This is a genomic window from Maritalea sp. (genome assembly GCF_051251695.1).
In the GTDB taxonomy this organism is placed as follows: domain Bacteria; phylum Pseudomonadota; class Alphaproteobacteria; order Rhizobiales; family Devosiaceae; genus Maritalea.
Map to the genome: position 1 here is coordinate 1 of NZ_JBPOEU010000022.1, position 57,671 is coordinate 57,671.

47 protein-coding genes and 1 tRNA gene (1 of these 48 running past the window's edge) are annotated in these 57,671 nt (G+C 50.6%); 28 read left to right on the top strand and 20 right to left on the bottom strand.

From position 1 onward, the window contains the following. The first annotated feature begins 307 nt into the window (after positions 1-307). Positions 308-691 (top strand): hypothetical protein, encoded by a 384-nt coding sequence (locus ACSHWX_RS13390; protein ID WP_435668730.1) that lies wholly within the window; start codon positions 308-310, stop codon positions 689-691. Positions 692-785: 94 nt separating this feature from the next. Here ACSHWX_RS13390 and smc read toward each other — a convergent pair whose 3' ends face one another. The 8 genes from smc to ACSHWX_RS13430 form a co-directional block, all read right to left on the bottom strand. Beyond that, positions 786-4,244, bottom strand: coding sequence for a chromosome segregation protein SMC (gene smc, locus ACSHWX_RS13395; protein ID WP_435668731.1), 3,459 nt, complete (start codon positions 4,242-4,244; stop codon positions 786-788). A 30-nt stretch (positions 4,245-4,274) separates the two neighbouring features. Then, complete coding sequence (locus ACSHWX_RS13400) at positions 4,275-4,967, bottom strand: thioredoxin domain-containing protein (protein ID WP_435668732.1); 693 nt, start codon at positions 4,965-4,967, stop codon at positions 4,275-4,277. 625 nt (positions 4,968-5,592) lie between these two features. After that, positions 5,593-6,147 carry a 16S rRNA (guanine(966)-N(2))-methyltransferase RsmD gene (rsmD, locus tag ACSHWX_RS13405; protein ID WP_435668733.1) on the bottom strand — a complete coding sequence of 185 codons (555 nt, stop codon included), beginning with the start codon at positions 6,145-6,147 and terminating at the stop codon, positions 5,593-5,595. A gap of 74 nt (positions 6,148-6,221) precedes the next feature. Next, positions 6,222-7,868, bottom strand: coding sequence for a pseudouridine synthase (locus ACSHWX_RS13410; protein ID WP_435668734.1), 1,647 nt, complete (start codon positions 7,866-7,868; stop codon positions 6,222-6,224). A 48-nt stretch (positions 7,869-7,916) separates the two neighbouring features. Next, positions 7,917-8,558 (bottom strand): hypothetical protein, encoded by a 642-nt coding sequence (locus ACSHWX_RS13415; RefSeq protein WP_435668735.1) that lies wholly within the window; start codon positions 8,556-8,558, stop codon positions 7,917-7,919. An 88-nt stretch (positions 8,559-8,646) separates the two neighbouring features. Beyond that, positions 8,647-9,120, bottom strand: coding sequence for a signal peptidase II (gene lspA / locus ACSHWX_RS13420; protein WP_435668736.1), 474 nt, complete (start codon positions 9,118-9,120; stop codon positions 8,647-8,649). Between the two features lie 5 nt (positions 9,121-9,125). Beyond that, entirely contained in the window at positions 9,126-12,080 is a 2,955-nt protein-coding gene (ileS, locus tag ACSHWX_RS13425; RefSeq protein WP_435668737.1) for an isoleucine--tRNA ligase, read from the bottom strand. Between the two features lie 326 nt (positions 12,081-12,406). Then, on the bottom strand, positions 12,407-13,393 hold the full coding sequence (locus ACSHWX_RS13430; protein ID WP_435668738.1) for a bifunctional riboflavin kinase/FAD synthetase: 987 nt from the start codon (positions 13,391-13,393) through the stop codon (positions 12,407-12,409). Between the two features lie 213 nt (positions 13,394-13,606). Between ACSHWX_RS13430 and ACSHWX_RS13435 the strand changes: the two genes are divergently transcribed. Both ACSHWX_RS13435 and ACSHWX_RS13440 read left to right on the top strand, forming a co-directional pair. Next, complete coding sequence (locus ACSHWX_RS13435; RefSeq protein ID WP_435668739.1) at positions 13,607-13,999, top strand: response regulator; 393 nt, start codon at positions 13,607-13,609, stop codon at positions 13,997-13,999. Then, the gene (locus ACSHWX_RS13440; RefSeq protein ID WP_435668740.1) at positions 14,000-14,638 is read left to right on the top strand and encodes a protein phosphatase CheZ; all 639 of its coding nucleotides are present in this window, start codon (positions 14,000-14,002) and stop codon (positions 14,636-14,638) included. A gap of 13 nt (positions 14,639-14,651) precedes the next feature. On the opposite strand, the gene ACSHWX_RS13445 is transcribed toward ACSHWX_RS13440, so the two are convergent. After that, positions 14,652-15,509 carry a TIGR01459 family HAD-type hydrolase gene (locus ACSHWX_RS13445; protein WP_435668741.1) on the bottom strand — a complete coding sequence of 286 codons (858 nt, stop codon included), beginning with the start codon at positions 15,507-15,509 and terminating at the stop codon, positions 14,652-14,654. Positions 15,510-15,531: 22 nt separating this feature from the next. After that, positions 15,532-16,773, bottom strand: a complete 1,242-nt coding sequence (locus ACSHWX_RS13450; RefSeq protein WP_435668742.1) for an EAL domain-containing protein — start codon at positions 16,771-16,773, stop codon at positions 15,532-15,534. A gap of 215 nt (positions 16,774-16,988) precedes the next feature. Here ACSHWX_RS13450 and ACSHWX_RS13455 point away from each other — a divergent pair, with 215 nt between their 5' ends. Both ACSHWX_RS13455 and ACSHWX_RS13460 read left to right on the top strand, forming a co-directional pair. Continuing rightward, positions 16,989-18,449, top strand: coding sequence for a sigma-54-dependent transcriptional regulator (locus ACSHWX_RS13455; RefSeq protein WP_435668743.1), 1,461 nt, complete (start codon positions 16,989-16,991; stop codon positions 18,447-18,449). A gap of 6 nt (positions 18,450-18,455) precedes the next feature. Beyond that, positions 18,456-18,914, top strand: coding sequence for a GNAT family N-acetyltransferase (locus tag ACSHWX_RS13460; protein ID WP_435668744.1), 459 nt, complete (start codon positions 18,456-18,458; stop codon positions 18,912-18,914). Here ACSHWX_RS13460 and ACSHWX_RS13465 read toward each other — a convergent pair. Both ACSHWX_RS13465 and ACSHWX_RS13470 read right to left on the bottom strand, forming a co-directional pair. After that, a complete protein-coding gene (locus ACSHWX_RS13465) occupies positions 18,904-20,751 on the bottom strand; it encodes an ArnT family glycosyltransferase (protein ID WP_435668745.1) in 1,848 nt (615 codons plus the stop codon). The two genes, ACSHWX_RS13460 and ACSHWX_RS13465, sit on opposite strands and share 11 nt — an antisense overlap. Further along, a complete protein-coding gene (locus ACSHWX_RS13470) occupies positions 20,751-21,890 on the bottom strand; it encodes a glycosyltransferase (RefSeq protein WP_435668746.1) in 1,140 nt (379 codons plus the stop codon). The genes ACSHWX_RS13465 and ACSHWX_RS13470 overlap by 1 nt, the downstream gene beginning before the upstream one ends. 324 nt (positions 21,891-22,214) lie before the next feature. Between ACSHWX_RS13470 and ACSHWX_RS13475 the strand changes: the two genes are divergently transcribed. The 6 genes from ACSHWX_RS13475 to ACSHWX_RS13500 all read left to right on the top strand — a co-directional run bounded on the left by ACSHWX_RS13475 (position 22,215) and on the right by ACSHWX_RS13500 (position 30,279). After that, entirely contained in the window at positions 22,215-22,505 is a 291-nt protein-coding gene (locus ACSHWX_RS13475) for a co-chaperone GroES (RefSeq protein ID WP_435668747.1), read from the top strand. A gap of 66 nt (positions 22,506-22,571) precedes the next feature. Beyond that, on the top strand, positions 22,572-24,221 hold the full coding sequence (groL, locus tag ACSHWX_RS13480) for a chaperonin GroEL (protein ID WP_435668748.1): 1,650 nt from the start codon (positions 22,572-22,574) through the stop codon (positions 24,219-24,221). Positions 24,222-26,160: 1,939 nt separating this feature from the next. Further along, a complete protein-coding gene (locus ACSHWX_RS13485; protein WP_435668776.1) occupies positions 26,161-27,279 on the top strand; it encodes an AAA family ATPase in 1,119 nt (372 codons plus the stop codon). After that, a complete protein-coding gene (locus tag ACSHWX_RS13490; protein ID WP_435668749.1) occupies positions 27,263-27,973 on the top strand; it encodes an RloB family protein in 711 nt (236 codons plus the stop codon). The genes ACSHWX_RS13485 and ACSHWX_RS13490 overlap by 17 nt, the downstream gene beginning before the upstream one ends. 371 nt (positions 27,974-28,344) lie before the next feature. Further along, complete coding sequence (locus ACSHWX_RS13495; protein ID WP_435668750.1) at positions 28,345-28,473, top strand: hypothetical protein; 129 nt, start codon at positions 28,345-28,347, stop codon at positions 28,471-28,473. A gap of 510 nt (positions 28,474-28,983) precedes the next feature. Then, a complete protein-coding gene (locus ACSHWX_RS13500) occupies positions 28,984-30,279 on the top strand; it encodes a cation:proton antiporter (protein ID WP_435668751.1) in 1,296 nt (431 codons plus the stop codon). An 11-nt stretch (positions 30,280-30,290) separates the two neighbouring features. Here ACSHWX_RS13500 and ACSHWX_RS13505 read toward each other — a convergent pair whose 3' ends face one another. Continuing rightward, complete coding sequence (locus tag ACSHWX_RS13505) at positions 30,291-31,064, bottom strand: TSUP family transporter (RefSeq protein ID WP_435668752.1); 774 nt, start codon at positions 31,062-31,064, stop codon at positions 30,291-30,293. 212 nt (positions 31,065-31,276) lie between these two features. Between ACSHWX_RS13505 and ACSHWX_RS13510 the strand changes: the two genes are divergently transcribed. Next, positions 31,277-31,660, top strand: coding sequence for a DoxX family protein (locus ACSHWX_RS13510; RefSeq protein ID WP_435668753.1), 384 nt, complete (start codon positions 31,277-31,279; stop codon positions 31,658-31,660). A 48-nt stretch (positions 31,661-31,708) separates the two neighbouring features. Here the strand turns inward: ACSHWX_RS13510 and hisG are convergent, their stop codons facing one another. The 4 genes from hisG to ACSHWX_RS13530 form a co-directional block, all read right to left on the bottom strand. Further along, positions 31,709-32,440, bottom strand: a complete 732-nt coding sequence (gene hisG, locus ACSHWX_RS13515; protein ID WP_435668754.1) for an ATP phosphoribosyltransferase — start codon at positions 32,438-32,440, stop codon at positions 31,709-31,711. Beyond that, a complete protein-coding gene (locus ACSHWX_RS13520) occupies positions 32,437-33,537 on the bottom strand; it encodes an ATP phosphoribosyltransferase regulatory subunit (RefSeq protein WP_435668755.1) in 1,101 nt (366 codons plus the stop codon). Before ACSHWX_RS13520 ends, hisG begins: the two co-directional genes overlap by 4 nt. Positions 33,538-33,541: 4 nt before the next feature. Continuing rightward, a complete protein-coding gene (gene hisS / locus ACSHWX_RS13525; protein WP_435668756.1) occupies positions 33,542-35,026 on the bottom strand; it encodes a histidine--tRNA ligase in 1,485 nt (494 codons plus the stop codon). 128 nt (positions 35,027-35,154) lie between these two features. Beyond that, complete coding sequence (locus ACSHWX_RS13530; protein ID WP_435668757.1) at positions 35,155-35,772, bottom strand: DNA-3-methyladenine glycosylase I; 618 nt, start codon at positions 35,770-35,772, stop codon at positions 35,155-35,157. A 118-nt stretch (positions 35,773-35,890) separates the two neighbouring features. On the opposite strand from ACSHWX_RS13530, the gene ACSHWX_RS13535 reads away from it, so the two are divergent. From ACSHWX_RS13535 to ACSHWX_RS13545, 3 genes are all read left to right on the top strand, one after another. Next, complete coding sequence (locus tag ACSHWX_RS13535; RefSeq protein WP_435668758.1) at positions 35,891-36,337, top strand: response regulator; 447 nt, start codon at positions 35,891-35,893, stop codon at positions 36,335-36,337. 140 nt (positions 36,338-36,477) lie between these two features. Next, on the top strand, positions 36,478-37,122 hold the full coding sequence (locus tag ACSHWX_RS13540; RefSeq protein WP_435668759.1) for a L,D-transpeptidase: 645 nt from the start codon (positions 36,478-36,480) through the stop codon (positions 37,120-37,122). A gap of 55 nt (positions 37,123-37,177) precedes the next feature. Beyond that, complete coding sequence (locus ACSHWX_RS13545; RefSeq protein ID WP_435668760.1) at positions 37,178-38,791, top strand: hypothetical protein; 1,614 nt, start codon at positions 37,178-37,180, stop codon at positions 38,789-38,791. A gap of 19 nt (positions 38,792-38,810) precedes the next feature. Here ACSHWX_RS13545 and ACSHWX_RS13550 read toward each other — a convergent pair. After that, a tRNA-His gene (locus ACSHWX_RS13550) sits at positions 38,811-38,887 on the bottom strand. A 230-nt stretch (positions 38,888-39,117) separates the two neighbouring features. On the opposite strand from ACSHWX_RS13550, the gene ACSHWX_RS13555 reads away from it, so the two are divergent. From ACSHWX_RS13555 to ACSHWX_RS13600, 10 genes are all read left to right on the top strand, one after another. Next, on the top strand, positions 39,118-41,997 hold the full coding sequence (locus ACSHWX_RS13555; protein ID WP_435668777.1) for a sensor histidine kinase: 2,880 nt from the start codon (positions 39,118-39,120) through the stop codon (positions 41,995-41,997). A 208-nt stretch (positions 41,998-42,205) separates the two neighbouring features. Further along, positions 42,206-43,237 (top strand): extracellular solute-binding protein, encoded by a 1,032-nt coding sequence (locus ACSHWX_RS13560; RefSeq protein WP_435668761.1) that lies wholly within the window; start codon positions 42,206-42,208, stop codon positions 43,235-43,237. 73 nt (positions 43,238-43,310) lie between these two features. Continuing rightward, positions 43,311-44,972, top strand: coding sequence for an ABC transporter permease (locus tag ACSHWX_RS13565; RefSeq protein ID WP_435668762.1), 1,662 nt, complete (start codon positions 43,311-43,313; stop codon positions 44,970-44,972). Positions 44,973-45,241: 269 nt separating this feature from the next. Next, positions 45,242-46,732 (top strand): ABC transporter substrate-binding protein, encoded by a 1,491-nt coding sequence (locus ACSHWX_RS13570; protein WP_435668763.1) that lies wholly within the window; start codon positions 45,242-45,244, stop codon positions 46,730-46,732. A gap of 38 nt (positions 46,733-46,770) precedes the next feature. Beyond that, positions 46,771-47,733 (top strand): ABC transporter permease, encoded by a 963-nt coding sequence (locus tag ACSHWX_RS13575; protein ID WP_435668778.1) that lies wholly within the window; start codon positions 46,771-46,773, stop codon positions 47,731-47,733. 70 nt (positions 47,734-47,803) lie between these two features. Then, positions 47,804-48,586 carry an ABC transporter permease gene (locus ACSHWX_RS13580; protein ID WP_435668764.1) on the top strand — a complete coding sequence of 261 codons (783 nt, stop codon included), beginning with the start codon at positions 47,804-47,806 and terminating at the stop codon, positions 48,584-48,586. Then, positions 48,573-50,108: a dipeptide ABC transporter ATP-binding protein gene (locus ACSHWX_RS13585; RefSeq protein ID WP_435668765.1), complete on the top strand. Its 1,536-nt coding sequence runs from the start codon at positions 48,573-48,575 to the stop codon at positions 50,106-50,108. Before ACSHWX_RS13580 ends, ACSHWX_RS13585 begins: the two co-directional genes overlap by 14 nt. Positions 50,109-50,180: 72 nt before the next feature. Continuing rightward, positions 50,181-50,741, top strand: coding sequence for a hemerythrin domain-containing protein (locus ACSHWX_RS13590; protein ID WP_435668766.1), 561 nt, complete (start codon positions 50,181-50,183; stop codon positions 50,739-50,741). A gap of 464 nt (positions 50,742-51,205) precedes the next feature. Then, a complete protein-coding gene (locus ACSHWX_RS13595) occupies positions 51,206-51,847 on the top strand; it encodes a glutathione S-transferase family protein (protein ID WP_435668767.1) in 642 nt (213 codons plus the stop codon). A 143-nt stretch (positions 51,848-51,990) separates the two neighbouring features. Next, positions 51,991-53,019, top strand: coding sequence for an SH3 domain-containing protein (locus ACSHWX_RS13600; protein WP_435668768.1), 1,029 nt, complete (start codon positions 51,991-51,993; stop codon positions 53,017-53,019). Between the two features lie 60 nt (positions 53,020-53,079). On the opposite strand, the gene ACSHWX_RS13605 is transcribed toward ACSHWX_RS13600, so the two are convergent. Further along, complete coding sequence (locus ACSHWX_RS13605; protein WP_435668769.1) at positions 53,080-53,778, bottom strand: MOSC domain-containing protein; 699 nt, start codon at positions 53,776-53,778, stop codon at positions 53,080-53,082. A 17-nt stretch (positions 53,779-53,795) separates the two neighbouring features. Next, the gene (locus tag ACSHWX_RS13610) at positions 53,796-54,347 is read right to left on the bottom strand and encodes a MarR family winged helix-turn-helix transcriptional regulator (protein WP_435668770.1); all 552 of its coding nucleotides are present in this window, start codon (positions 54,345-54,347) and stop codon (positions 53,796-53,798) included. An 84-nt stretch (positions 54,348-54,431) separates the two neighbouring features. On the opposite strand from ACSHWX_RS13610, the gene ACSHWX_RS13615 reads away from it, so the two are divergent. The 3 genes from ACSHWX_RS13615 to ACSHWX_RS13625 all read left to right on the top strand — a co-directional run. After that, a complete protein-coding gene (locus ACSHWX_RS13615; protein ID WP_435668771.1) occupies positions 54,432-55,181 on the top strand; it encodes a hypothetical protein in 750 nt (249 codons plus the stop codon). A 139-nt stretch (positions 55,182-55,320) separates the two neighbouring features. Further along, complete coding sequence (locus ACSHWX_RS13620; protein ID WP_435668772.1) at positions 55,321-56,415, top strand: ATP-dependent DNA helicase; 1,095 nt, start codon at positions 55,321-55,323, stop codon at positions 56,413-56,415. 144 nt (positions 56,416-56,559) lie between these two features. Then, positions 56,560-57,671 carry the 5' portion of an MFS transporter gene (locus ACSHWX_RS13625; protein ID WP_435668773.1) on the top strand. 178 nt of this gene lie beyond the right edge of the window, so the window shows 1,112 of its 1,290 coding nt (coding positions 1-1,112); its start codon is at positions 56,560-56,562; the stop codon falls past the right edge of the window.

The window sequence follows — 57,671 nt, forward strand, 5'->3', positions numbered from 1 at the left end:
CCCTACGGGCCTTCCCCGGCACCCCCGCGGTTTTCATCGCCGCCGTCGGCCCTACGGGCCTTCCCCGGCACCCCCGCGGTTTTCATCGCCGCCGTCGGCCCTACGGGCCTTCCCCGGCACCCCCGCCAATTGGTGCATCACACTTATTCGGGACAAGAAGCGGCCACACTCTCCCCTCATCCTGAGCTTGTCGAAGGATGGAACAACACGCACCACATCCATGGTTCGACAGGCTCACCATGAGGGCGTTGCTGTGACCCAGCTTTTATCCAGTTGACTTGGAATGCGTTTGTTTTAAGTTACGCTAATGTTTAGAGTATGTTTCGTTTCAATGATGCTGGTGATCCCAGCAAGCGCACAGGTCTCCATCGATCAATATATGGAATTGGCATGCTCAAATGCTCCCAAAGTTTGCGAAAGCGGCAAAAAGATAGCGCGTCGAGCCGCCAGCTGCATCAAACTCCCCGAGCCTGTGCCCAGTGAATATCAGTTCCTTGCAAGGATTTTACTTGAGAACGGCGAAGTTAAATTCATAAGCGTCGCTCCTGGCGCAGCCACTTTCACTGCATGGCAAAAAGAAGCTGTTGCAGCGATAGCCGATGGTGTCACCAAATGTGAACCATACATTGATGTACCGGTGAGGGCCGTTATTGAGTTCACACCTGCACTTGTACAGTCTGACTGGCGTTAACATAACAACATTCTGCGCGGAATGGAATGCTAGTGCGTTAGTTATCACGCAATTTGAGGCGCTTCCCGTTAGGGTACATAAATCGCCAACGTCCTCAAACCGCCTCCAAGAACGTCTCAGCAGTCGTCAAGTCAACCGAAACCAAATTCGAAATGCCGCGTTGGGCCATGGTGACGCCAAATAGGCGGTCCATGCGGGCCATGGTGATTGGGTTGTGGGTGATGACGACAAAACGGGTCTCGGTTTTGGCGCGCATTGAGTCTAAGAGATTGCAGAAACGCTCGACATTCGCGTCATCCAGCGGTGCATCAACTTCGTCGAGCACACAAATCGGGGCCGGGTTGGTGAGGAATACAGCGAAGATCAGCGACATAGCGGTCAGCGCCTGCTCGCCACCCGAGAGAAGCGTCATGGTCGTTGGCTTTTTGCCTGGTGGCTTGGCAATGATCTCAAGACCAGCTTCCAGCGGATCATCACTTTCAATGAAGGTCAGCTCCGCAGTACCACCGCCAAATAGCTGGGTGAACAGTTCCTTGAAGTGCGCATTGACCTTCTCAAACGCTTCGGTCAGCCGCGCTCGACCTTCGCGGTTGAGGCTGGAAATGCCGGTGCGCAATTTTGCGATGGCCGCGATCAAATCTTCGCGGTCGGTCACCATGGTTTCGAGTTTTTCTTGAACTTCTGTGGCTTCTTGTTCAGCGCGTAGGTTAACACCGCCAAGGCGTTCGCGTTCACGCTTCAATCGATCTAGCTTGGCCTCAATCGCATTTTCGTTGGGCAATTGTTGTTCAGGTTTTAGCCCTGCGATTTCGGCGGTTCGGTTGGCGCTGACATTGAGTGTTTCAATAACATTTTGTTCGACTTGCAAACGCTGTTGACCCAGCGATTTCAGGCGTTCTTCAATGCGGGCGATTTCTTCGCGCACTTTTGAAAGGGCAGCAATGGCATCCCGCGCCTCGCGGTCTTGGTCTCGGTGCGCGGTTTCCGCTTTCGCAACTTGATCAGCTGCGCGTTGGCGTGCCAGTTCAGCGTCTTCAATTTTGTCTTCCAGCGCACGGCGCTGGTCCGCGAACTGGTCCGGTGCGCTTTGCAGTTCTGCAAGCTGTGTTTCAATTTCCTGTTGTCTTGAAGACAGCGACGCAAGGTGCTCTTGCGCATCGCTGAGGCGCTTGTGCCAAGACCCGCGCTCGTTGGTTATCCGGCCTAAACGCTGTTCACGCATACGGGCTGCGTTCTCAAACCCAGCTAAGCGCAACCGCGCCTGATCCGCCTGCTCGCGTAGCCTTGTTAGATTTGAATTTTGTGCCTCCATCGCCCGCGCCAAATCTTGGTCATCTTCAATAATGGCCAACGATGCCTCAGCGTCTTGAACGACCAACACAACTTCGTCGCGACTTGATTTGAGCCGAATTGTTGCTTCCTCCAACGCACTGCGGCGAGAAGTGAGATCAACCAAGCCTTTTTGCGCTGCTTCTACAGCTGCCTGAGCGGCGTTGATCGATCGTTGGGCCTCTTTATAGGTATCTCGGTATTGGCGCTCTTGTTCGCGGCAAACGGCTAAGCGTTCTGATTTTTGCTGCACACCGGTGCGTACTGCATCCAACTTCACCCCATGGGTTTGCCGCTCTGCGTCAATATCGGCCAACCTATTGCGTTGCGCCAATCGTTGCGCCGCAGCCGTTGGGGCATCGCCGCGTGCAACAAAACCATCCCAACGCCACAGATCGCCTTCAGGGGTCACCAGCGTTTGTCCCGGTTTCAACGCCAACATCAAACGTTCGCCATCGGCCTTCTCGATGACACCAATTTGGTTCAACCGTCGGGTGAGCAATGCTGGGCCCGTCACAAATTCACTGAGCGCTTCCACGCCGTCGGGCATTGGCGCGTCTGCACTGTGATCTGCGGGAGCCGACCAAAAGAGTGGCGCGGCTTCGTCGGATGATGCATCCAAATCATCGCCAATTGCGGCGCCTAGGGCCGTTTCATACCCCGCCTTCACTTCAAGCGCGTCGACGATGGCAGGCCATAATGATTGGTCGTGCAGGTCAAGCATTTTGCTGATTGCTTGTGCTTCAGCATCCAATTTGGTGATTTCGGCTTCAATGGCCGTCAGTGCGGGCCGCGCCTCGGTCAGTTCAATATCTGCTTGCCGGGTTGCAGCTTCGGCTTTGTCTGCTTCAACTTCTGCGCGTTCAGCTTGGTTGCGTGCATTGGTCAGTGCTTCTTGCCGAGCCTGTAGGGTTTTGTCCTCAGACAATGCCGTGATGATGCGCTCAGCTTCGTCAGCAACATCGACGAGTTGTCGGTTCAGTTTTTCTAACCGCGCTTTAGCGTCATCCAACGAACGCTGGGTGGAAGACTTATGCGCTCGAATTTCGCTTAACTTGTCTGCTTTTTCGCGTAACCCCAGTTCGGCTTCTGTTACAGCATGTTTCGTTGCCTGCGCGTCAGATTGCGCTTTAATATTGTCATCAGATGCACTCGCCACGTCGCGGTTGAGTTGAGCTTCTTCTTCGTCAAGATTGGTGGCCAGTTCTTGGCTTTCACCGATCAAATCAGTGTCACGTTGCGCATCGACCTTAACCTGAACCAGACGACCCTCTAGTTCACCTTTGCGCTGATTGGCGCGTTTGGCGTCTTCTTCAAGTTGAGTGAGGGCAATTTTGAACCGTTGCAATGCCGCGGCGGCCTCGGCCTCCACTTGGCGCAGCGGCTGCAATTGTGCGTCAGAAGTCTCAAGCTTCTTTTTCGCCGCGAGGTCGAGGTGTGTCGCGTCGGCCAACAAATTGACGAGCCGCGCATGGTTCGCTTCGGTCTCTTTTTCTTTGACCTTCACGGCAACCCAACGCAGATGCAAAAGCGTGGCTTCTGCCTTGCGAATTTCTCCTGACAACCCACGATAGCGTGTGGCTTGTCGCGCTTGGCGTTTAAGATTTTCCAACTGGGATTCAACGGCGGCGATGATGTCATCGACACGTTCAAGGTTGCTTTCAGCAGCCCTTAACCTCAACTCTGCCTCATGGCGGCGTGAATGAAGACCAGATATGCCAGCAGCTTCCTCTAAGATCGCACGGCGTTGTTTTGGTTTTGCGGAAATCAGCTCGCCAATTTGACCTTGGCGTACCATAGCTGGCGACCGGGCCCCGGTTGAGGCATCCGCGAACAGCAATTGCACATCGCGCGCTCGAACTTCTTTGCCGTTAACGCGGTAAACTGAGCCATGTTCGCGCTCAATGCGACGGGTGACTTCCAACTCGTCCGCATTGTTTAAAACCGCCGGGGCGGTGCGGTCTTTGTTATCAAGGAAAAGGGTAACTTCGGCAGTGTTACGTGCAGGTCGATTTGCGGAGCCTGCGAAGATCACATCGTCCATGCCCGAGGCGCGCATGTTCTTAAATGAGTTTTCACCCATTACCCAACGCATCGCTTCGACAAGGTTGGATTTGCCGCAACCATTTGGTCCCACCACACCGGTTAGGCCGGGTTCTAGGTGAAGGTCTGTTGCATCGGGGAAGGACTTAAAGCCTGTGAGCCGAAGGCGCGAAAATTTCATCGCGCCCCCCGTTTCATCAGGTGCGCTAACTTATAATAGTGGGTCGATCTCTTTTGCGAAATCTTCAACCGATATTACTCCAGCCAGCTTTTTGCCGTTCACATAAAATGTCGGCGTTGCTTCCAAGCCAAATTCTTCTAAAGCTTGATTACGTGTCTTCTCTAGTCCCTTGAAAAGCTCTTGGTTTGTCAAGCAGGCTTCGAATGATTCCTGTGTAAATCCGTTATTTATTGCCACTTGAGCCATCGCAGCCTTGGAATTCTCACTTGTGGCCCAAGATCGCATGGTTTCAAAATACGCGCCCGTTAGCTTGTAATAGTCAGCAGCAGGGTCGTCGCATGCCGCTGTCATGAACACAACGGCGTCCAAAATGGAGCGCGAAAACGGACGCATTGAGAAGCGCACTTTGCCCGTATCGATGAAGGTTTTCTTGAAGTCAGGAAAGACCTGTGTGTGAAAAGTAGCACAGTGTGGGCAAGTCGGTGATGCATATTCAATCACAGTGACTTTGGCGTTCTCGTCGCCCAACCACTTATCTTCAAAACCCAATGGTTTCATCAAATCGCCTGTACGGGTGATTTCTTCTCCACCGGAAGCGGTGTTGTCAGCATTGACTTGGGTTTGGGCGTTGGCTTCTGAACTCGCAGGGTTATCGCAACCCGCAAGCATAAGGGCACCAAAGCTTGCGCCTGTAACCAGGGCTGTTCTACGGTTGAATTTCACGTCACCAAACTCCATCTTTTTCTTTGTTTTGAGATGTTACATATGTGAAACGTGGCCGCAAGAGGGCAAAATGGAACCTCCACCTCACATTGAAGTGATTGAGGGGCATTTTCGCGCCGGCGTTAGTCGCTGCGCGCAGCAATTTTTGGCGCTCACGCCGCTCAGCATTTTTTGGCGCTCACGCCGCGCAGGCTGGCCCGGCACCCAACATCTTTCGCGCCGCCGTTGGTCGCTACGCTCCCGACCCCGGCACCCCCGCCATTTGGTGCGCAACACAAACGCCCACTCCAGGCCTCATCCTGAGCCTGTCGAAGGATAGCGCGATCACCCGCCCCCGTGGTTCGACAAGCTCACCATGAGGGCTAAGTTATGCAACCTTGCCTTCTTTCTTGCCGCCGTTGGTCGCTATGCTCCCGACCCCGGCACCCCCGCCATTTGGTGCCCAACACAAACGCCACTCCAAGCCTCATCCTGAGCCTGTCGAAGGATGGCGCGATCACCCGCCCCCGTGGTTCGACAAGCTCACCATGAGGGCTAAGTTATACTTCGCGCAGGGCAGAAAATTGCAAAGCCCGGCTTTAGGCCATCATGGAAACTGCGGTACGCCCCGTGTGCGAAAAATCCTCTATCCTCTTCGGCAAATCAGAATTTTGGTGTCGCCATAATTGCGTTGATCAAGTTCGGTTAGACCCTCGGGAATTGTAACTTCCGCTGACTTCGCCTCTTCCCAAACAATGATGGCATCATCAGCAATCCAACCGCCAGCAAGCGCGGCAGCGAGTGCTTTTTCGCCTAAGCCTTGACTGTATGGAGGGTCAAGAAAGACCAGATTACAGGGGGGGATACGCTGAACTTGCCCCAGATCCGTCGCATCGCGGCGTAGCATACGTGCTTGGCCAGCAACGCCGAAATCTTGGATGTTTTCACGCATCAGCGCCCGCGCTTCAACGCCTGTATCCACAAACGTTGCGTGTTCCGCCCCGCGTGAAAGGGCTTCTAAACCCAATGCGCCGGTGCCTGCGAAAAGATCGAGCACCCGCACTTCGTGAAATGTCGGGCCAAAATGGTTCGCTAGAATGTTGAACAAGTTCTCGCGCACCCGGTCAGACGTCGGGCGAATTTCGTCCGTTTCAGGACTATGCAATGATTTGCCGCGAAATTTTCCTGCAACGATGCGCATTCATTCTACCTTTGTGACGAGCCTAGCGGCTCGGCTTATGCCAATTACGCGACTTCTATAATTCTAAAACGCGGCTACTTACGCGTTTTAGGAGGCGCGCCGCGACGGTTCGGGTTCGAATTTGCATTGGCGTTGCCCGGGCGGCGACCCGCAGGTTTGCCACCAGTAGGCTTACCGCCGGTCGGTCGCCCACCCGTTGGCCGAGCGCCTGTAGGTCTGCCACCAGTTGGCTTGCTTCCACCTGGCTTGCCGCCAGTTGGTTTGCCACCAGCGCGGGATTTGCCGTAACCACGACCATCGTCCCGCGTTGCGGATACAAAGGTTTTGTTCTTACCGCTACGTCCGCGACTGTCTGGACGATCCGACGTGGTCCCACTGCGCACGGTAGGTGCCCCTACACGAGCAGATCCATCTTCACGATTTACAAATGCGCCACGGCGATCACTTGCCGTCCGGTCATCCCGGCGTGGGCCTCGGCTCTTGGCAGATTGTGGCCGTCCGCCACGTTCTTCGAACGATTTGTTTTTGCTTGGCGGACGAGCACTGCGATCAGCATTTCCACCACGTGCATCTGGCCGACTGCGGCCTTCAGGCTCGACCCGAGGCTTGCGGCTACCACGGTCATCGTCTTTTCCGCGCGAAAACTTACTGTCACGAGAACCGCCTCTATCGTCTCTATTGACGAATGGTCTGTCTTCACGACGTCCACCACGGCGATCATCGTCACCTTCTTTACGTGGAACTGGCGTATCAATTATTTTGGTCCGACCATCGTCAAAAAACACCTTTGATTTTGGAGTTTCTTCTTCAGGCCACTTGTTTTCATATTTCTTGCGCACTGGCCGTACCGGACGATCAACGCGACCATGCGGTTTGCCGCGTACTGGCTTTTCGCCTTTTTTGGGCGGTCTTTTGTTTTCAACTGGCACAGAAGGCTCGTCAAAATCTACGCCAGCATCCTTGATCAGTTTAGCGCTGAGCTGATCTTTGATCACACGCGCTTTAATTGATTGGATTTCGCCTTCCTTCATCTCATTGAGCTGGAAGGGACCATATGACATGCGGATAAGACGGTTCACGTCCAACCCAAGCGCCGCAAGTACATTTTTGACTTCGCGGTTTTTGCCCTCTTTAAGCGAAACAATAATCCAAGCGTTTGCGCCTTGTTGGCGTTCCAGCTTTGCTTCGATCGGGCCATAGTGAACCTTATCAACGGTGATGCCGTCTTTAAGCTCATCCAACTTCTCTTGGGAAATGCGACCATGGGCGCGAACGCGGTATCTGCGGGTCCAGCCTGTGGATGGCAGTTCAAGAACGCGTTTAAGTCCGCCCTCGTTGGTGAGCAACAACAAGCCTTCTGTATTGATGTCCAACCGTCCGATGGTCAAAACGCGCGGCATGTCTGCTTTGTCGAACTCTTCGAACACGGTTGGTCGGCCGTCAGGATCGCTTTCGCTAACGACGAGGCCAACAGGCTTATAATAAGCCCACATACGTGTCGGCTCTTTTTTGGCCAACGGATTGCCATCAATCGAGATCCGATCTTTTTCGGTCACATTGTAGGCAGGTGTTTTGACGATTTTGCCGTTGACCGAAATGCGCCCTTCTTCGACCCATGTTTCAGCCATGCGGCGTGAACAATAGCCAGAACGGGCAATTACTTTGGCGATACGCTCGCCGTCACGCGATTTTTCAGGCGCGTTTTTTTTGTCAGTCGCCATCATTTGGCTCCGAAATGAGAAAGTCTGTTGGCGCGGTGTAGCGGTTTGTTAGTTGCCTTGCAATGCCGCACGTATCTCTGCGGGGCATAAAGCGCTGTCTAGCGGCACCAAATCGCCGTTTTCAGCCAAACAAATCAGATCGTCGCCATTCACTTTGGTGAAATAACGTTCTGGTGGCAAATAGAGCGGACGGTTTTTGCCGCTTGTGCGCGCTTTGGCATAGGCTTCACGCTGCTCGCGGAACCGACGCGAAATTTCTGACATTTCCTCAGGAGTAAATGCACGACCTTCTTTGCTCGCCGAATTCAGGTCAACCACACGAGCACCACGCAATAGGCGAATTTCGTTTGCGGTTAGCTTTTCCGTATCCAGCAGAACTTTGTCGCTATCCTCAGGCAATTGAGCCGAAGCGGTTCTTTTGGTTGGGATTGGCAAGAACTTTGCGTCTTTAGGCAAAACCAAAGGGGCGCGTTCCGACGTCACGTCATCTTTTTTAACTTTGGGGACAAGGCCAAGACCCTGGGCGGTGCTGGTCAGCACTTCGCGCTCGAAAGTCTCACCATCTTTAAAAGCATTAGTGCCTTCAACCGTGGTACATGCTGCTAGAGCTAAAAGTGAGACGCAAAGGCCCACAGTTCGCAAAGGGCGCGCTGCCGATTTCATCGACCAATTGATTTTCGAAAAACTCATGCGTTGCGTCCTTAACTCTAACTCACCCCGAACAATACCATCTGTCCGCACTTACCCCAAAGCCGCTAACGGTAGAATGGGGCAATTTTTAGGTTTCACTGCCTTTTGATGTGAACATATCCCACACTAACGCCGCAAGGCCAAGTGCAATTGCTACATCAGCAAGGTTAAAAATATACCAGTTATAGCCAAACGCGTGAAACGAAAAGAAATCCGCAACCGCGCCATAGATAAACCGATCAATGATATTGCCAACTGCGCCGCCAAGGGTAACAGCCAGTCCCCAGCGCACCAAATTGGAAGGCGATGTCGCCCACCAATAGGTAAGCCCGGCGCAAGCCAACAGCATTATACCGATCAGTCCCCAAGCTGGAATGGCGGCAAAAAGGCCATAGGAAATGCCGGGGTTCCACACCAAAACATAATCAAAGAACGGCGTTACGGTGATAAACTCACCGCCTTGCCATCCCAAAATTTTGATCATGTAAAACTTGTGGAGCTGGTCGATCAGCGCGGCCAAAACGAAGGCAAAAATCGATTTGTGTGCGAAATTTGCCTTCATTTCAATTATGCTCCAGCCAATTCACGCAATGCTTGTGCATCACGCAAGGTTACGTCCGGATAGTCTTTGTCTGTTCCGACTTCTGGCAAAACCTTCCAAGAGCGTTCGCACTTGTTGCCTTGCGCCTTTTTCGGCACAACAGAAACACCGGGCACATCGTCGAGGCGGAATGCGTCGGCTGGGCCTTCGTTCTGCAAAACGTTTACTTGGCTGGTAATGGCGATTTCAGCGGCATCTTGGCCATGCAATGCCACATAAAGATCTGCGTCAGCAATATAGATATCTGGTGCAGATTCCAAAGATGAACCAATGCGTTTTTCGCGGCGTTCGATTTCCAATGCACCGGTGACAACACGGCGTACTTTTCTGATCTTTTGCCATTTGGTTTCAAGATCATCATTCAACCAGCTTGCAGGAATTTCTGGGAATTGGCGCTTATGAACGGACGAGCCATCCTCTGGATTGCGCTCCAGCCATACCTCTTCCATCGTGAAGGCCATGATGGGCGCAAGCCACGCGGTCAAACAATCATAAAGCGTGTCGAGCAGCGTCAGCGAAGATTTGCGCACCACACTGGATTTCGGATCGCAGTAAAGCGCGTCTTTGCGAATGTCGAAATAGAACGCAGACAGGTCCGCCGTCATGAAGTTAAACAGCGTCGAGAACACCCGCTTAAAGTCATAATTCGAATAGGCGTCCCGCACTTCTTTGTCCAGCTGCGCAATCCGGTGCAACATATATTGCTCGAGTTCGGGCATGTCCGCAGCGTCAACTTTTTCAGCTTCATCAAAATGCGCAAGACTGCCCAGCAAAAAGCGCAATGTGTTGCGCATTTTGCGATAAGCATCGACCGTAGTTTTAAACGCTTCATCACTCACTCTTACATCTTGAGTATAGTCGATTGATGCAACCCATAGGCGAACAAGATCCGCGCCGAATTTCTTGATCAGGTCTTGGGGTGCTGTGATATTGCCTAATGACTTGGATTCTTTACGGCCATCTTTGTCCATTGTAAAACCGTTGGTGATCACGGTTTTAAACGGCGCAACACCACGCGTGCCGCAGGCTTCAAGCAAAGATGATTGGAACCAGCCCCGGTGCTGGTCTGAACCTTCTAAATAAACATCGGCTGGCCAGGCATGGTCTGCACGCTTTTCCAAAACAAAAGCGTGGGTTGAGCCGCTGTCAAACCAAACATCCAAAATGTCGGTGACCTTTTGCCATTTGGCGGGGTCATGATCATCGCCAAGGAAACGCTCGGCAGCGAATTCTTCAAACCAGGCATCCGCGCCTTCATTTTCGAAAGCGTCGGCAATGCGTTGGTTGACCGCCTCATCCTTGAGCACTTCGCCATCTTCATTGACAAAGACGCAAATTGGCACGCCCCAAGTGCGTTGGCGCGACAATACCCAATCAGGTCGTCCTTCAACCATTTTGCGCAAACGGTTTTGGCCCAATTCAGGCACAAAGCGTGTTTTATCGACCGCGTTCAATGCGCGGGAGCGCAATGTATCGCCCTCATCGCCAATGTCACGGTCCATATAAACGAACCATTGTGGGGTGTTGCGGAAGATAATCGGCTTTTTAGAGCGCCACGAATGCGGGTAAGAGTGTTTTACGCGGCCACGGGCAATCATATTGCTACGGGCTGCCAACTCAGTGATCACCTTTTGGTTGGCGTCGCCTTTTTTACCTTTATCGTCGATGATCCGCGCGCCTTCAAAGCCCGGCGCATCTTTGGTATAATAGCCGCCATCATCAACACAGAATGGGATACTTGGATCAATGCCCCGAGCTTCTAAAGCGATGGCGTTGTTCATCCAGATTTCAAAGTCATCTCGACCATGGCCGGGCGCCGTGTGAACAAATCCAGTTCCCGCCTCGTCGGTGACATGTTCGCCGTCCAGCAATGGCGTTGTGTGGTTGTATGCATCAACATGACCAGCAAGCGGATGCTCACATTCAACCGATGCTAAAACATCTGCAGGCACATCTGCGATCCGGTTGAAGGCATCAACCCGGCCTTTTGCAAACACGTCCGCGGCCAAGGCATCAGCTAGTACGAGTTTTTCACCGACATTGACCCAATTGTCTTCCGGCGCCTCAGTCACTTCATAAAGGCCGTAAGAAATGGCACTCGAATATGAAATTGCGCGGTTACATGGGATCGTCCACGGTGTGGTGGTCCAGATGGCAATTGCCGCATCAAGAAGTTGTTCGATCAACCCTTCTTGCGCCGATGTACCGCCAGCAGCCGAGACAGGGAACTTCACCCAAATCGCATCGCTTTCGTAATCGTGATATTCGATTTCAGCCTCCGCCAATGCGGTGCGTTCAACAACGGACCACATCACGGGCTTTGAGCCGCGATAAAGCTGGCCAGACATCGAAAATTTCATCAGTTCGCGCGCGATTTGTGCTTCGGCGTCATAGCTCATGGTGATGTATGGATCGTCCCAATCACCATTTACACCAAGGCGTTTGAACTCTTCGCGTTGCACGTCAACCCAACTATCGGCAAACTCGCGACATTCCTTGCGAAACTCGTTGACCGGCACTTCGTCTTTGTTTTTACCTTTGGCACGATATTTTTCCTCGATCTTCCATTCGATGGGCAGACCGTGGCAATCCCAACCCGGTGTGTACGCGGCGTTGAAGCCCTGCATTTGCATCGAACGAACGATAATATCTTTGAGGATTTTATTCAGCGCATGGCCGATGTGGATATTGCCGTTCGCATATGGAGGACCATCGTGCAGCGTGAACTTCTCTTTGTCTTTGGAAGTTTCGCGCAGCTCGCGGTATAGGTCCATATCTTGCCAACGCTTTAGCCAACCCGGCTCGCGCTTGGGTAATCCAGCGCGCATCGGAAAGTCGGTTTTTGGCAGATTGAGGGTCGACGAATAGTCTTTTTTTTCGGCAGGCTGGCCTGCGTCAGCATTATCTTGATGATCGGTCATTTTGTGATCAGATCCATATTTGGGAATTCGAATTGTTCGCCAGTTTGAAAGGGAAACATCTTGGTGAATTGTTTCCAGCGCATATATTGGCGAAAGTTGAAGTCATCCGACACTTCGTGCTGCGCATATTTGCGCCAGCTTACGAAGGCCGGCTGGTAATTCGCGGTATGGGATAAAACGCCCCACTAGCTATAGAGCGCAGCTTGGTGCGCGCATCATTATAGCCAAAGCTAATTTTGAACGTGGGGTTCATTTGCTTGAAAACTCTATTTCGGTCACTTCGAATAATGCAAAATTCGGGTTAAAGTCAACAATTCCTTGGTTAACTAGGCACGCGGAGCGGAGAAAAAGCCCAGTGCGTCGTCCAACAAAGAGATAGCCTGCTCGTTCGCCAGATTGGCTTTAGCTTCGATACTATCTTGGTCCATCGCTGCGATCAGTTCGTCAATACCATCAAAATTTTTCTCGCCGCGTAGATATTTGGTCATCGCCACTTCTAACTTGTCGCCATAAATTTCGCCGCTAAAGCCAAATATGTGGGTTTCAAAAAGCGCTTTGCCATTGTCAAACATTGGGCGGCGGCCATAGGCGGCAACACCGTCGTACCGTTTGCCATTATGCAGCACCCGAACCGCATAAACCCCTAGTTTCAAACCTTCAAACGGCGACAGGCTAATGTTGGCCGTTGGGTAGCCCAATTCCCGGCCCCGTTTATCGCCGTGACTGACCTCACCGGTGATGAAGAAATGATAGCCCAGCAAACTGTTGGCCAAAGGCACATCGCCGTCGCGCAACGCATCCCGCACGCGAGAGGAAGACACAGGTATTTGATGATCATCTAGCATTTGGCAGATTTTGACTTCAAACCCATGGTCCTGACCAGATTTGGCCAAAAAATCAGGCGTGCCAGCGCGTTTTCTCCCAAAATGGAAATCTGCGCCAACTGCAACAGCACTTACGCCGATAGAATCAACCAAGAAGTCCGCCACGAACTCTTCTGCTGTTTTGCCGGCCAAGTCTTTAGTGAATGGCAGCACAACAATTCCATCAAACCCAAGCGCTTCAACAAGCCGCGCTTTTTGATCGCGCTCGGTTAGCCGAAACATAAAAGGTTTTTCAGCAAACACATCGCGAGGATGGGGCTCAAACGTCAGCACAAGCGCAGGTTTTCCTAGCGCTTTAGCTTTGTTCCTTGCCGCTTCAAACACCGATTGATGCCCAAGGTGGCAGCCATCAAAATTGCCGATCGCGATGGTCGCGCCGCGCAAATGTGCAGGGAACTGAGAAAGGTCCTCAATAATTGAAAACGCCATAGTTGCGCTGATCCTTTTTGCCTTCACAGGCAGACATTTCAAATGTTGCGCTGCAACCTGCCCTTTTGTGTGAATTTTTGCAAGCGCGAGATTGGCCGAAACCGCGCTGAACTCATCTATGTAGTTTCACGCAAGGGTTGGTTTACATCCGTTTCAGGGCAACCTTGTATGCTTTGCGTAGTTCGTGTTGGAAAAAGGTATTGAGGACCAACCATGGAGTTAAATAAAAACATGCGTATTCTGATCGTTGATGACTATGCGACGATGCTTAGAATTTTGCGCAATTTGCTAAAACAACTTGGCTTTGAAGATGTGCATGAGGCTTCCGACGGCCAAGCGGCATTAAAACAGTTTGAAAATAACACATATGATTTGGTTATTTCAGATTGGAACATGGAGCCGATGACGGGATTTGATTTGTTGCGCGCCGTGCGCTCAAATCCAGAAACCGCCGAAACAAAATTCATCATGATCACCGCCGAAAGCGCCACAGAAAATGTGATTGCGGCCAAACGCGCAGGGGTCAATAACTACATTATCAAGCCATTTACATCAGAGATTTTGATGGGCAAAATCGAGGCTGTCTTCCAGCAAAGGGTGGCTTAAATGAACCATGCACCCGTAAAAGCTGATCCCATTCCAGATCACAACGCATCCTTGGACACGGTAGAAGAAAACCCAATTCCGCTGCGCGAAGTTATCGCCATGGCGGAAAAGGTAACCTCAGCGCTTAAACCGCTTGTGCGTAGCCTTGATAAATCGATGTATCGCGAACTCAAAGATATGCTTGATTCAATTGAGGAATTACGCGGCGATCTGTCTAAAGTCGGTGCCGACGATATCTTCTCCCGACGCATTCCTGAAATGGGTCGCGAATTATCTGCCATTGTTTCGGCCACCGAAGTGGCGACGAATACAATTATGAACATTGCAGAAAAAGTCGTTGAGGCAGACAAGTCGGACCCGGCGGCCTATGCCAAATCGGTTGAACAGCACATGATGGCCATTTTTGAGGCCTGCACGTTTCAGGATTTAACAGGTCAGCGCGTGACGAGGGTCATTCAAACCGTTGAAGTCATTGAACAGCGGATCGAATTATTGTGCCATATGATCGAGAGCAACCAAATCACCACCGTCGCATCAACGGTCAGCGACAGCGAAAAACGCAATCAATCTCGTTTGGTCCGAGGCCCGGCAAATGAGGGCGAAGGCATCAACCAAGATACAGTTGACGCGATGTTCTAACGCTTAAAAATCCTCACCATTCCAAAAATGGGCTATATCCCATGCTATTGGCACCTGTTGGCGCCAATAGTTTTTCGATTTCAGCTTCGTCGGGCGCATTCAACTCACCCAACTCATGGGCGTGAATTGAGCCGGAAATGAATAAAAATCCCGCGCCAATTTTTGCTGCGCCAGTAGCATCCGTGCGCGCACTGTCCCCAATTGCTATAACTTTTTGATCTTTTAAATCAATGCCACGGGTTTGAAGTGCCAATTGAGCGGCTTTTTCATAGATCGGGGGGAATGGTTTTCCTGCCATAATAACGTCGCCACCCACCTCTTCGTAAAGGTCTGCCAATGCGCCGCCGCAATAAATGAGCTGGTCGCCAATTTCCACGAATTTGTCTGGGTTGGCGCAGATGAAGGGCAGCGAACGGGTTTTCCAGTCCTGTATTTCGGATGTGTAGTCTTCAGGCGTGCGGCCATATTCCAAGTCCGAGCAAACAATGGCATCGGCCTGATCCAATGGCCCAAATTTAACGTCTATGCCGTCAAACAAACCATCGTCACTTTGTGGGCCCAATCGATAAATGGTCTTGCCTTGGTACGTTGCGATTAGATCGCGGGTCACTTCCCCAGAACTCACCAGCGCATCAAACGCATCTTGTGGCACACCCATGGCCAGCAGTTCGGTTACAATTTCATTTGAGGGCCGTGGCGCATTGGTCACCAAGATCACAGCAGCCCCAGAGCGGCGAAAATTTTGCAATGCCTTAACTGCGGATTGATGCACGCGCTCCCCATTATGGAGCACGCCCCAAACATCGCAAAAAGCGACATTAAACATATCGCTAAGGGCGCTCAAACCGCACCGTTCGATAGACGTTGTCATGTATTTCGTGCCTTTATTGGAATTATCGAGCAGCGCGACGGCCGGAACTCTTTTCGCCCGTTAGATCGGGCCGAACCGGAGAAGCGGCTGCAATATGGCGGCCTTGCGCTAGCGGAATTTTATCATCCAACAATTCAAGAACTTGATCCTCACTGGTGACGTTGCTCATGATCAGCCCGATGCCGAACCGTTCGACATAGTCAGCCAAGTCAGCCCGATGGAAATCGGTATAATTCAGCGGGTCTTCAATAAACCTAGCCGCATCGGCTTTTACGTACCGAACCCCACGCTCTGACAATTGTTGAAAACTCAGACGTAGAGACCGCACATTTTCAAGACAAATCCCTGCCCCGTTTTTCACCAACTCCGCAAGCGATTGCCGCTCGGCACTGTTTAAAGACTCATAAAGTGATTCAGGCATTTGCAGAACCAAACTTACCGCCACAGCGCGGTTAGTGGTCAAAGTTGCGCTGATGCTATCACAAGCTTGTTGATCGCTTAAAAGTGCTTTTGACGATGGCACAAACAGGGTTGTGGGTTCACCCGTCATATTTGATCGGTGGATGATATTTGTTGCCTGGCGCAGCAAGAATTGCTCAAGCTCCGAAATGGTGCCGGTTTGATCTTCATAATGCAGAAAATCCTCGGCGTGGTGCAAAACACCATCGTCCGTATAAAGCTTAGGCATAAGCTCGTAACCCAAGGTGCGGCGTTGCGGCAGCGTCACGATGGGTTGCAAATATTGTTCAATTTGATTGTTTGCCAAGGCGTATTTCACGGTATCAATCGAAATTGCCGGCTGGTCGCCATGAACAACCTCAAACCCGCCGCTTCCAGTTTCGGAAGAATTTTGCGTTTTTGCTGGCGCTGCATTTACCGACTGAGCCGGTTTGGATTGCAGTTCTTCCATTTCAGCAACAGCTTCGGCCAATTGGCGAACAACGGTTCCTAAAACAGAAACATCTGCTTCCAAATCATCCGCACGGTCCTTCATGTTCAGGCTAGAAAGAAACGAAACCTGATCACTCACCAGCTCAGTTGTCTTAGCAATCGTTGAAAGCTGTCGGGCAATTTCTTCTGTTTGCTGCGCCAGATAAGTCTCTGTGCGTCGGCGAAAAAGAGCTTCAACAAGGACAAAACTGGCCAGAAACGCGACAATCGTGACCAAAAAGGCCTCAATAAGCGTGAAGCCCAAAGCAAAGTAGGCCGTAACGCCAATGCTTAGGCATGCAACTGCCACAAAAAACAAAACGATCGCACGCAAGACTGTTCATTCCCTTATCAACGAGAATCCGTTGGTTACACTCATAGCATCTCCAACCAAAGGTTCAAAGAGCCCCAATACGGCGATGTGAATAACCCTAAAACCAATATATTTTCGATTATGGGTCAGTTGCACACACTTTGTTTACTCTATTTGGCAATTATTGGCACAAGCAAGAATGCTAAACGAAGACCCAGAATGGGAGAAATGCCATAATGCCTGTTGCAAATGGCTTGTCGTGTCCTACTCAAGTGCTTGTTGTTGATCGTGACAATGTTGTTGCCAACAGCTGCAGCGCACACCTTTCAAAACAATGGGGAGACGATGCGACGTGCGCGCACGTGCTAGACGGTTGCTCAGCCCTGAGTGCATTGAAAGCCGCCGAATTCGATATCGTCATTTGTGATTTCTCTTCCATCTCCGATTTAGATCCCAATACAGAAGCCGCTCTTTTGCGCCTGACCAGTCACGCGCCAAGTTCGCTTGTGCTTGCTTTGTCTGACGGTGGATCTGTCTCAATGGCCGTTGCCGCTATGCGATCTGGTGCGCACGACTATTTTGCAAAACCTGTTTCTGCCAACATGTTGTTTGAACGTTTGGAAGAGCTGTCCGTGCGGCACGGCAAACGTCGTCAATTCGCTCAACCTAAATCGACCAGCGAAGATTTGGATTTTGAAGGCTTTGTAGGCGCTTCGGCCCAGATGCAGGTGATTTACGAACAAATTGGGCGCATTGCGCCATCTGCTGCACCCGTTTTCATCACCGGTGAAAGTGGCACTGGAAAAGAAATCTGTGCAGAAGCACTACATGCCCGCTCTCCCCGATCAGAGGGTCGCTTTGTGGCCATCAATTGCGGTGCAATTCCGCGCGACCTGATGGAAACTGAACTATTTGGTGTCGTAAGAGGCGCGTTTACCGGCGCAATGGAAGACCGTGAAGGCGCAGCCGAGCTTGCAAGCAACGGCACGTTGTTCTTGGACGAAATTGGCGAACTAGACCTCAGCTTACAAGCCAAATTGCTGCGGTTTTTACAAACGGGTTCTATTAACCGGGTTGGCGAAGCAATGCCCCGCGATTTGGACGTGCGCATTATTTGCGCCACCAACCGCAATCCCATGCAATTAATCGCAGACAAACAATTCCGCGAGGATTTGTTTTATCGCTTGCACGTATTGCCCATCCACTTGCCACCGCTGCGGCAACGCCCTGCAGACATTATGCCAATTGCTGAGAATTTCTTGCGCCTATATGCCAAGGAAGAAGGCAAAAACTTTGTTGGATTTGATCGCGATACCGCTGATCAGTTCATGTCTCGCGAATGGCCGGGCAATGTACGGCAAATTCAAAATCTCATTCGCCGCATTGTCGTTATGCATGAAGGCGAGTTGGTGACTTCTCGTATGGCACGCCTTGCCGATGTTGAAGCAAATTCAGGCCCAACTTCTATGCCAGCGCCTGTGCCCAACACCCATATTCCCAACCGTCATGCCCAGAACGCGGTTGCCCAAATGCAGCCTCTTTGGCGGCAGGAACAAAAAATCATTGAGGATGCCCTTACAGCATTTAGCGGCAATATTTCGCAGGCCGCCGCCGCGTTGGAAATTAGCCCCTCAACGATTTACAGGAAAAAGCAGTCTTGGGAAAAGCTAGAAGCCCAAGAACGAAACGCTGCCTAATTTTGCATGTCCAGCAAACTTGAACTTTCCTTCACGTCCGCAACTTCGGATGATTTGGAGCGCCTGATCGCGCTTCGGCTAGAAGCGATGCGGCCCAGCCTAGAGCATTTGGGCCGATTTAACCCGGAACGCGCACGTCAGCGTTTCGTGAATGAATTTCAGCCTGAATGCACAGTGCTGGTCTTCACCAACAACGATTTGGTCGGCTGTTACGCGCTCATTCCGAAAGACAGTGCGCTCTATCTCGGCCACTTTTATGTACAGCCCCAATATCAAGGGCAAGGCATTGGACGCGTTATGATGGAACGGATTATAACTCTTGCTGAAACAGACAAAAAAGACATGTCACTAATCGTTCTAAATGAGAGCCCTGCGCACAGATTTTACGAGAGCTATGGCTTTATCGTCACCAGCTCAGACGAAGTGGAAACACATATGATGCGAAAACATGTGGCTAATCGCTGAATTCCACAGACAAATTTTCAAATCGAATTTGAACACCGCTTTTGCTTTCAAGCCGTATTTGGGATTTTCGCAGCCCCACCGCCCAATTGCGTTCCGGCACAAACTCAAACTCTTGCTTCCAGCCCGACAACGAAATGGTACCCACCAAAGTGTCATCCAGCCATAAATCAACTGTTTCTTGGGTTGAGGCCGGATCGCGTTCTATGGTGCCACTCAGCTTAGACATTTGAGTACGCGGCAAAGCGGTCAGTTCGACTGTAGGGCTGCCTATGGAAAGAATCTCACGGTTGGTAAGCAAGTTCTTTGCTTTGAATATGCGCACCGGCGGCATGGCGGCAAAACCGTTGCGCATGATCTGAACATCGCCAACCCGTTCGATTTTTTCAAACACATTGGAAAGTGTGCCGATTATCGTTTCGTCTGAGTGCCAAACAGCCGCGATATAAGCATCCGATCCGGCATGGTCGAGCAGATCAATATTAAAGGCGATATTGCGCGGGTCGTCAGCTAGACACGCGATTGGTTTGCGCCCACGAACGACGTTGTCGATCTGGCCACATTCGATCCAGAAAAAGCCTGCAACAAACGTATTTTGCGCGTCATAGACGCCTTCCGTTTCAAAATACTGATCAAGTTCTTGCCATTGCAATGCGCCGCTGGTGGGGTCTTCTCCAGGTGGGAAATAGTCCCTCGCCCAGCCAGTCACCGTGTGGGTTATCAACACACTCATGACCAACGTGCTCAATAATGCACCGATCACGAGCCACGCGATAACAACAATCCGAACCTTGTCAAAAGCAATCGCCGCAGCAGCGCCCAAAATGGGGAACAACATCATGTAACCCGGTGCTTGCCAATGGAAATGAAATTGCGCATTTGACCATGCGGCAACGGCAGTGAAAAACAGAATTGGCCCGTGGGCAAGCATGAGAAAGAAAAAGCTCATGCCATTTGGGGTGCCTGCGGGATAGATACCCGTTGGACCCTTGAAAAGGGTACGCAATCCAACCCAAAGGGCCGGCAATGCAATCCATGGCGTTATATAGATCAGCTGGCCGCCGATCATGCGCAAAAGCCAATCAAGGTGAAACGCTTCGCCAAATGCACGGCTGCCCTGAAACACAAAAGACGCCATGTCGTTTTGCATGTTCCAAATGAGCACAGGCAAAGAAATGATCGCCGCGATTAACACCGCCAAATAGGGTCCGGGGTGCAGCAACCATTTTCGCGCATCTTTGTTGAACAGAATAAACAACCCTGCCCCATAGATCAAAAATACCGCGTGATATTTTGTCATAAAGGTCAGGCCGACCCAAATGCCAACAAGTATCCAGCTTCGCAACGGCGTTCGTTTCTGCGGGCCGAAAAAGATGTCCATCAACAGCCAAACGACGACAAGCCAAGTTAGTGTCAGCGGCGCTTCCGGCTGCATCCATGATCCAATGGAGAGCGTGAATAATATCGGGATGTTGGCAATGATGGCGGTGAACAGACCGGCGCGTTCAGAATGTAGTCTCGCGCCGATGCGATAAAACATCCAAGTGGCGGCGGAAAATGTCAAAATGAAAGGCAGGCGTAGGATCACCGGCGCTTCGCTGCCGGTTAGGGTTTTGGTCAGCCAGATGATCCAAATAAAAATCGGAGGCTGATCGAAATATCCAAGGTGTAGTTGGCGGGCTGAACTGAGATAATAAGCTTCGCCAATAACCAGATCAATCGACCACGCACCCCACACCCGATAAAGGGTGGTGAGTATGATGAGCCAAATAACAGCAGTGCGAATTTGTCCGCTAGAGGCGCTGAGACGGTGCCGCAATTGCGTCTCAAACTCACTCATTATTTAACACGCCAAGTGAAGATGCGGGTCATTGCATAGTTGAACACCATTGAAATGATGATGCCTGCAATAGCCGCTAAATAAAACAGCGAGTTCTGCTCATAGATGAATGTCGAAATAGAAACATTTGCGATCGCAGGAAAGGCACAAACAGCAATAAAACTGAGCATACCTTGCCAATATTTAAAGCCACGCAGTCGCTGGTTGGCGTAGGTCAGAATATTGTTGAGATGGAAATTCGATATCATCGCCACAAGTGTTGCTAACAATTGAGCATTGGTGAAGTTGAACGCCATTCGCTCAGCCGCAAACGTTAGCGTCGCCAAATGCACAACCACGCCAACTGCGCCGACCGCAGCAAAAAGTATGAAACTAACAGGCAACAATCCACCCATTATTTTTGAAAGTGCTAATCCCAAAAACTGTGCGGCGACCAACGGACTCATTTTGCTCTCACCATCATGACGTGCTCGAAACTTGAAACCCACCTCACCAATATCCAACGGTTTACCCATGTTGCGGGCTGTAGCGATAATATCGAGTAGGATTTTAAACCCCTCACTCGAAAGCTTTGGCACCACTTGTTCAAACCGCTCACGCTTAAGCATAAAAAAGCCGGTCATCGGGTCTGAAATTTTTGCGCCCGTGATCAGGTTCGCGATCCAATTCGCAACGTTCGATCCCATCTCGCGGAATTTGCTCAGTCCCTCTTCGGCGGTTTGTCCGCCATAAAAGCGAGAGGCGAGCACAAGGTCTTTGCCTGCGCTGACCATTTCAAACATTTTTGGCAAAACAGTTTCATCATGCTGGAGATCGCCATCCATAACTGCAACGATTGGAGCCGTGCTTGAAGCCATGCCTTCAATGCAAGCTGACGACAATCCACGTCGGCCGATACGCTTAATGCAATGAACATTGGGTTTTGATTGTCCGAGCTCCTTGACGACGTCAGCCGTTCCGTCAGGGCTGTTATCATCGACGAAAGTAATCTCCCAATCGATGTCGACCAAAACGGCATCTAGCTTTTCGACCAACACGACAACATTGCCTGCTTCATTGTAAGTGGGCACCACCAGAGAAAGCTGTGGTGGCTTGTTTGCGCTCATTTGGCCAGCATCGGCTTTTGCTTTGATATCCATTGCATTCTCTTACTCGCGCTATCGCGCTTTTTGTCTCTGACAATTGTTGGCGAAAGGCTTACGCAACTGTACGCAAAAAGGCAAATATTCAAATGAGTTGGCATTCATTTGAGCCCTTTATCCCCTGACAGTAAACAAGCACATTCGAATATCATCCTACAAATTGGCCAATTTTGATGCAGAGCCAAAACAAAAATAAGGCACTTATCCTTGACTCTGCATAGTGGGCTTACTATCTGTGTGGCGTTGGTTGTTAGCACTCACCTACCAAGAGTGCTAATGGCCTTTGTTTTTTGAAACTAAATGTAAATTGAGGGAACTAGCATGAGCTTCCGTCCACTTCACGACCGTGTAGTCGTTCGTCGTGTCGATTCTGAAGAAAAAACTTCAGGCGGCATCATTATTCCAGATACAGCAAAAGAAAAGCCTTCTGAAGGCGTTATCGTTTCTGTTGGCCCAGGCGCCCGCGACGAAGATGGCAAATACATCACACCAGATGTTAAAGCCGACGACCGCGTGCTTTTCGGCAAATGGTCTGGCACTGAAGTCAAGATCGACGGCGAAGACCTGTTGATCATGAAAGAAAGCGACATCATGGGCATCATCGAAGGCTAAGTCTAGCTTTGCTAAATCTAGCATTCGTTTTACCCCATTTTTGATAAGTTCTAAGGAGCAAACATTATGTCTGCTAAAGAAGTAAAATTCGGCACCGATGCCCGCGACAAGATGCTAAACGGCGTCAACATCCTTGCAAATGCTGTTAAAGTTACATTGGGCCCAAAAGGTCGTAATGTTGTTATCGACAAATCATTCGGCGCACCACGCATCACCAAAGATGGTGTTTCTGTTGCTAAAGAAATCGATTTGGAAGACAAGTTTGAAAATATGGGCGCGCAAATGGTGCGTTCTGTGGCTTCAAAAACCAACGACGTTGCTGGTGACGGCACAACAACTGCTACAGTTTTGGCGCAGTCTATCGTTGTTGAAGGCGTAAAATTGGTTGCCGCTGGCATGAATCCTATGGATTTGAAGCGCGGTATCGATTTGGCTGTAACTGAAGTTATTGCCAACCTTGCTAACGCCAAGAAAAACATCTCCACAAGCGAAGAAGTTGCCCAAGTGGGTACGATCTCTGCAAATGGTGAAGCGTTCATCGGCGAAGAAATTGCACGCGCAATGGAAAAAGTCGGCAATGAAGGCGTTATCACAGTTGAAGAAGCTAAAACGTCAGAAACAACTGTTGATGTTGTTGAAGGCATGCAGTTCGACCGTGGTTACCTTTCACCATATTTCGCAACCAACACTGAGAAGATGACTGCAGAACTTGAAGATCCATACATCTTGTTGTTCGAGAAAAAACTCTCAAACCTACAAGCCATGTTGCCGATCCTTGAAGCTGTTGTTCAGTCTTCACGTCCATTGTTGATCATTGCAGAAGATGTTGAAGGCGAAGCGCTTGCAACATTGGTTGTGAACCGTTTGCGTGGCGGCCTTAAAGTTGCTGCGGTTAAAGCGCCTGGCTTTGGTGATCGTCGTAAAGCAATGCTTGAAGACATCGCGATTTTGACTGGTGGTCAAGTGATCTCAGAAGATCTTGGCATCAAACTTGAAACTGTAACTTTGGATATGCTCGGCACTGCAAAGAAAGTCGACATCACTAAAGAAACAACAACAATCATTGATGGTGCTGGTTCTAAAGACGACATAGAAGGTCGTGTTGGTCAGATCAAAGCGCAAATCGAAGACACTTCTTCTGATTATGATCGTGAAAAACTTCAAGAGCGTTTGGCTAAACTTGCTGGCGGCGTTGCTGTTATCAAAGTTGGCGGCGCAACCGAAGTTGAAGTTAAAGAACGCAAAGACCGTGTTGACGATGCATTGAACGCAACACGCGCTGCGGTTGAAGAAGGCATTGTTGCTGGCGGTGGCGTTGCTCTACTTCGTGCTTCATCTGCTTTGACTGTTAAAGGCGTAAATGCTGATCAGGACGCGGGCATCAAAATTGTTCAGCGTGCTCTTCAAGCTCCAATTCGCCAAATCGCAACAAACTCAGGCGACGAAGCTTCAGTTGTTGTTGGTAAAGTTCTGGAAAATTCTTCCGAAACTTACGGCTACAACGCGCAAACATCTGAGTATGGCGACATGATTTCAATGGGCATCATCGATCCTGTTAAAGTTGTGCGTACAGCTCTTCAAGATGCAGCGTCTGTATCTTCACTGTTGATCACGACAGAAGCTATGGTTGCAGAACTTCCTGCTCCTGCTGCTCCTGCTGGTGGCGGCGCACCTGATATGGGTGGCATGGGCGGTATGGGTGGTATGGGCTTCTAAGCTCACCCCTCAAACGTTTATAGAATTAAGGGCGGTCTTCGGATCGCCCTTTTTTTTTGTTTGAAGGTACGAATTGACCGAGGGTTGTTGTTGCATCCCGAGCATCTTTCGCGCCGCCGTTGGTCGCTCCGCTCGGCATTTTTTGGCGCTCACGCCGCGCACGCTGGCCCGGCACCTAGCTTTTTTTCGCGCCGCCGTCGCGCTACGCGCTTCCCCGGCACCCAGCTTTTTTTCATGCCGCCGTTGGTCGCTACGCGCTTCCCCGGCACCCCCGCCAATTGGTGCCCAACACAAGTTCTGAACAAGCGAGAAGAAAGACGGACGAAACAACTCATTGTTGAGGACCCCGGCCAACTTTTTGGCCGCTCCCGCGCAGGTGCAACAAATCTCATAGGGCGGTTTTAGCGCGTCATGCTATTTGCGGTGCGCCCCGTGAGCGAGAACAAACTGCGCCAAGCGTTCAAGCGGCGCGAGCCTTGAGGCAAAATAAAACACCTCTCCAAGCCGTCATTCCCGCGAAGGCGGGAATCCAGACAGGAACATCGACAAGCACAAGCACTGCAGCTCTTGGACATTCACACCTGGATCCCCGCCTTCGCGGGGATGACGTCAGAACGCACCATTCGCCACGTTCCCTCCGCGCTGTCCCGCACTTGATGCGGGACCTCGTCTCCCTCCCCCTCGTGGGGAGGGATTTAGGGTGGGGGCAAAGCGCAAAAACAATTCCCCGGCCCTCATCCTGTTCCCAAGCCCTCATCCTGTTCCCAAGCCCTCATCCTGTTCCCAAGTCCTCATCCTGTTCCCAAGTCCTCATCCTGAGCCTGTCGAAGGATGAAACCGCTGCGCACCACATTCATGGTTCGACAAGCACAAGCACTGCAGCTCTTGGACATTCACACCTGGATCCCCGCCTTCGCGGGGATGACGTCAGAATGCACCATTCGCCACATGCCCTCCCCAAGCCGTCCCGCACTTGATGCGGGGCCTAGTTTCCCTCCCCCTCGTGGGGAGGGATTGAGGGTGGGGGTAAAGCGCAAAAACAATTCCCCCGCCCTCATCCTGTTACCAAGCCCTCATCCTGAGCCTGTCGAAGGATGAAACACAGCGCACCACATTCATGGTTCGACAAGCTCACCATGAGGGTTGTGGTTTCGGTAAACACCCCACAAGCCTACACCCTTAGTCACCCTCGCGCTCGACACGAGGGTCCATAGTGAGACGTCAAAGAGAGAAAGCCAAATCGTCTTGGCAGGTTCATGAACCGATCGAATTACATCATTTCGGCTGACATCAGCCGCTACAGGTGGAGTTTCGACACCCCGGGGTCAGCTTGTGGCTGACCTTGAAAGCGACCTTAATCTGATTTGCTAATTATGTGTAGGGGGAGATCAAACGCGCAGGCATGCGCCGCAAGATATACGTAATTTTACCACATTAAGTACGCTCAAAAGACGAAAAGCTAAAATTATGCCCGGGTCGTCATCCACGCGCAGGCGGAAATCCAAGCACATTTGATAATGTAGGATTGCAGTTGTCCTCATTCACGTCAGTATGGGTAATACTATTGGAAGCAAAATGCGTGGTGCGACCGCAGCTCCGACTTGTATGATCTCAGGATCAATTTTCATGGACCTAGATCCATGAAAATCTCTATTCGATAACCAATAAATACAGAATTTAGTTGTCCTAAGTGTCATTATATGCAAAAAAAATGCAAAAAACTACGTCAAGTTAGGATCAAGCTATGCTTGTTCAATTCTCAGCTTCAAATTTTCGATCCATCGGCGAAAAGGTAACTTTTTCCACAGCCGCAAGTTCTTCCGCTGCAAAACGTGAAGAAATCTCATTCGCTACTGGAAACTCACATGCTCCCAATCTAGTAAAAAGCGCCGTTATTCTAGGTGCCAACGCATCAGGAAAATCTTCTTTGCTAATTGCAATGAAGTTTTTCCGTTGGTTTGTTGGCTCGTCATTCAATGAGATTTCAAGTGGCGATAAAATTAAGTTTGAAAAAAACTCACTTGTTTCGGGACTCCGAGATGAGCCAAGTGAATTCGAAGCTACTTTCATACATGATGACGAACTCTTTCAATATGGCTTTCGATTGGACAACGAACGAGTCCACGAAGAATGGCTATTTGCTCGACATTCAAAGCACGGTAGTAGAATGCGAACAATTTTTCATCGCGCCCTCGTTGAGGCTGATGAAGACAAATATGAATGGGAAATCAACGAAACTCAAGTTCCTGGAAAACGGGAAACGTGGAAAGAATCTACCCGCTCTAACGCTCTATTTCTTTCTGTTGCGGTGCAACTAAACTCAGCATCTCTAGTGAAGCCATTCAACTGGATCCGCAATAATCTTCACATTATCAGCACAAATGATCGTTTCGATGAGGACTTTACGGCGATGGCGCTTAAAGATAGTGAATCGAGAGAAAAAGTCATAAAGTTGATGTCAGCTCTTGACCTCAAAATCGGAGGGTTCCGCGTCGAAACGGAGAAGCGAGCATTGCCAGAAGAGTTCTCAGAGCTCTTTTCACCTAATGCAATTGAACAGATTCAATCCGACATGGAAGGAGAACTCGACTACCGTGTATACGCACAACATAGGGACGACAATGACAAGATAGTTGAGATCGGGTTGAAACGAGAATCTGATGGTACTCAAGCCATTTTTGGCGTTGCTGGCCCGATCTTTGACGTCTTGGAGAACGGCTACACACTCGTAATTGATGAATTGAGCAACAGCCTCCATCCAATGGCACTACGGGCACTAGTCAAGATTTTTCATGACGTTTCACTTAACAAAAACGGGGCGCAGCTAATTTTCACCAGCCACGAAACGTCCATTATTTCCAACGACCTTTTGCACCGAGATCAAATCTGGTTCATTGAACGGTCCGATGGAATTTCCTCAGTATTGACACCATTGTCCGACTACAATGTACGTGATGTACTTGCATATGAGCGAGCATATCTTGGCGGCAAGTTTGGCGCGATACCCAACGTTTCCAAATTTGGTTATCAGAGGTTAGACCATGGCTTCGAGGAGTGACAAGTTACATCAAAGAAGAAAAGCTCTTTCCAAATCTGACTTGGGCAGAAAAACGCCGACAAGAGAACCAAACAAGCGAATTCTCATTGTATCAGAGGGCAAGGCAACGGAACCCAACTACTTCGAAGCATTTAGGGTGTTTGCCAAATTGGTAAATGTGGACGTCGACGTTTGCGGCAAAGAATGCAATTCTGCGCCCATATCCGTAGTCGATTTTGCAGAAAAAAAGGCAAATGGAGCGGGTCACTTCAACTCAGGCGGGTACGATAATGTTTATTGTGTATTTGATCGAGATACCCACGAGACTTTTGAAAAAGCGATTAGCAAGGTGTATTCGCTAAACAAATCTAACAAGTTTCTTGCAGGCAAAATCGAAGCGGTGGTTTCTTATCCATGTTTTGAGGTTTGGATATTGTTTCATTTTGTCTATACTCGCTCGCCATTCGCACCTGTCGGAAGCCGCTCAGCTGCTGATATGGTATCATCTGCACTCAGGGACGCGACCCCAATTTTCCATGGATATGAAAAAGCGATTTCAACATCACAATGCGCTAGACTCTTCTCCTTATTCGACACGGCAGTAAAGAATGCAGAAAATGCCAACTCCGACAAAGCGCTAACGGGAGAAGCTAACCCATCGACTTCAATTCACGAAATGCTTAAGAAAATCATGTCTGCAAACAAAGGAACTTAACGACAAAAAATTGGATAATCGCGGAACAACTAGTTTGTTTCCAATGTATTCGATATCGAACGTTCCCAAAAAACCTTATCCCCGCCCCCACCAACCTATGCCATCATGCCCCCATCTTTCATTCAACCACGCAGCTTGCCGACGGGCAGGAAGTGGCCGGGTTGGCATACTGACATTTTGTCGGACCAGCCTGTTGAAAGACGGTGATGGGTTGCAAGACGTTTGCGGCTTGGCGCCTTTAACACCATATGTCCTGCCAGACACCGAAGGCAGCCATAAGTCATTGGGCGGCAAGTTGAAGCCGTTCTTGGAATTTTACCTCGCTTGCTCTGCATTCATGTTGAGCACCAATTGGCGGGGGTGCCGGGGTAATGAGCGCAGCGAATGACGGCGGCGTGAAAAAACTCCAGCGTGCCGGGGAAGCAGCCGAAAGGCTGCGACGGCGGCTCAAAAAACTCCAAATGACCGTTCAACGGGTCACGATGCAGGTTAAGGGATAAAAGGGTTTAGCACCCTGGGGCAGTTGGGGTTAAAGGACCACATCATCACATGCGAGGTCATTATGGTCTCATTTGAACATTTTTCGCGCATAACGAGACAATAAAGACCTCGCATGCTGCATATATTACATTGCCGCCGTCGCGCCCGTTGGTCGCTGCGCTCCACATTTTATGGCGCTCACGCCGCGCAGCAGTTTTTTTTTGCGCTCACGCCGCGCAGGCTGACCCCGGCACCCCCGCCGGTTATATTGCCGCCGACCCACGGGCCGGTCGCACCGGCGGCACCCCCGCCGGGAACCGCCTGTCGCCAATGCGATGTTGGTGGTGTTTGTTGTGGGAAAATTTTTGCGCCGTCCGCTCATTTTTTGCGCCGCCGTCACGAACTATGTTCGCTTCCCCGGCACCCCCGCCTTTGGACGCAAATTTCACCTCAACGCCATATTATCTCTTCTTCAATGTGAATAAACTGCGAAATGACGCTATTCAGCTGTGGATTGAATTTATAAATAAATGGTAAGTCAGTCTCTTACAGAGTCAGAAACCAAGGTCGTTTTGAACGTGCAGCCAGAATCATTTTTCTCATTCGATCCATATCATGTCGCGTTAGCCGTGGTTGGTGCCATCGTCATTCTTGCCCGCTGGTTGCCACGCCTGTTTTCTGACCGTGAACCAGCGTCTGCGCCGCTTATGATCTTGTTCGGGGCGGCTGCGGTTTTGCTTATTCCTGATTTGCCCACCCTGCCGGACCCGCGCCAGACGCCGCGCCCATGGGAGCTATTGAGCGAACTTACCGTAATTATCGCCCTGTTCGGGGCGGGTATGCGCATCGACAAGCTCAAGCCGTGGCGCCGCTGGCGGCTGACCATGCGCATGTTGGTTATCGCCATGCCGCTGACGATTTTGTCCATTACCCTTCTGGGTGTGGTTATGGGCGGTTTGACCCTTGCCGGGGCTATTCTATTGGGTGCGGTCCTGGCGCCAACTGATCCGGTGCTTGCCGCAGATGTTCAAGTCGGCCCCCCTCAAGAGGGCAAAGAACACCCCGTTCGTTTCACCCTCACCACAGAAGCCGGGTTGAATGACGGGCTGGCGTTTCCGTTTGTCTATTTAGGCTTGATTGTCGCCGCGCAGGGCATGAACCCCGGCGCATGGGCGTTTGAATGGTTCTTTGTTGACGTGCTCTATCGTATCGGCGTGGGCGCTGTCATGGGCTGGGCTGGCGGCAAATTATTGGGCCATATCTTGTTCACCTTCCCAAAGGGGTCGATATTGGCTGAAACTGGCTCCGGCGTTGTCGCCCTTGCTGGGGTGTTGCTCTGTTACGGGTCAACAGAACTGATTGAAGGCTATGGCTTTATCGCTGTGGCGGTTCTGGGCCTTACCCTGCGCCGTGTCGAAGTAGACCATGAATTTCATCGGAGCTTACACGACTTTTCTGAATCCATTGAACACGCCCTGACCGCCATTTTACTGGTGGTGCTGGGTACTGTTCTGCCCATGCTGTTTGCCGATTTGACGTGGATCCATGTTGTGATTGCGTTGACGCTTATCTTTGTCATCCGGCCTTTGTCGGGCTGGATCGGCCTTCTTAAAACCGATCTCAAAAATGGCGATAGAGCCGTTGTCGCCATCTATGGGGTGCGCGGCATCGGCTCGATCTACTATCTGTGCTATGCGGGCAGTCATATGGAGTTCATCAACGAGGCCCAGCTTTGGTCTTTGGTGGCGCTCGTTATTTTGCTGTCGACAATCTTGCACGGGTTCACCGTCGGCTGGGCAATGGATCGGCTCACCAAGGACGGTTAACGGGCTGGCATTTATCCCGCCAAAACCGCTGTAATTTGGGGCCAAAGCAATCTGATCGCCATCGTCATGCTGATGATGACGATTAGTGGTTTGATCAATGATGCCCCAAATTTCATGCCGGTGCGAGCGCCCAAATAACCTCCGGCCACTTGGCCGACAATCATCGCGCCGCCTGCAACCCAAACAACGTCGCCGCCATAGATAAAGAACAGTAATGCGGCAAGGTTAGAAACAGCATTGAGCACTTTTGTGTTGCCCACCGCGCGGGTTAGACCAAGCCCAAACAAGGTTACAAACCCAGCGATGAAAAACGAGCCCGTGCCCGGGCCGAACACGCCATCGTAAAAACCAAATGTAAAACCCATGATGGGGGCGAATATTGCGAACTTCAGCCGTTCCTGGCGCGCATCATCCGTCATTTTTGGTGAGAACATGAAATAGACGGACACAGCCAGCAATAAAATGGGCACCAACAGCGTCAGGAAATCCGTGTCCATGGATTTTGCTGTTACCGCACCGAGTAAGCTGCCGCCGAATGTTAAGAATATTGGAACAATCAACGCTTTGATATCGATAAAGCCGCGCCGCCAATAGGTGAGCGCCGCAACGCTGGTGCCAACGACGGACTGTAATTTATTGGTCGCCAATGCGGCGATTGGGGGCAATCCAACCGACAAAAGCGCAGGCAAACCGATCAAACCACCGCCGCCGGCAATCGCGTCCAAAAAGGCAGCAAGAAAGCCTGCACCGGCTAAAAACAGCAGAGCGAAAAGGTCGAGTTCCAAAACAGTCTTCTTTAATGTCGAGTGGTGGGATTTGGGGAACGCTATCTGCCGGATTTCATCGCGTCAATCCGATTGAACAAGACCTGTCGGCAATTCGATCATTCTGGATTAGCAATGAATTAGTGAACAGGTAGTTATTATTCACGACATTTATACTAAGCCACTAATATTGCATTGTTCGCGTCGTTTCATCGAACAATAGGTACAGATAAATGGACGGACTAAAACGGGCGACGCCTTTGATCGCGCGCATCTTGTTGGCAATTATTTTCGTAATGGCTGGCATAAGTAAACTTACCGGCGCAGAAGCAAATGCTGGCTATTTCGCAGCGTTGGGCATCCCATTGCCGGGCATCATGGTTTACGTGGTTGGGTTGTTTGAACTGGTTGCTGGCATCGCGTTGATCGCTGGTTTTCAAACCCGCAACGCTGCCTTGGCATTGGCTGCATTTTCAATCGCCAGCGCTGTGTTGGCGCACACGAATTTTGCAGACCAAACTCAAATGATCATGTTTATGAAAAACCTTGGTCTTGCGGGTGGTTTACTGTTGCTTTGGGTACATGGTCCGGGCGCAATGGCCGTCGACAAAAAGTAACTCAAAAATATAGTTCAGGACCGCGCATGATCCAAAATCTGCGCGGTCTTAATTGTTTAGCGCATCCAGCGCTCGCGCCCCTAATCCGGGGCCAAAATAGTCCAACAGCTCTTTAAGCTGCGCCTTCTTCTCTGGCGACCAGTTTGCAGATTTTGACGCAACTAAATTGGCTTCAGACTTTAAAATTGTACCGTCAGTTGGTACCTTGAGTTCATTTGCGCTAAGCGTCGAACCTGACGACGTGATATCCACAATCAATTCTGCTGCGCCCGATGCAGGAGCGGCTTCGGTTGCGCCAAGGCTTTCTACAATTCGATATTCTGCGATACCATGGGCGGCAAAATATCTGCGGGTTAAATTGACATATTTGGTGGCGACACGAAGCCATTTTCCATGGCGGTGACGGTAGTCAGAAGCGACGTCTGCCAAGTCACGCATGGCGGTTACATCGATCCACGCTTTGGGCAATGCAACAACCACATCGGCTTGGCCAAAGTTTAGCGATTTTGCCATCACAACCTGATCGATGCCAGTTTCAGCAGCTTCATGGATTAAGTCTTCGCCCGTAACGCCTAAATCGATTTTACCGCTGATGAGTTCACGGGCGATTTCGCTTGCCGACAAAAACCGAACTGTCACGTCGGGCAGTAAATCAATTGAGCCAAGATAGGACCGTACGCCACCGGGCCGATCAATTGTTAAACCAACATTGGCGAATGTCTCGCGCGTGTTTTCTTCTAAGCGCCCTTTGGATGGTACAGCGACCAATAGTGAACTCATCGCGAGGCTCCCAATTCTAACCGATCTAGCCAGATCGCGCAGCCAACTGCAGAGGTGCGGCCCTTTGCGCCCATACGTTCCAATAAACGATCATATTGACCGCCAGAAGCCAAAACTTCACCGGTTTTGTTGGCGGTCAACTCGAACACATGGCCAGTATAATAATCCAAACGCGGGCTAAAGCCTGCATCGAACTCAACGGAGATTTTTGGCGCTTCAGTCTTAAGTTCGGTCAGGCGCAGCATTAGTTTTTCAAGCGGCACGTCGAGATCAATCCTGACCTTTTTCGCCAAAGCGGCAATGCGAAATGCCTGTTCATGGGCGGGGCCAGCGATGGATAAAAACTCGCGCAAAATACGAACTGTTTTTGGCGAAACAGCCGCGTGCGCAAGGGTCTGTTTCTCTTTATAACGTGCAACGATTTCTTCGGCCTGACGACCAGAATAAGGTGAAAGCCCAGCGGCTTCCATATCTTGCGCGACCTTTTTGGTCAGCTCGTCTTGATCGGTCGGCAAGTCACCCAAGCCTTCAAAACTCTCCGGAACAGCCAGTCTGTCGAGCAACCGACCCATTGCCGCATCATGACCGAAACGATCTCTGACGCGAGGACGCCAAACATTGGGCAAATCCAGTTGCGCTAGCAATGTTTCAAACAGGTCCACAGCACCTAAATGTAGGCGCGGCGTTGTTTCGCCATAAAGCGCACAGGTCTCAATCGCGAAATGCATGATTTGCGAGAACGTTTTGTCGCTGTCTTGGGGCGCTAGAAATTCAAGACCGGCTTGGTCGAACTCAAACTGGCCATGATCGCGTTGGCGAAAGACCGGGCCGATATAGCCATAGTTCTTTGTCTCACCAACTGCGCCATCTTCCAAATATTGTTTGGCAATAGGCAGTGTGAAGTCCGGGCGCAAACAATAGGTTGCACCGTCTGGGCCATTGGTCAGCATCAAACGTCGGCCAATATCTTCGCCTGCCAGATCAAAAAACAAATCAGCAGGTTGCAAAATGTCTGGTGAGACAAGTTCCGCAACGGCAGAAATTTTGTCGGCAAGTTGCTCGCGTTGCGCAGTGAAGTCAGAGGTGGGCTTCGGCATGGGCCTACTCCAGATCAGCGCTGTCTTGCTCCAGCAGCGATTTAATATGCGTGACCAGATCACTGCGCTTCACGCTGACTTGGGCGGGACGTGCAGCGCGCCATTCAGCATTATCCGTGATCTCTTTAGATGCGATTTTACCGGCAACCAAGTCTTTGACCTGCACTTCACCTGCTTCACGTTCGTCCGAACCTTCAATGATCACTGCGGGCGCGTTGCGCTTATCCGCATATTTCATTTGTTTGGCCATGTTCTTGGATGCGCCCAAGAAAAGTTCAGCACGAATGCCCGCCTGTCGAAGTTCTGAAACCATGGTCTGGTAGGATGCGATTTGGTCTTTATCCATCACCAGCACAACGATTGGGCCCTGCTTTTCAGTAACATCCAATTCGCCAACCAGTTGAAGGGCATGCGCCAAACGACTAACCCCGATTGAGAACCCAGTTGCTGGGACGGGTTCAGACCGGAAACGGGAAACAAGCCCATCATAACGACCACCGCCACCAACGGACCCAAACACCACGGTTTGCCCCTTTTCGTTGGTGACAGGGAACGTCAATTCAGCTTCAAATACCGCACCTGTATAATATTCAAGGCCGCGTACCACTGAGGGATCAATTTTGACTTTGTCGCGGGAATAGCCAGCGGCGTCAAACAGTGCCTGCATTTCTTGCAATTCTGCAACGCCTTGGGTACCTGCTTCATTGCCCTCCACTTGAGCGCTTAAAACATCAAACATTTGCTCGGCATTGGCATCAGCCGTGACATAGGCAAGAACACGTTCAATTTGAGCGTCGTCCAAACCAGCGCCTTGTGTAAAATCGCCGCTTTCATCCTTGCGTCCAGCGCCCAAGAGCAATTTCACGCCCTCTGCGCCCAAGCGATCCATTTTATCTATGGCGCGCAAAACGGTTAGTGATTTTTCCGGCTCATCTGCCAACCCGGCAAGGGCCAACACGCCGTCCAAAACTTTGCGGTTATTGACCCGAACGATGAACTTGCCACCAAGGCCTAGTTCATCCAAAACGTCCGCCATCATCATGCACATTTCAGCGTCTGCCGATGGGTCCGGCGCACCAACGCTATCGGCGTCAAACTGCATAAATTGACGGAACCGGCCGGGACCAGGTTTTTCGTTTCGGAAAACATATCCCTGCCGATAAGAGCGGAATGGCTTTGGCAAAGCATCAAAATTCTGTGCGAAATAACGGGCAAGCGGCGCGGTCAAATCATAGCGCAGGCTCATCCATTTTTCATCGTCGTCTTGTAGCGAAAACACACCAGCATTTGGTCGGTCTGTATCAGGCAAAAACTTGCCCAAGCTTTCCGTATATTCAAAAAGCGGCGTTTCAATGGGGTCGAAGCCGTAGCGCTCATAAACGACACGAATGCGATGGAACATTTGCTCCAAAGCTGAAATCTCAACCGCATCGCGATCGACAAAGCCACGTGGCAACGTAGGTGCTAATCGTCTTGTTTTCTTGGCCATAAACGCCTTCTGATTTTTCGTATTTTTCCGCGCGCTAGACATGCGCTTCAACTGGGGTTCCTAAACGATCAGACTTGATGACACAAGCCGCCGCTAGGATTGATAAATATGCCCAAACATATTGCGCATCAATCGTGGGCTGCTGGCGGGGTAAATTGAGCCCGTGCCTTTGTTGCTAAAGCCCGACAATAACAGTTCTCTGTGTGGTCATTCACCAAGCCCATTGCTTGCATAAAAGCGTAAGCCGTTGTGGGGCCGAAAAATTTCCAGCCGCGTTTTTTAAGGTCCTTGGCCAAATTCTTAGACATTTCAGTCTGTGCAAGTTTGCGAACTTCTTCTTCGCTCATATTCGCCGGGCGTTGAGCTTCATCGGGTTCGAACTGCCAAAAATAGGCCGCGAGCGTGCCGAATTCTTTTCGCATTTCAATCGCTCGGGCAGCGTTGTTGATGGTCGCCTCGATCTTACCGCGATGGCGCACAATCCCGGCATCTTGCAACAATCGATCCACCTCTTCTGGGCCGTAAAAGGCAACCTTGTCGAAATCAAATCCGTCAAATGCTGCGCGGAAATTTTCGCGTTTTTTGAGAATGGTCAGCCATGAAAGGCCTGACTGAAAGCCCTCCAAACACACTTTTTCAAACAGCCTCACATCATCATCCACCGGGTATCCCCACTCGGTATCGTGATAGCGGGTGTACAATTCATCGTTTCCTGCCCAGAAACAGCGGGCCAAATTTTCGCTCATTGTTACGATTTTCTATTGCAATCTGCACTGGTTCGAATAAGTTCAACGGATAGTTCTTTAACAATTAAGTTAAGTTACACCCCAATTGACCTACAAAACTGAAAAATCACCCGACCAGATGAGTTTATTGATTGTTGATGACAATCAATATGCATGCGCGCTTGCCGCAGCACAACTCAAAAAACTGGGCATTGGGTCGACAAAATCGGTTTCATCTGGAGCCGAAGCACTTTTGTGTTTGCAAAGCGAAGAGTTCGACGCGCTTTTGATGGATTGGTACATGCCCGATGTTTCCGGGGCTGGTCTTTTAAGCGTGTTGCGCGACAAACGCTTTAAAGGGCAAACAGACGTGCCAGTCGTTGTGATGACCGCCTACGCGAGCAGTGATAATATTGAACGGGCATTGTCTTTAGGGGCTGATGAAGTTGTCATCAAACCCGTAAACAGCACTGATCTTGGAAAAGCGATTGCAAAAGCACTTTTGGGCGATCGACGCGCACAATCAGTCCCTGCGAATGACGAGCAAGGTCCCATCGATTCTGATGACGATTTCGCGATGCTCTAAATTTCATTAAGCTTTGGTAAACCACCCCCGCTAAGGGCTTACTTACCAAGCTCTTTCACCGTTTATTGTCAGCATTTGGATAAGATTTGGTTCAAATTGTGCTGCGCAACATCTGCGCTGACATTAGGTGAGTTTGAGTAATGCGTAACTTTACAAAAATTAGCGCAACGCTGTGCGTTGCTGGTGTGCTCGCATGGAGCAATGTCGCTTTTGCAGACGGCAATTTGATCAAAACAAAAGATCATTTTGGTCAAACAATCTATATTTCACCCCCCGCCGGTGTCAGCATCGCCAAGGGTAAGCCAAAACACCGGCTCGAAGTTAAAAACCCCTATCGTCAGCACCCACGCTATTTGCGACAAGTTGTTGGTTATCGCTCATCACACGCGCCTGGCACAATCGTTGTCGATACAAATGATCGATATCTATATCTTATTCTCAAGAATGGTCGGGCGATGCGATATGGCATTGGCGTGGCGCGCAGTGGTTTTGAATGGTCAGGCACACACAAGGTCACGGCAAAGCGGGAATGGCCCGGCTGGACCCCACCGGCAGAGATGCGCAAGAGGGAACCTCACCTACCCGCCTATATGCCGGGCGGGCTTGATAACCCATTGGGCGCGCGCGCTTTATACATCGGCAACACGCTTTACAGATTGCATGGCACGACCCAACCATGGTCGATCGGCAAGAAAGTATCTTCGGGATGTATTCGGCTTACGAACGAAGACATTAAGGATCTATATACGAGAGTTTCAATCGGTAGCCGCGTGGTTGTGATTTAATTTACCTTTAACGCGCAGAGTCAGCGTAAAGTAAAACTGATTTGGCCGACTAAAAATGTCATTTATCCTCTCAAGACTTAAGCAATTTGGGCGTAACGAAAGCGGTGCTTTTGTTGTTATTTTTGCCATCATGTCGGTTGTTTTAATCGCAACCGGCGGTTCTGCTGTGGATTTTGTTACAATCCAGCAAAACCGCAAGGCAGCACAAGTCAGTCTGGATGCGACGGTCCTGGCGCTTCATCCCGAAATTTTCAAGAAAAGTTCCGGCTGGATTCAAAGCCGCGCTCAGGACCTTGTTGTTGAAGGTGTCGGCAATTCGGAAATAACGGTAAATGTCGACAAGATCACGGTCGATAAAGACGAAGGTCGGCTATATTTAAGCGCCACGATCAAACGCCCAACCCTCTTTGTGCGCCTCATTGGCATCAACGAGATGACTGCACGCCTTGAATCTGAAGCGACACGGGCAAAGAACCGCCTCGAAGTCGCAATGGTTTTGGACAATTCCGGCTCCATGGGCGGCTCGCGTATTGCTGGCCTTAAAACGGCGGCCAAGCTCGCTGTAGACATTCTTTCTGGTGGAGAGTCCAAACCGGACAAGGTCTTTATCGGAATTGTGCCGTTTACCCAATATGTGAATATTGGTTCAAAAAAACGCAAAGCCAAAGGCGTCGACATCAACGGACAATCTCCTCTGAGTTGGGACAATTTTGACGATGATGATAACCAATATACCGGTCACGACACCAGCAACTCGTCTGACCGCTTAAACCGCTTGTCAATTTACGCGTCAATTCCAAATGCCGATTGGGAAGGGTGCGTTGAAGCCCGATCGCATAATTCCAGCAAGGCTGAAGCAGACAGATTAGATGTAAATGATGTTGAGCCTGTTTATGGCACATCGCCCGGCTATAGTTATGGAGAAACTTTATTTGTTCCCGTTTTTCAGCCAGACTATCCTGATGTCAACTATTGGCAACCTCTAGACTATCTGAATGATTGGAAGAATAATGGCTCATGCGCGTGGGATTGGAACCTCAGCCAACGCGAATTGCAAGAAAGAGTTTGCAAATACGCTGGCCGCTACGTCGACCGAGGCGACGGACCCAATGCGGGCTGTGGCGACGTTGAAGTTTTACCTCTGACCAACAAAATGTCTAAAGTGAAAGCTCGGATCAATTCGATGGTGGCAGATGGTGGTACGAATATTCACCAAGGCGCGATCTGGGGATGGCGCCTGCTCTCACCAACAAAACCATTTACCGAAGGCGTTGCCTACGATGAGGGCGCGAGTAAAGTGATGATTGTGATGACAGATGGCGCCAACTTCGCTTCACAGGCCAACAACCTGAACGGTTCTTCCTATTACAGCGCCTATGGGTGGCCCTACAATGGACGTTTGGGCGGCATGGGCTGGTGGAATTCCCAAGTCATCTCAGAGATGGACAAACGCACGAAATTGGCTTGCAAACATGCAAAGGCCAAAGACGTCGAAATAGAAATCTTCACCATTGGGCTAGGGATTTCTAAAAACTCGTCAAATGGGAAAATGTTGTCAGATTGTTCGAGTGGCAATGGACATGATTTCTTTCCATCCAACGTAACTGAACTCAAAAAGACATTTGAAAAGATCGCTGATCAACTATCTGACCTGCGCATTTCAAAGTAGAGTTTTTGATTTGAAAGAATGGTACCGCCTCCCCGGCTCGAACGGGGGACCCCTAGTTCCACAAACTAGTGCTCTAACCAACTGAGCTAAGGCGGCATATTGCTGTTTTGTGCGCCGGAACATAAGACGCCCTTATCTGCTTTGCAAGCATGGATTTTGGCAAATCTTCATTTTTTTCCCGCCCTCCCCATCTTAACCATGAAACATGTCTCTTAAGGCACCTATGACGGTTTTTATGGACCGGGCTCATTATGCAATATATTTAAGGATGAGTGAACTAAAGGGCCAATTCCGTTTCATTTTGGCACAAGGAAGTAAGAGTGAGCATGCATCAGGACTGGATTTATACAAGTGTTGGACAACGTGTATTAAGTTACGCGCTTGATCCGCGACCTGTATGGTTCTGGAATGAAGATGGTAGTGAACTGGTTTGGCGCAACTTGGCAGCGAAACTATTCCGCTCAAAGTTCAAGAAAAAAAAGGGCCTTACCTTCCTGCCAGACCCGGTGCCGCTAAAGGGTCAGGTCTCGCGTCTTGTTAAATTGGGCCATGAAGGTCGCGCTTCTATTTCGCGCATGCGCTTTCAAATGGGTAAAAAGCCGGTTTCAACGACATGTTCTTGCGTCCCCCTTTCTTTGCGAAAAGGAAAGTTGGGACTTTTGGTCATCTCAACTGACTCAATTGATTTCAGCCAGTTTGACGGCGACGCGTTCGCGCTGGTTGCTGATGAGCAGTTGTTTAATCCGGCCCTGACTTATGCGATCGTTGACGAGAGCCATGAAATTGTTGCTGGCGCGACGGCTGACGAGGATGGCGATAAGTTCAAATCATTGTTGGCTTCATCATTTGAAACACTCAGCAATGCATGTTTGCTAAAAGTTGACCTTAGAGCGGACGCGGCACTGCTTGTCTTAGACATCAACGCTTTGAACGCTGACCAAACAAAAATTAAAGAAACTGTCATCGACGCGCCGTCTACAGATGAAGCTGTGCTTGGCGATACTGACAACGATTATGCAGAAAACCAACGTTTAGAGACAACGAACGACCGCAATGACATTTCAGAACCTGACAGTTCTGTCGAAATAGCAGACACGATGTCCTCCATTGCAGCATCATTAAGCAAAGATGCAGGTGGTCAAATCCCTGTAGTGCCGGAAGAACAATCTAGCGATGCAGACGCTGATATTGCAGAGACGGAAGACGAAGGCGGCGCCGAAAAACCACCCAGTGCCTTAGTTGAATTGATCGATCATCTTTATACCACACCAGCCAATATTGGCGTTGAATTGGTTGAGGAAAGTTTACCGGTCGACGGCGACCTCCTCGCGCAGCACACGATTGAAGGCACAGACGGCGAAGATTGGGATGACCTTAACGTTGCAACCCAAACGCCAAAAGCTGAGACAGATGACAGCTTGACCGCAGTGCAGGAAGAAATGGCTGCGCTAGACGACGGTAATGCCGAAGAAGATGGCGATAGAGCTACCCTTTGGAGCATTTCAGCATCACATATTTCGCGAGACGTGAGCGCAGAAGAGGCTGCGGCCATTGCAGAGGCCGGGGCACAGACAGACAAGACGTCAAAATACAATTTTGATGAATTGTCCCGTATTTTACGGGAGCGGGTTAATGTTGGTGACGAAAGTGGCAAGCACAATGTCACAACATCACCGATCATTCCTTCATCAATCGCAGACGCCGACCCGACCCCTAAAACGCCCAAAGAAATGGGTAAAGTCGTTTCTATGACGACTGCAAGTGCCCCTTCGACACAAAAAAAGCCGACCTCTTTGGTGGCGCTGAGTGATGAAGCGCTGGTGCTCAACAAATTACCGTTGGGCATTTTGATTTTTAAAGATCAAGACATTCTGTTTGCCAACCGGGCCATGGCCGATTTAACCGGGCACAATACCACTGGGGATCTGCGCGATGCCGGGTTGGATGCAATCTTGCCGCGTGCTGACGATGGCGACGAGGGGTTTGGCCCCGTTTCCAAAATTATCAGAGTGGACGAAGGCGAAGTTGAAGTATCCGCCAGACTGCAAACCACGGTTTGGCAAGGCACGAGCGCCTATATGCTGACCGCGAGGCAAGAAGACACAAAGACAGATACAAACGGCATTTTGGCCAGTTCGCCGGACGACACGCGCTCGGAAATCATGAAGATCGCCTCGCTATTGGGAGCCGGTTTTATCCAGCTTAACCGGGCTGGTTATGTGCTCGACATTGACGAGGAAGGCAGTCGCTTGTTCGGCCCCTCAGTGGATTTGTTACGCAACCGTCCGATCCTTGAATATGTATCCACAGGTACACGGGGCACTTATCTTGATTTGCTTTCCGGTAAAGCGGACAGCGGACGCATAAAAGTTTTCGCTGGTGCCCAGCATTGCGATTTGCACATTATTGGCATGGATATGGACCAGAATAGCGGCATGTTGTTGGGGTTCTTGTCGGTCGAACATACTGAGCAAGCACAGATTGATAACCAAAAAGACGAGCTGAATAAAATATTGCCCACTTTGAGCCGCGAAATCAGACGGCCTCTTGCAACAATTGCTGGCTTTAATAGCTTGATGCAGGGCGAAGCCTACGGCCCGATTGAGAATGATCGATATAAAGAATATGTCGAGGACATTTCCAAGGCGACAAAACAGGTTGAACGGGTTATTTCAGAAATAGACGATTTAAGCCGATTGAATATCGGCGAAATGGAAATAGCCGCCAACAAAATCGATCTGGGGCTGCTACTCAACAAATGTATTGCCCGTATCCGCAGCCAAGCCAATGCCCAACGGGTTTTTGTGCGTAGCGCGATCCCAGAGACCACCTATTTGGTCGAGGCCGATGAAAAACTATTGACCCAAACCATCATGAACCTTTTGGCGAGCGCAGTTACCTTAACCCCGGTTGGTGGAAATGTCGTTCTTAGCGCCGTGCATGATGATACTGGCGACCTGCTGATCCATGTCCGTGATATGGGTGAAAATGGACAGGACCGGCACGAACAGTTCATCGTCTATCATGCATCTGAAGATGAAGACCAACAATCTGGCGACCTTGTGCGCTCTGGTGTAGGCCTTTCATTGACCCAAGCATTGGCCAAAGCAAACGAGTTTTCGCTGTCGTTGGATAATTTCGGCAAGTCCGGCATGTTGATGAAACTGGCAATTCCCGCTGATCGGCTCACAACGACCGCAGGTTAACTGCGACATTCTGACGCAGCGCAACACACCAACGCGCTGAGGCAGAGTTCCTGTATATATAGAGTTTTGCACTCCAGTTTAGAAACATTCCAAAACACCGGCCCAAAACGGCCCATTTGGCTTGATGTAGGTCGTTGACCTCGGCTATAAAACCGCCCAAAACCGCACCATAGAGGGAATATCAATCCTAGAGTAATGGAGTGAAGAAATGAATTTGTCCAAATCGCTTGCTGTAATCATGCTGGCTGGAACATCAGTTTTTGGCGCGGCAGCAACTGCTGAAGAACTTAATGTTTATAGCTATCGTCAGCCAGAGCTTTTGAAGCCACTAACCGATGCATTTGAGGCCAATACGGGTATTAAGACAAATGTGTTGTTCGCCAAAAACGGTCTTGTTGACCGCGTGTCATCGGAAGGCGAAAATTCACCAGCCGACGTTTTATTGACGGTTGATATTGGTCGTTTGGAAGCCGCTAAGAAAGCTGGCCTTTGGCAGCCAATTCCCGCTGACGTAACATCTCCCCTTCCGGGCGAATTCGTTGATCCAGAAGGCGCATGGGCGGCACTGTCGCTGCGTGCTCGTGTGTTTTATGTGTCCAAAGATCGCGTTGAAGAAACATCCCTTTCTTACGCCGACCTTGCAGACCCTAAATGGAAAGGCCGCGTTTGTACGCGCTCTGGCCAGCACTCATACACAATCGGTTTAGTTGCCGCTCAAATTGCCAATTATGGCGAAGAAACAACGAAAAACTGGCTTGAGGGCGTTCGCGACAATCTAGCCCGCAAACCAACAGGCAATGACCGCGCGCAGGTTAAAGCGATCTTTTCTGGCGAATGCGACATCGCGATCGGCAACACCTATTACATGGGTAAAATGGTCACCAACGACAAAGAGCCAGAGCAAAAAGACTGGGCTGCTTCTGTCCGTTTGGTCTATCCCGACGCTGACGTAAACAAGACCCATGTGAACATTACAGGTGTTATGCTGGCCAAACATGCGCCTCACGCTGAAACAGGTAAAAAATTCATCGAGTTTTTGCTTTCAGACGAAGCCCAATCAATTTATGCTGAAACCAACTTTGAGTTCCCTGTGGTGCCGGGTGTTTCATCTTCGGACTTGGTTGCAAGTTGGGGTGAGTTGAAAGCTGATAATCTTTCACTTGCTGCCATTGCCCAAAATCGCGATGAAGCAAGCAAATTGGTCGATGCGACTAAATTTGACGAAGGTCCACAGCAATAGACACAAGCACTTTGTCGCGCCGCTCTTGAATTTGAGTGGAACCCGAATTCTTGGTGGCGCGCGAGATTGAGGTATGGCTATCGCTTACTTTAGCGATCAGACAATGAAGAGATGGACAGGCGCGATTTCGCGTCTGTCTTTCGTTGAGCTTTTTGTCATTTTTGCGATGGCATTGCCCACCATTGCGCTTGCATGGTTGGCCATTGGCGCTTTTGGCACGGAAGGCGGTTTGTTCTCGCGCATGTTGCCAGTTGCCTTGCGCGAAACCGGGATTTTGCTTTTTTTCGTTGGGCTCTTCACGGGTACCATTGGCCTCTTGAGCGCATGGCTTGTTTCCAATTTTGAATTTCCCGGCCGCAAGCTTTTTGAATGGGCGCTTATTTTGCCCATTGCTATCCCGACCTATATCTCTGCTTATGCTTGGGTTGAGGTGATGGATTTCACCGGTCCATTGCAGACCATGATCAGAATGATGACGGGTGCGACGTCCGTTCGCGAATATTGGTTCCCAGATTTTCGCACCATTGGCGGGGCGGTGTTTGTGATGAGCCTTGTGCTCTACCCCTATGTTTACCTGAGTTGTCGTGCTTTCTTCCTCATGCAATCTGGCGTGTTGGTTGCGGCCAGCCGAACGTTAGGCGCAGGCCCATGGCGCACCTTTCGTGACGTGATTTTGCCGTTGGCACGACCTGCACTGATCGTCGGCGTCTCTTTGGCACTGATGGAAGTGATCAACGATGTTGGTGCTGTTGAATTTTTCGGTGTGAACACCCTCACTGCCATCGTTTATGCAACATGGCTCAATCAATCCAACCTGCCAGGCGCCGCCCAACTCGCGGTGACAACCGTTATCATTATTGCAGGCCTTATTTGGCTGGAACAACATGAGCGGCGCAAGCTGGATTACCTCACCAAACGAGATAGCCGCATTCCGGCGACCCGGGTCAAAATCCCTTCTGCGTTTGCACTTTTGCCCACATTGTTTTGTGTCCTTATTCTAAGTTTAGGGTTTTTGGTGCCGGTATTTGAGTTGATGTCGACCGCGATGGTTCGCCTGATGCGTGGTGCAATCGGTGTGGAAATACTCGAAGCCCTTTGGACCACCGTTTGGCTGGCGCTTGTTGGCGCATCGCTTTGCGTCGGCATTGGCTATTTCACCGCCCGGCGCATGGTCAACGCTGATGGCAGCCGCAACTTGTCCTATCTCGCCACATTTGGTTATGCCGTACCGGGCACCATTTTAGCCATTGGCGTTTTGGTGCCACTTGGGTTTCTTGATGGGGTCATCAACAATTCAACCCGTGCATGGTTTGACGTTACTGTTGGCCTGGTGCTTTCGGGTTCACCTATTGCCATTCTATATGCCTATTCGGTCCGGTTTTTGACGGTTAGTCATAACTCCCTTGAAGCTGCCATGAAGAAACGCGGCCCGAATTTGCTGGAAGCCGCGCATGTGTTGGGGGCCAATCGCTGGCGCTCTCTCGTGGAAGTTGACCTTCCCACTTTGCGCCCTGCCCTTGTCGCCGCCCTTACACTGGTTTTTGTTGAGTGCATCAAAGAACTCCCCGCCACTCTGCTCTTGCGGCCGCTCGGATTGGAAACTTTGTCGACGTTTGTTTACGCCGAAGCCAGCTTGGAGAATTTTGAATCAGCTGCTGTGCCTGCCCTGTTGATTATCACAATTGGGTTGGTGCCAGCAATTTTGGGCGGGAAGCTGCAGAGTTCCAGTCGCTAAATTTACATTTGTGCAATGCTATTTCTTTCCCCCTCGTGGGGAGGGACCAAGAGTTTTTGGGGTGTTGGTAGCGTTTCACGACCTCCCCCCCACCCTATATTTCCCTCCCCACGAGGGGGAGGGAAATATAGGGTTACGACTGTGACCTGGCAGGATGTGGGGCATGCCCCGAACGGCAAGCATGACATAAACCAAAGTTGGCTTTTGCTTTTAGCTCGATTTGGGCTAAAACAATGGTAGGTTTTAGCCAGTGAAGTTGGAATGAGTTGATGGCGCGGATTATTGAAAAATTGATCAAGAAATCGCTGTTCGCAGCGGCAATTATTGGCGTGTCGAGCATGAGCGCTTTTGCCAGTGAAATTCGCGTGGGGCTGGTGTTGGAACCGCCGCATCTGGACCCAACAGCTGGTGCCGCTGCCGCAATTGATGAAGTGGTCTATGCCAATGTTTTTGAAGGCCTCACCCGCATTGATCAAACAGGTGCAGTGCAACCCTCACTCGCCACATCTTGGACCATCTCCGACGATGGGCTGACATACACTTTCCAACTCAAAGAAGGCGTTTCGTTTCACGACGGCACAGGCTTTGATGCTGAAGATGTAATATTTACCTTTGAGCGCGCCCGTGCTGACGACAGCACGAACGCTCAAAAAGGCATCTTTGCACCGATCAACTCTGTGAAAGCTATCGACCCGCAAGCGGTTGAAATTCAAATCGCTCAGCCACAGGGGGACTTCTTGTTCAATATTGGCCGTGGCGACGCGGTGATTGTTGCGCCTGAAAGCGCCGAGATGAACCAGTCCAGCCCAATTGGCACTGGCCCATTCAAATTTGTGCAATGGGATCAAGGTAGCCGCGTGATCTTGGAACGCAATCCGGAATATACGGGCACACCAGCCCATTTGGACAAGGCGACGTTCGTCTTTATTTCAGACCCCAACGCTGCGCAAAACGCGATGTTGGCTGGTGAAATTGATGGATTTTCCAATTTCCCTGCGCCTGAAAGTCTCGCCATTTTTGATGCAGACCCCCGTTACAATGTCTTGCAAGGCTCCACCGAAGGCGAAACCATTATTTCAATTAATAATGGCAAAGCGCCGTTCAACAATTTGAAGGTGCGTCAGGCCATCGCCCATGCATTGGACCGAAAAGCAATTATTGATGGCGCGATGTTCGGGTTCGGCACGCCTATTGGCACCCACTTTGCACCGCATCATCCATATTATGTCGATCTGCTGGGCACCTACCCACGCGACATCGAGAAAGCAAAAGCGCTGTTGGCGGAAGCTGGATATCCAAACGGGTTGAAAGCCGCATTCAAACTGCCACCCCCAACATATTCGCGCCGTGGTGGTCAGATCATCGCCGCTCAACTGCGCGAGATTGGCATCGAATTGGAATTGATCAACGTGGAATGGGGCCAGTGGCTAGAGGACGTGTTCAAGACAAAGAATTACGACCTTTCAATTGTCAGCCATGTGGAACCGTTTGATATCGGGATTTATGCAAACCCGGATTATTACTTCCAATATGACAATGTAATTTTTCAAGCGATCATTGAAAAACTCAACGTCACCGCTGATGAAGCAAAACGCGAGCAATTGGCGAAAGCCGCCCAGCGCATTCTAAGCGAAGAAGCAGTGAACGGTTTTCTGTTCCAATTGGCGAAAACTGGGGTTTGGGATGCAAAGCTTGAAGGCATGTGGCCAAACTCGCCTGTTGAAGGCAACGATTTGACAGCCGTTCGCTGGGTAAATTGATCTTGACAATCAAGTCGTAGCAAGGCCGATTGAACCTTATGATTGGCTTTGCTGCAAAAAGATTTTTTGGCGTCGTAGCGACTTTAATTTTCGCTGCGGCGTTCATTTTTTTCCTGCTGGATATTTTGCCCGGTGACCCGGCGCGATTTATGCTTGGGATCAACGCCACGGATGATGCTGTCGCCGCTTTGCGCGCTGAACTTGGCTTGGATCGGCCGACATGGCAGCGGTTTTTCATTTGGCTATTTGGGCTGGTGCAGGGGGATCTGGGCACCAGTTTTTCCCAACGTATGCCGGTGACCCAACTCTTGCTTGAACGAATGCAGGTCAGCTTGCCCCTCGCCCTTGGCGCGTTGACCTTATCCACGCTCATTGGTTTGCCGATCGGCATTATCGCCGCGCAAAACCGAGGCAAGTTGGGTGACACTTTATCCATGGTGCTGGCCCAAATCGGCATTGCCATTCCCAACTTCTGGTTCGCGATGCTGTTGGTGCTGATGTTTGCCGTAACCTGGCGGATTTTTCCGCCCGGTGGGTTTGTGCCCTGGGCAGAAAACCCATGGCTTGCGCTTCGCTCTTTGGTTCTGCCAGCCATTGCATTGGCATTGCCACAAGCCGCCATTTTGGCCCGTATCATGCGCACCGCATTGGTTGATGTGATGCAGGCGGACTTTATCCGCACCGCGCGCGCTAAAGGTCTTACCCAAAGCCAAGCGGTTTGGCGACATGGGGTGCGCAACGCGTTACTGCCCGTGCTCACCATTATGGGATTGCAATTCGCTTTTCTGATCGCAGGCACCATTATTGTTGAAAATGTTTTCTATTTACCTGGCCTCGGACGGCTCATCTTTAGCGCGATTTCTGCACGGGATTTGATTGTTGTCAGAAGCGCAATTCTAGTGTTGGTCGCCATGGTGATTTTGGTGATGTTCATTGTTGATTTGACTTATGCGATGGTCGACCCACGCATAAGAACAGCGGGGCAAAGTGATGAAGGCTGAACGCTCAACCTTTTCCCGCGCCCTAAAACATCCAAGCTTTCGCATTGGGTTGATTGGGAGCACCATATTTTTGGCATTAGCCTTAGTTTCATTGGTTTGGACCCCTCACCCGACAGATATCGTAGATATCCCAAATCGGTTTAAGGGGTTTTCTTGGACGCATTGGCTGGGCGCCGATTATCTGGGTCGTGATCAACTATCGATGCTTATGACAGGCGTCGCCACGAGCCTAAAAGTAGCGTTGCTTGCTGTGGCGATTGGCGCGTTGATCGGTGTGCCGATGGGTCTGGCCGCTGCAGCACAAAGAGGTTGGTTGGAAACAATTATCCTGAGGTTCAATGACTTCATTTTCGCCTTTCCAGCCCTTATTAGCGCGATCATCATCACCACGCTTTTCGGCCCCGGGGCAATCAATGCGATGATCGCCATCGGCATTTTCAACATCCCGGTATTTGCCCGTGTTGCTCGCGGCGGCGCGCTCAGCCTATGGACGCTGGAATATGTAGATGCGGCCAAACTATCCGGCCTTTCCAACGGCCAAATCAGCCTCAATCATATCATACCCAACATCGCCAATTTGCTGATCGTGCAGGCCACAATTCAGCTCTCGCTTGGGGTCTTGGCCGAAGCTGGGCTGTCCTATATCGGGCTGGGCACCCAGCCACCAGAAACCAGCTTGGGCTTGATGCTGAAAGAAGCGCAGAGCTTCTTCTTCGGTTTTCCCATGCAAGCGATCATTCCCGGCATGGCAATTGTTTTGTTCGTGATCAGCTTTAATCTGTTGGGCGATGGTCTACGCGACACGCTGGACCCCAAATTGTCAAAAGCTGGAGGCGTTGATGTCTCTGGTTAGTATCAAAAATCTCTCCATTCGGTTTGGCGACCACACAGTGGTTGATCAACTGTCACTTAAAATAGAAGCGGGACAACGGGTTGGCGTGGTGGGTGAAAGTGGGTCAGGCAAGAGCCTCACCGCGCTTTCCATTATTGACCTTCTGCCAGAAGGCGCGCACCGCGAAGGAGACATTCAGCTGGATGTTGATGGTCCCCTCAAGCGCGGCAAACATGTCGGCATGGTTTTTCAAGAGCCCATGACAGCGCTCAACCCGCTGATGAAGGTCGGCGACCAAATCAAAGAGGCACTTGAACTGCATGTGCCCGATATCAATTTTGACATGCGGGTTCGAGAACTTGTGCAGGAAGTTGATCTGCCCCCAACGGTTGTACATCGCTATCCCCACGAATTATCCGGTGGTCAACGCCAACGCATCGGTCTAGCAATCGCCTTGGCGGGCGAACCCGAACTACTGATTGCCGACGAACCTACATCGGCCCTCGATATGATCACCCAGCGGCAAGTGATCGATCTCATCCGCCGCGTTTGCGACAATCACGGCATGGCACTCCTGTTTATCTCGCACGACCTTGGCGCAGTGGCGGCCCTTTGCGAACATATCCATGTGTTGGAGAAAGGCCGGCACGTTGAAGATGCGCCAGCGCGGCAACTTCTGAGTGCGCCCCAACAGGCCTACACCAAGAAACTGATCGCCGCCGCCTCCCCGCAACGTCGACACGCGACGTCCCGCGAGGTTGGCGAAACATTACTGCGGCTTGACGGGATTTCACGACGGTTTCATCTGCCGACTGCGTTTTGGCAACCCAAGCTTTATGTGCAGGCCCTCGACAATATCTCCCTTGAAATAAAAGAAGGCGAGTGCGTTGGGCTTGTTGGCCCGTCGGGTTGTGGCAAGACCACGCTGTCGCGGATCATAGCCGGGCTGCAAACCGCCCAGCGCGGCACCATTGAGTTTGATGGGCACGCCTATGGCCGTCAATTGGGGAACATGCCAACCGCGGCTCGACGCGAACTTTCCATGGTCTTCCAAGACCCATTCGGCAGCTTTGACCCGCGCCTAAATATGGCTAAGTCATTATTTGAGCCGCTAAATTTGATGCCAGAACTTTCGCCCGCCGAACGTGAAGAACGCGTACACGCTGCGGTGGAACGTGTGGGGCTTCCAATAGAAATGCTCCAGCGCCATCCGCACGCATTCTCCGGCGGTCAACGCCAACGCCTCGCCATTGCCCGCGCCCTCGTGTTGCGGCCTAAACTGGTGGTACTGGACGAACCCGTCTCCGCCCTTGACGTTTCTATTCGCGGTGAAATTTTAGCGCTCTTGCAAGACCTGCGCGAACGCTACGGCATTGCTTACCTGTTTGTCAGCCATGACCTTGATGTGGTCCGGTCCGTCGCAGACCGCGTGTTGGTGATGATGCATGGCAAGGTGGTTGAGCAAGGCGACGTTGAAGCGGTGTTTGATAATCCAGAAGCGCAGATTACGAAGGACTTGTTGGATGCACGGTTAGCGATTTAGTCGGGATTTTTTGCCGCTACGCCTGATCAAGAGGAATAGAAGAATCAATTTTGGAACGATAAGATCAACCCCATGATTGATGACATCGAAATTCCCGATGATGCGACGCGGCCAACGGCGCCGAAGCCAGACAAGCTAAATGCGCAACAGGCATTGCCGATGCGATATCTGCGGGCCATTCATGAACATCACCGACGCAATATGCGGATGATGCGCACGATGCTTGTGGGTGTGCGAAAGGGCGATACCAGCGCGAGCGAATTGCACGCCCATATTAAAGACAATCCGATGCTAGAAAACTACCGGGTGTTTGGCACCTTGTGCGGTCAGCACTGCCAGTTGGTCAATGGGCATCATTCCATTGAAGATGCGCATATGTTCCCCGCTCTTGAGGGCCACAATAGCGCTCTTGATATTGTGGTGAAGCGGTTGCGCGAGGAGCATGAAGTGGTGCACGCCCTTCTGGTTCGGCTGGCGGAGGCGGCGGAAGTGCTGATCGAAAATCCGAATGACGACCAGTTCAACCAAACCGTGCGTGTTCATGAAGCACTTGAGAAATTGCTACTCTCCCATTTCGGCTATGAAGAAGCAGAAGTTGGCCCGGCGCTGGGCGTTTATAACGTGAGCATTTGAACGCAACGCTTTCGGGTTGTCGTTGTGTGGTTTTCGCGCTGCGGATAAGGACGTGGCGTTTGTGCTTCGGGATTTGCTCCGATCTGGATCCCCGTCTTCACGGGGATGACGGCAAAGGTTGGGGCAGACAGCGCTCACTTCCCCAGCACTCTAATTGGAGCCGGACCTCATCCTGAGCCTGTCGAAGGATGGAAAAGTATTGCACTACATTCATGGTTCGACAGGCTCACCATGAGGATCCTTTGGGGTGCCTTCGTTTTCCGCTGCGGTTCCTTCTTTCACCCCGGTGTCTCTCCTGCACGCTGCTGCCACAAACTGCGTTAGCATCCCCGGCACTGGACGTTCCGGCGGCACTTCCACCGGTTACCAGTGTTAATGCAAGAATTGAGAAGGACGACAACTCCACCACCTGCTTGTGCAATCGCGAAGGGCCGCCTAAGTTTCTTTAAAGACGGGAGAAAAAAATGGAAAAATTGACGCTTTTTGGTCAGCGTGGGTGGGGGTCGGTTGTGGTGGAAGCGCAATTGGCTTGGTACGGGGTGGACTACGAGTTCGTGCAAGTTGGGCATCTGTTTGAAGATGAAGCGGCGCGGGTGCGATTGGAAGAGATCAATCCGCGTTGTCAAATCCCCACTTTGCAATTTGCTGATGGCCAAGTGATGACCGAAATTGGGGCGATTACGCTTTGGATGGCTGAGCAGCATGAAAGCGACGGGTTGGTGCCTGCGCCACGATGTGCCGAGCGGCGCGAGTTTTTGCGTTGGCTGTTCTATATGGTCTCTAGCATTCACCCGACTTACAACTATGTCGATGACCCGGCGCGGTTCGTTGATGATGAAGTCGCGCGTGCCCAATATGAGCATACCGTCAATGATTTTGCCAAAAAGCTCTATGGCATATTGGAGGATCACATAGTCGGCCCCTATATGCTGGGGGATCGGTTTAGCGCGTTGGATATCTATACTTGTGGCATGGTTCACTGGAGTCCTGGGCGAAAATGGTATGAAGCAAACGCGCCCAGAATGGTGGAGATTGCCGACAAAGTGCAGAAAATGGGTAAGCTTGACGCGGTTTGGCGCGAGAACTATCCCAATGATTATAAATAGTTAAGCTTAAATTTTACCCTCATCCCAACACCTGAACCGATTGTGAACGGAGATGTTCAGGAGCGGTTCAGCCGGTTTTTGCTTTTCTACAGACATCGGGATAGCCCGAGCAAAGGGCAACAACAAGATTGGGATTGAGGGACATGAAAAACATTCAAACAGCATTAAGCGTTATTATCGCAACTGCAGCTTTAACAGCATCAGCGGGCGCAGCGTTCGCCACACAGGCACAATCAACCACCGCGCTAAATGTGCGGTCCGGACCGGGAGCATCATTTGGCGTGTTGGACACGCTAACACCGGGAGAAAATGTCGAAGTCAACGAATGCGCGGAAAATGGCTGGTGCTATATTGAGCATGAAGGCCCAGACGGTTGGGTCAGTTCAACCTATTTACAGCCAACAAGCGGTGGCGGTGGATCATCATCAGACCCGGATTGCGGGTTCTCGTTCACCATGACACCGAGTGGCCCGAGCCTTTCGATCAAGTGCGGTGACACAGAAGTTGCAACACCACCTATAACGCCAACACCAACGCCTCCACCATTGGGTAATGTGGCTTGTTTTTATACGGGTGCCAATTTCACAGGGTCTGAATTCTGCCATGGTCCGGCAACGCTGAACACGCTTGACGGAACATTCAACGACAATATCGCATCGGTAAAATTGCACGGCACGGCCAAAGCAAAACTTTGTCGCAATGCGAATATGAGCGGCATTTGCAAAACTTATGTAAATTCAAAATCGAACTTGCCGAACGCCATTCGCAACAAAGCATCATCAGTGCGCGTGTTCACCAATATTGCACCTGTGCCTGTTGTGCCGGTGACCCATTCAACTGGCCCGATCAATCTGAAACAAACATTTTCAGCCAATTTGGACAATGGCAATGTGGGCGGTGCAGGCACTGACATTTGGTATCGGGCGGTGAACCCAGCGCAGAAATACATCAAGCCAATCAATGGCGCGAAAATCGCTGTGGGTAATAAATCAAACCGAGGCTATGCAGGTTGTAAAACTGAAAGCTTCTCGTCTAACCAAGTTTCGATTTGGAGCATTCCCGTTGGTTCATATGTTTGCATGAAAACCAATAAGGGCCGTATTTCCCAGTTCCGGGTAAACGGATATGCGGGCACCACAATGAAAATTGGGTACACCACTTGGGCAAACTAAGGTTTAACCCAAATACAAAATTCCATGCAAGAAAGAGGCCCAGCAAATGCTGGGTCTTTTTTATCTTTGAGACGTGCCCATCAGACGTGGCGTTTGATCTTCCGGCGCTTCTTTATTTGCGCGTTTAAAGAAATATTGACGCCAGTTGCTGGCCAACTCATCGATTTGCGATAAGTCTTTGGCGATGAGCGGGTCCAGCTGCTTGTTAAAACGCGCTGCGATAAGTTGATCCATCGGCCAAGCTTCGTGCAACCGATCGACCAGCTCAAACTTATCACCAACTTTCACCTCGCCTTGGTTCAAAACGCGATAGTACCAGCCCGTTCGGCCCGAATTTTGTAGATTTATGGCCATATCTGGGAACCGCGTATGCATGTTTAGTTTCCAGCAAGGCTGACGACCTTGGGAAATCTGCACCCGCGCTGTGCCAAGGGAAAAAATATCTCCCAAACAAACATCTTCTTCTGTGACGCCTGCCGTTGAAATATTTTCGCCAAACGCACCCGCTTTGAAGGCAAATGAAGTGTCGAATTTTTCGGCCAGCCAATTTGAATAATGGTCTGAGGGGTAGTGATGAACTGCTTTTTCTGGGCCGCCATGAACGCGGGCGTCTGCTTGCTCATCCACCACAAATCCAGTTTCAATGAGTTGTTCTGCGCGGTTGGCTGCAAATTTTGCAATGGCGCTTGGTGGCTTACCCGGCCAGCGCTCTTTCGCTTTTCCAACAAAAAGGCCCAAAACTTTCGTATTCACAGTCATAAAATCGCTTTCAATATTCACGCCGCAGCAGCATGTTCATGGCAGATTTCATCAATCTCATATTGTGCCAATTCAACGTTCAACAATCGACAGTATGGTCGACCATCTTGTCGGTTGTGATGCTTACAGCTCTTACAAACCCCAAAACTTTTAGCGCCTTTAGCGCTCAAAGTTCTATGCAACACATTACTTAACAATCTAGCAATATAAGCTGCGTCTTTTTCACTCAAGTGCTCAATTGATTGGTCTATTTGGGTGTGAATGTTCAAGTACTTTTCCGCTGCCTCATTCACGTCATACCGAATTGAACGTTTGTCATTTTTCGACCGTAACTCTGAGATAAATCCCTTTTTAGCCAATGCTTTAAGAGATTGAGACGTGGTGCCACGCGTCGCGCCCAAATACGCGGCGACCTGTGATGGCGCACGCGAATATTGGTTGGCTTGGCCCAAATATTTTAAGGCCGCCAATTGCGCCGGATTGAGGTCATTTATCCACAATTCTGATTGCTGAAGCCGCGCCAAACGTTCCAACACATCACCGATTCGGGTTTTGTCATCTCTTTGCATTTCAATTTAATAGCGAATCGAAATTAATATTGCAATAGTTTCGAGTCGCTACTATAAACAGTCCATCAACCGAAGGAGAACATTATGAAAATCAAACTTGTTTCATTGGTGGTGTTGGCGGGGTTTACGGCCCCAGCATCAGCGGATGGCGTTCATGCGCACAAAATGGACGATGCAATTTCATCTAGCGTTGCAGAAAATACACTAGCGTCATTTGATATTTTGGCAGCGCACGTGCATTTGGAGGGGCGAACGGCGACGTTCCACATGACCACGAATGGTGTTGAAGGTGCTGACAAACCTGCCTCCGTTGGCGGATTAGCAGGTGCGCCAGTCTATGCCTATGTTTGGCCAACATCGCTGGACCCATCTGTTGTCGGGTTTGAAAGCGGCACTGGCATTCTGGCCCTTGCAGCAACCGCGCATCCAGACTTTGACGACACGCCACTTTATGACGAAAATAATGACGGTGACTTGGCGAACGACGGAGATGAGTGGCATTCCCATTGGGTGGTTTTGACCCCTTCTGATGCCTGCGGCGAAGGCGCTCTGAGTGTTCGCGACATCCCTGAGGGCGCGACACCCCGCCTGCCCCTTACGTGGCCTGGATTGCCGCTTTTCATCGATAGCCCCGGCTACACACCGCAATTCGCGGACGCGGAAGTGATTGTGAATGTTCCATTTTCAACTGCGGGCGTGATTGCTGGCGCCAAATATGACGGTGTGACTTCAGCCCTTCGGGTAAACGCAAATCTTCATGCGCCGCTTTTGTGTGTGACGAATATTTTTGATGTTGCATCCGGCGATTTAAGTCTACCCGGTATCGTTAAATAGAACTTGGTCCGGCGAGCAATCGCTGGGCCAATAGTTTAAAGTCATGCGCAAAACTTCACTTGAGTACAGATTGCATTGGATCGAATCTTTTGGGGCTACTATGCTCGCACGAGTAAGTTCCAACCTGAGAAATTCTTTCATGCAATGGTCCCCGCAACAAGATGAAGCACTAAAGGCCGTCGACGCTTGGCTGAACGACAAAAACGGTGCGCAAATATTTCGGCTGTTTGGTTGGGCCGGCACTGGAAAATCTACACTTGCCGTTCATTTGGCAAAGAATGTGGGCAGCGTTGTTTTTGCGGCCTTTACCGGCAAAGCCGCTTTGGTGATGCGGCGACGCGGTTGCGAAGGTGCCTCGACCATCCACAGCCTGATTTACAAGTTTGTTGATGACAAACAGGGCAACCCGCAATTCAAGCTAAATAACGACAGCGACATCAACGACGCCGACCTGATCGTCATCGACGAAGTGTCGATGGTCGGCCAACAATTGGCAGAAGATCTGTTGTCATTCGGGGTTAAAGTTTTGGTGTTGGGTGACCCGTTTCAATTGCCGCCGATTAATGACACCGGCTATTTCACCCAAGCAGAACCCGACTATATGCTGACCGAAATCCACCGACAGGCGGCAGACAATCCAATTGTACGATTGTCGCTGGAAATTCGTGAAAATGGACGACTTGATTATGGGACTTATGGCCAATCTAAAGTGGTGCGCAAAAGTGAGGTCAATCGTGATGAAGTGCTGGGCACTGACCAAATTTTGTGCGGCACCAACGCAACGCGCATTTCCTATAATGACCGGGTACGGGCGCTGAAAAACCTGCCGCCGCAGGAACCGGTTGTCGGCGACCGGCTGATTTGCTTGCGTAACAACCATAAGAAACAATTGCTGAACGGCCAGCTTTGGATTGCCGAAGACGTGATTTACAAAGGCTTGGGCGTTTTGGAAATGGTGCTGAACCCTGATGATGCCGGTGACCGCACCAACCGCGCGAATATTGAAACTCACGAAAAATTCTTCCACGGCAAAGAAGAAGAATTGGGCTGGGGTGAGCGGCGAAAATATGACGAGTTCTATTTCGGCTATGCCCTCACCGTCCATAAAGCCCAAGGCAGCCAATGGGACAATGTTTATCTGTTTGACGAAAGCTGGGCCTTCCGCGAAGACCGCGCGCGGCATTTATACACGGCGGTGACCCGGGCGGCGGAGCAGATTACGGTGGTGCGGTAGGCGGGAAATTTTGGGTCAAAGGCTGATTTTCGGACTTTTCTGACCTTCGCCGTTCTTTGTCGAATGACCGCTTTGACGCGCGAATGACTACCGTAGCGGTGCCAAGTTATTGTTTTCGAAGTTAGTAATCCCTAAACTGCGAACATGGCGAACGAAGTAGAATTCTCTTTCAATGCACTGCCGGGGTCAGCGCGACGGCACATTCGGGTGTTTCAGATACACCAGTTTCTTGATCGCTTTGCCATGGGTCTCACGGTGGCCGTGGTTGCGCTGGCGTTGACGGATCGAGGCATGGACCTCTTCCAGATTTCGCTTCTGTTCGGGGTCTACTCGATCACAACAATGGCGATGGAACTCCCGTTCGGCGGCTTAGCAGATAACATTGGACGCAAGCCGGTTTTTCTTGCGGCGGTTGTTGCCAGTTTGATTTCGTTAGCGGTTTTCCTGTCAGCTAGTGATTTCTACGTTCTGGCTCTTTCGTTTGCCTTCATCGGATTTGGACGTGCTCTGCGGTCAGGCACGCTAGATGCCTGGTTTGTTGAGACTTTCAAAGCCAATGCGCCAAATGTGGATGTCCAACCTGCGCTCGCCAAAGCTCAGTGGGCCAATGCTATGGGCCTAGCTATCGGCGCCGTTTTGGGTGGCATCCTGCCCGATGCATTCGGTTCGGTAGTTCAGAGGCACGGATTCAGCATCTATGATGTTTCCTACGCAGCAAGCTTTGCCGTGATGGTCGGCGTGTTGATTTACACCATGTTTGCCATTGCCGAAGAACCGCGCTCACTTAATCCCAACGCCCTCAAACAAGGGTTTGCCAACGTCCCATCGGTGATCACAGAGGCCGGTCGTCTTGCGTTGAAACATCCTACCCTTTCAATACTTTTGACGGCTTTAGCGTTTTTCATAATGGCAACTAATCCGGTCGAGGTGATCTGGCCGACATACGCCAAGCCGATGTTGGATCAGGGCTATGCAAATACCGCTATTGGCGCTCTGACTGCCTGCTACTTTTTCTCAATCGCGTTTGGTGCATCGCTGGCTCCCCACATCAGCCAGATATTCAAGCGTCGCCACGCGGTCACACTTATGGCAATTTTTGCGTGTCTCGCGGCTGTTCAGATAGCACTGGCGATGCAAGTCGGCATTGGCGGATTTGTAGGCATTTTTATTGTGTATTCTGTCATTCTTGGCGCAAGCGAGACACCTGCCAGTAGCATCCTGCATAGATGTGTACAAGATCGTCAGAGGTCTACAAT

Bases quoted from the DNA above. Each gene is read 5' to 3' on its own strand.
- ACSHWX_RS13600 (WP_435668768.1), top strand. From the start codon at position 51,991: ATGAAAAACATTCAAACAGCATTAAGCGTTATTATCGCAACTGCAGCT.
- ACSHWX_RS13495 (WP_435668750.1), top strand. From the start codon at position 28,345: ATGAGCGCAGCGAATGACGGCGGCGTGAAAAAACTCCAGCGTGCCGGG.
- ACSHWX_RS13590 (WP_435668766.1), top strand. From the start codon at position 50,181: ATGATTGATGACATCGAAATTCCCGATGATGCGACGCGGCCAACGGCG.
- ACSHWX_RS13620 (WP_435668772.1), top strand. From the start codon at position 55,321: ATGCAATGGTCCCCGCAACAAGATGAAGCACTAAAGGCCGTCGACGCT.
- ACSHWX_RS13575 (WP_435668778.1), top strand. From the start codon at position 46,771: ATGATTGGCTTTGCTGCAAAAAGATTTTTTGGCGTCGTAGCGACTTTA.
- smc (WP_435668731.1), bottom strand. From the start codon at position 4,244: ATGAAATTTTCGCGCCTTCGGCTCACAGGCTTTAAGTCCTTCCCCGAT.
- lspA (WP_435668736.1), bottom strand. From the start codon at position 9,120: ATGAAGGCAAATTTCGCACACAAATCGATTTTTGCCTTCGTTTTGGCC.
- rsmD (WP_435668733.1), bottom strand. From the start codon at position 6,147: ATGCGCATCGTTGCAGGAAAATTTCGCGGCAAATCATTGCATAGTCCT.
- ACSHWX_RS13445 (WP_435668741.1), bottom strand. From the start codon at position 15,509: ATGACAACGTCTATCGAACGGTGCGGTTTGAGCGCCCTTAGCGATATG.
- hisS (WP_435668756.1), bottom strand. From the start codon at position 35,026: ATGGCCAAGAAAACAAGACGATTAGCACCTACGTTGCCACGTGGCTTT.
- ACSHWX_RS13585 (WP_435668765.1), top strand. From the start codon at position 48,573: ATGTCTCTGGTTAGTATCAAAAATCTCTCCATTCGGTTTGGCGACCAC.
- ACSHWX_RS13390 (WP_435668730.1), top strand. From the start codon at position 308: ATGTTTAGAGTATGTTTCGTTTCAATGATGCTGGTGATCCCAGCAAGC.
- ACSHWX_RS13535 (WP_435668758.1), top strand. From the start codon at position 35,891: ATGAGTTTATTGATTGTTGATGACAATCAATATGCATGCGCGCTTGCC.
- ACSHWX_RS13470 (WP_435668746.1), bottom strand. From the start codon at position 21,890: ATGGATATCAAAGCAAAAGCCGATGCTGGCCAAATGAGCGCAAACAAG.
- ACSHWX_RS13465 (WP_435668745.1), bottom strand. From the start codon at position 20,751: ATGAGTGAGTTTGAGACGCAATTGCGGCACCGTCTCAGCGCCTCTAGC.
- ACSHWX_RS13570 (WP_435668763.1), top strand. From the start codon at position 45,242: ATGGCGCGGATTATTGAAAAATTGATCAAGAAATCGCTGTTCGCAGCG.
- ACSHWX_RS13485 (WP_435668776.1), top strand. From the start codon at position 26,161: ATGAAGTTTTTCCGTTGGTTTGTTGGCTCGTCATTCAATGAGATTTCA.
- ACSHWX_RS13415 (WP_435668735.1), bottom strand. From the start codon at position 8,558: ATGAGTTTTTCGAAAATCAATTGGTCGATGAAATCGGCAGCGCGCCCT.
- ileS (WP_435668737.1), bottom strand. From the start codon at position 12,080: ATGACCGATCATCAAGATAATGCTGACGCAGGCCAGCCTGCCGAAAAA.
- ACSHWX_RS13460 (WP_435668744.1), top strand. From the start codon at position 18,456: ATGTCCAGCAAACTTGAACTTTCCTTCACGTCCGCAACTTCGGATGAT.
- ACSHWX_RS13410 (WP_435668734.1), bottom strand. From the start codon at position 7,868: ATGGCGACTGACAAAAAAAACGCGCCTGAAAAATCGCGTGACGGCGAG.
- ACSHWX_RS13475 (WP_435668747.1), top strand. From the start codon at position 22,215: ATGAGCTTCCGTCCACTTCACGACCGTGTAGTCGTTCGTCGTGTCGAT.
- groL (WP_435668748.1), top strand. From the start codon at position 22,572: ATGTCTGCTAAAGAAGTAAAATTCGGCACCGATGCCCGCGACAAGATG.
- ACSHWX_RS13615 (WP_435668771.1), top strand. From the start codon at position 54,432: ATGAAAATCAAACTTGTTTCATTGGTGGTGTTGGCGGGGTTTACGGCC.
- ACSHWX_RS13555 (WP_435668777.1), top strand. From the start codon at position 39,118: ATGCATCAGGACTGGATTTATACAAGTGTTGGACAACGTGTATTAAGT.
- ACSHWX_RS13605 (WP_435668769.1), bottom strand. From the start codon at position 53,778: ATGACTGTGAATACGAAAGTTTTGGGCCTTTTTGTTGGAAAAGCGAAA.
- ACSHWX_RS13520 (WP_435668755.1), bottom strand. From the start codon at position 33,537: ATGCCGAAGCCCACCTCTGACTTCACTGCGCAACGCGAGCAACTTGCC.
- ACSHWX_RS13500 (WP_435668751.1), top strand. From the start codon at position 28,984: ATGGTAAGTCAGTCTCTTACAGAGTCAGAAACCAAGGTCGTTTTGAAC.
- ACSHWX_RS13490 (WP_435668749.1), top strand. From the start codon at position 27,263: ATGGCTTCGAGGAGTGACAAGTTACATCAAAGAAGAAAAGCTCTTTCC.
- ACSHWX_RS13540 (WP_435668759.1), top strand. From the start codon at position 36,478: ATGCGTAACTTTACAAAAATTAGCGCAACGCTGTGCGTTGCTGGTGTG.
- ACSHWX_RS13560 (WP_435668761.1), top strand. From the start codon at position 42,206: ATGAATTTGTCCAAATCGCTTGCTGTAATCATGCTGGCTGGAACATCA.
- ACSHWX_RS13530 (WP_435668757.1), bottom strand. From the start codon at position 35,772: ATGAGCGAAAATTTGGCCCGCTGTTTCTGGGCAGGAAACGATGAATTG.
- hisG (WP_435668754.1), bottom strand. From the start codon at position 32,440: ATGAGTTCACTATTGGTCGCTGTACCATCCAAAGGGCGCTTAGAAGAA.
- ACSHWX_RS13565 (WP_435668762.1), top strand. From the start codon at position 43,311: ATGGCTATCGCTTACTTTAGCGATCAGACAATGAAGAGATGGACAGGC.
- ACSHWX_RS13545 (WP_435668760.1), top strand. From the start codon at position 37,178: ATGTCATTTATCCTCTCAAGACTTAAGCAATTTGGGCGTAACGAAAGC.
- ACSHWX_RS13435 (WP_435668739.1), top strand. From the start codon at position 13,607: ATGGAGTTAAATAAAAACATGCGTATTCTGATCGTTGATGACTATGCG.
- ACSHWX_RS13610 (WP_435668770.1), bottom strand. From the start codon at position 54,347: ATGCAAAGAGATGACAAAACCCGAATCGGTGATGTGTTGGAACGTTTG.
- ACSHWX_RS13430 (WP_435668738.1), bottom strand. From the start codon at position 13,393: ATGGCGTTTTCAATTATTGAGGACCTTTCTCAGTTCCCTGCACATTTG.
- ACSHWX_RS13455 (WP_435668743.1), top strand. From the start codon at position 16,989: ATGCCTGTTGCAAATGGCTTGTCGTGTCCTACTCAAGTGCTTGTTGTT.
- ACSHWX_RS13440 (WP_435668740.1), top strand. From the start codon at position 14,000: ATGAACCATGCACCCGTAAAAGCTGATCCCATTCCAGATCACAACGCA.
- ACSHWX_RS13595 (WP_435668767.1), top strand. From the start codon at position 51,206: ATGGAAAAATTGACGCTTTTTGGTCAGCGTGGGTGGGGGTCGGTTGTG.
- ACSHWX_RS13510 (WP_435668753.1), top strand. From the start codon at position 31,277: ATGGACGGACTAAAACGGGCGACGCCTTTGATCGCGCGCATCTTGTTG.